The organism is Pseudomonas sp. P42, assembly GCF_017973755.1.
In the GTDB taxonomy this organism is placed as follows: domain Bacteria; phylum Pseudomonadota; class Gammaproteobacteria; order Pseudomonadales; family Pseudomonadaceae; genus Aquipseudomonas; species Aquipseudomonas iridis.
On sequence record NZ_JACOPU010000005.1, the window covers coordinates 573,704 to 629,905 of the forward strand.

The 56,202-nt window shown below is 60.8% G+C and carries 53 protein-coding genes (2 of these 53 only partly in view); 27 read left to right on the forward strand and 26 right to left on the reverse strand.

Going from position 1 to position 56,202, the window contains the following annotated elements:
* The 5 genes from H8B20_RS19225 to H8B20_RS19245 all read left to right on the forward strand — a co-directional run.
* Positions 1-179 carry the 3' portion of a nucleotide pyrophosphohydrolase gene (locus H8B20_RS19225; protein ID WP_210624204.1) on the forward strand. 124 nt of this gene lie to the left of the window's left edge, so 179 of the gene's 303 nt are visible here — the last part of the coding sequence; its start codon lies off the left edge, out of view; it ends in the stop codon at positions 177-179.
* Positions 179-928: a methyltransferase gene (locus tag H8B20_RS19230; protein WP_210624205.1), complete on the forward strand. Its 750-nt coding sequence runs from the start codon at positions 179-181 to the stop codon at positions 926-928. Before H8B20_RS19225 ends, H8B20_RS19230 begins: the two co-directional genes overlap by 1 nt.
* A 12-nt stretch (positions 929-940) precedes the next feature.
* Complete coding sequence (locus tag H8B20_RS19235) at positions 941-1,561, forward strand: DUF4136 domain-containing protein (RefSeq protein WP_200617007.1); 621 nt, start codon at positions 941-943, stop codon at positions 1,559-1,561.
* Positions 1,562-1,588: 27 nt separating this feature from the next.
* Positions 1,589-2,146: a DUF4136 domain-containing protein gene (locus H8B20_RS19240; protein WP_042557488.1), complete on the forward strand. Its 558-nt coding sequence runs from the start codon at positions 1,589-1,591 to the stop codon at positions 2,144-2,146.
* 150 nt (positions 2,147-2,296) lie between these two features.
* Positions 2,297-4,294, forward strand: coding sequence for a pilus assembly protein TadG-related protein (locus H8B20_RS19245; RefSeq protein WP_210624206.1), 1,998 nt, complete (start codon positions 2,297-2,299; stop codon positions 4,292-4,294).
* Here the strand turns inward: H8B20_RS19245 and H8B20_RS19250 are convergent.
* Both H8B20_RS19250 and H8B20_RS19255 read right to left on the reverse strand, forming a co-directional pair.
* Positions 4,279-7,026 carry a PAS domain-containing sensor histidine kinase gene (locus H8B20_RS19250; RefSeq protein ID WP_210624207.1) on the reverse strand — a complete coding sequence of 916 codons (2,748 nt, stop codon included), beginning with the start codon at positions 7,024-7,026 and terminating at the stop codon, positions 4,279-4,281. The genes H8B20_RS19245 and H8B20_RS19250 overlap by 16 nt on opposite strands.
* On the reverse strand, positions 7,023-7,463 hold the full coding sequence (locus H8B20_RS19255) for a TadE/TadG family type IV pilus assembly protein (protein WP_210624208.1): 441 nt from the start codon (positions 7,461-7,463) through the stop codon (positions 7,023-7,025). Before H8B20_RS19255 ends, H8B20_RS19250 begins: the two co-directional genes overlap by 4 nt.
* 75 nt (positions 7,464-7,538) lie before the next feature.
* Between H8B20_RS19255 and H8B20_RS19260 the strand changes: the two genes are divergently transcribed.
* Positions 7,539-8,009 carry a prepilin peptidase gene (locus tag H8B20_RS19260; protein WP_210624209.1) on the forward strand — a complete coding sequence of 157 codons (471 nt, stop codon included), beginning with the start codon at positions 7,539-7,541 and terminating at the stop codon, positions 8,007-8,009.
* Between the two features lie 124 nt (positions 8,010-8,133).
* Positions 8,134-8,907: a response regulator transcription factor gene (locus H8B20_RS19265; RefSeq protein WP_342345713.1), complete on the forward strand. Its 774-nt coding sequence runs from the start codon at positions 8,134-8,136 to the stop codon at positions 8,905-8,907.
* Between the two features lie 51 nt (positions 8,908-8,958).
* On the opposite strand, the gene H8B20_RS19270 is transcribed toward H8B20_RS19265, so the two are convergent.
* Together H8B20_RS19270 and H8B20_RS19275 are read right to left on the reverse strand one after the other, a co-directional pair.
* Positions 8,959-9,366 (reverse strand): response regulator, encoded by a 408-nt coding sequence (locus H8B20_RS19270; protein ID WP_210624211.1) that lies wholly within the window; start codon positions 9,364-9,366, stop codon positions 8,959-8,961.
* Positions 9,367-9,437: 71 nt separating this feature from the next.
* On the reverse strand, positions 9,438-9,647 hold the full coding sequence (locus H8B20_RS19275) for a Flp family type IVb pilin (protein WP_210624212.1): 210 nt from the start codon (positions 9,645-9,647) through the stop codon (positions 9,438-9,440).
* A gap of 336 nt (positions 9,648-9,983) precedes the next feature.
* On the opposite strand from H8B20_RS19275, the gene cpaB reads away from it, so the two are divergent.
* The 9 genes from cpaB (at position 9,984) to H8B20_RS19320 (ending at position 18,259) form a co-directional block, all read left to right on the forward strand.
* Positions 9,984-10,934, forward strand: a complete 951-nt coding sequence (gene cpaB, locus H8B20_RS19280) for a Flp pilus assembly protein CpaB (protein ID WP_210624213.1) — start codon at positions 9,984-9,986, stop codon at positions 10,932-10,934.
* A gap of 21 nt (positions 10,935-10,955) precedes the next feature.
* Positions 10,956-12,206: a type II and III secretion system protein family protein gene (locus H8B20_RS19285; protein WP_210624214.1), complete on the forward strand. Its 1,251-nt coding sequence runs from the start codon at positions 10,956-10,958 to the stop codon at positions 12,204-12,206.
* Positions 12,203-13,393: a CpaE/TadZ family protein gene (locus H8B20_RS19290; RefSeq protein WP_210624215.1), complete on the forward strand. Its 1,191-nt coding sequence runs from the start codon at positions 12,203-12,205 to the stop codon at positions 13,391-13,393. Before H8B20_RS19285 ends, H8B20_RS19290 begins: the two co-directional genes overlap by 4 nt.
* The gene (locus tag H8B20_RS19295; RefSeq protein WP_042557498.1) at positions 13,390-14,661 is read left to right on the forward strand and encodes a TadA family conjugal transfer-associated ATPase; all 1,272 of its coding nucleotides are present in this window, start codon (positions 13,390-13,392) and stop codon (positions 14,659-14,661) included. The genes H8B20_RS19290 and H8B20_RS19295 overlap by 4 nt, the downstream gene beginning before the upstream one ends.
* A gap of 11 nt (positions 14,662-14,672) precedes the next feature.
* Positions 14,673-15,557, forward strand: a complete 885-nt coding sequence (locus tag H8B20_RS19300) for a type II secretion system F family protein (protein WP_210624216.1) — start codon at positions 14,673-14,675, stop codon at positions 15,555-15,557.
* Positions 15,554-16,444 (forward strand): type II secretion system F family protein, encoded by an 891-nt coding sequence (locus H8B20_RS19305; RefSeq protein ID WP_210624217.1) that lies wholly within the window; start codon positions 15,554-15,556, stop codon positions 16,442-16,444. The genes H8B20_RS19300 and H8B20_RS19305 overlap by 4 nt, the downstream gene beginning before the upstream one ends.
* A 10-nt stretch (positions 16,445-16,454) precedes the next feature.
* Positions 16,455-17,144 (forward strand): tetratricopeptide repeat protein, encoded by a 690-nt coding sequence (locus tag H8B20_RS19310; RefSeq protein ID WP_042557501.1) that lies wholly within the window; start codon positions 16,455-16,457, stop codon positions 17,142-17,144.
* A 10-nt stretch (positions 17,145-17,154) separates the two neighbouring features.
* Positions 17,155-17,427, forward strand: coding sequence for a DUF3613 domain-containing protein (locus tag H8B20_RS19315; protein WP_042557502.1), 273 nt, complete (start codon positions 17,155-17,157; stop codon positions 17,425-17,427).
* A 469-nt stretch (positions 17,428-17,896) separates the two neighbouring features.
* Entirely contained in the window at positions 17,897-18,259 is a 363-nt protein-coding gene (locus H8B20_RS19320) for a DUF6124 family protein (RefSeq protein ID WP_210624218.1), read from the forward strand.
* A 142-nt stretch (positions 18,260-18,401) separates the two neighbouring features.
* Here H8B20_RS19320 and H8B20_RS19325 read toward each other — a convergent pair whose 3' ends face one another.
* The 4 genes from H8B20_RS19325 to H8B20_RS19340 all read right to left on the reverse strand — a co-directional run bounded on the left by H8B20_RS19325 (position 18,402) and on the right by H8B20_RS19340 (position 24,859).
* The gene (locus H8B20_RS19325; RefSeq protein WP_210624219.1) at positions 18,402-20,069 is read right to left on the reverse strand and encodes a ShlB/FhaC/HecB family hemolysin secretion/activation protein; all 1,668 of its coding nucleotides are present in this window, start codon (positions 20,067-20,069) and stop codon (positions 18,402-18,404) included.
* A gap of 133 nt (positions 20,070-20,202) precedes the next feature.
* Positions 20,203-22,335 (reverse strand): collagen-like triple helix repeat-containing protein, encoded by a 2,133-nt coding sequence (locus H8B20_RS19330; protein ID WP_210624220.1) that lies wholly within the window; start codon positions 22,333-22,335, stop codon positions 20,203-20,205.
* Between the two features lie 314 nt (positions 22,336-22,649).
* The gene (locus tag H8B20_RS19335) at positions 22,650-23,504 is read right to left on the reverse strand and encodes a MaoC family dehydratase (protein WP_210624221.1); all 855 of its coding nucleotides are present in this window, start codon (positions 23,502-23,504) and stop codon (positions 22,650-22,652) included.
* Between the two features lie 2 nt (positions 23,505-23,506).
* Positions 23,507-24,859: a 3-oxoacyl-ACP reductase gene (locus tag H8B20_RS19340; RefSeq protein WP_210624222.1), complete on the reverse strand. Its 1,353-nt coding sequence runs from the start codon at positions 24,857-24,859 to the stop codon at positions 23,507-23,509.
* 177 nt (positions 24,860-25,036) lie between these two features.
* Between H8B20_RS19340 and H8B20_RS19345 the strand changes: the two genes are divergently transcribed.
* The 3 genes from H8B20_RS19345 (at position 25,037) to H8B20_RS19355 (ending at position 28,939) form a co-directional block, all read left to right on the forward strand.
* The gene (locus tag H8B20_RS19345) at positions 25,037-26,314 is read left to right on the forward strand and encodes an acetyl-CoA C-acetyltransferase (protein ID WP_047299623.1); all 1,278 of its coding nucleotides are present in this window, start codon (positions 25,037-25,039) and stop codon (positions 26,312-26,314) included.
* Between the two features lie 256 nt (positions 26,315-26,570).
* Positions 26,571-27,467, forward strand: coding sequence for a PA4780 family RIO1-like protein kinase (locus tag H8B20_RS19350; protein WP_042557508.1), 897 nt, complete (start codon positions 26,571-26,573; stop codon positions 27,465-27,467).
* A 263-nt stretch (positions 27,468-27,730) separates the two neighbouring features.
* On the forward strand, positions 27,731-28,939 hold the full coding sequence (locus H8B20_RS19355) for an MFS transporter (protein WP_210624223.1): 1,209 nt from the start codon (positions 27,731-27,733) through the stop codon (positions 28,937-28,939).
* Here the strand turns inward: H8B20_RS19355 and cueR are convergent.
* The 3 genes from cueR to H8B20_RS19370 form a co-directional block, all read right to left on the reverse strand.
* Positions 28,893-29,306, reverse strand: coding sequence for a Cu(I)-responsive transcriptional regulator (gene cueR / locus H8B20_RS19360; RefSeq protein ID WP_042557510.1), 414 nt, complete (start codon positions 29,304-29,306; stop codon positions 28,893-28,895). The genes H8B20_RS19355 and cueR overlap by 47 nt on opposite strands.
* Positions 29,303-31,696 carry a heavy metal translocating P-type ATPase gene (locus H8B20_RS19365; protein ID WP_210624224.1) on the reverse strand — a complete coding sequence of 798 codons (2,394 nt, stop codon included), beginning with the start codon at positions 31,694-31,696 and terminating at the stop codon, positions 29,303-29,305. Before H8B20_RS19365 ends, cueR begins: the two co-directional genes overlap by 4 nt.
* Before the next feature lie 190 nt (positions 31,697-31,886).
* Entirely contained in the window at positions 31,887-32,270 is a 384-nt protein-coding gene (locus H8B20_RS19370; protein WP_042557512.1) for a hypothetical protein, read from the reverse strand.
* A gap of 147 nt (positions 32,271-32,417) precedes the next feature.
* Here H8B20_RS19370 and H8B20_RS19375 point away from each other — a divergent pair, with 147 nt between their 5' ends.
* Positions 32,418-32,615: a cation transporter gene (locus tag H8B20_RS19375; RefSeq protein ID WP_042557513.1), complete on the forward strand. Its 198-nt coding sequence runs from the start codon at positions 32,418-32,420 to the stop codon at positions 32,613-32,615.
* A 205-nt stretch (positions 32,616-32,820) separates the two neighbouring features.
* The gene (locus H8B20_RS19380; protein ID WP_210624225.1) at positions 32,821-34,023 is read left to right on the forward strand and encodes a multidrug effflux MFS transporter; all 1,203 of its coding nucleotides are present in this window, start codon (positions 32,821-32,823) and stop codon (positions 34,021-34,023) included.
* A gap of 3 nt (positions 34,024-34,026) precedes the next feature.
* On the opposite strand, the gene H8B20_RS19385 is transcribed toward H8B20_RS19380, so the two are convergent.
* On the reverse strand, positions 34,027-34,200 hold the full coding sequence (locus tag H8B20_RS19385) for a hypothetical protein (RefSeq protein WP_164488104.1): 174 nt from the start codon (positions 34,198-34,200) through the stop codon (positions 34,027-34,029).
* A gap of 153 nt (positions 34,201-34,353) precedes the next feature.
* Entirely contained in the window at positions 34,354-35,367 is a 1,014-nt protein-coding gene (locus tag H8B20_RS19390; RefSeq protein WP_210624226.1) for a zinc-binding alcohol dehydrogenase family protein, read from the reverse strand.
* A 115-nt stretch (positions 35,368-35,482) separates the two neighbouring features.
* Here H8B20_RS19390 and H8B20_RS19395 point away from each other — a divergent pair, with 115 nt between their 5' ends.
* Together H8B20_RS19395 and H8B20_RS19400 are read left to right on the forward strand one after the other, a co-directional pair.
* Positions 35,483-36,412, forward strand: coding sequence for a LysR family transcriptional regulator (locus tag H8B20_RS19395; protein ID WP_210624227.1), 930 nt, complete (start codon positions 35,483-35,485; stop codon positions 36,410-36,412).
* Between the two features lie 316 nt (positions 36,413-36,728).
* Positions 36,729-37,460, forward strand: a complete 732-nt coding sequence (locus tag H8B20_RS19400) for an ArsR/SmtB family transcription factor (RefSeq protein ID WP_047299637.1) — start codon at positions 36,729-36,731, stop codon at positions 37,458-37,460.
* Between the two features lie 158 nt (positions 37,461-37,618).
* Here the strand turns inward: H8B20_RS19400 and H8B20_RS19405 are convergent, their stop codons facing one another.
* From H8B20_RS19405 to H8B20_RS19415, 3 genes are all read right to left on the reverse strand, one after another.
* A complete protein-coding gene (locus tag H8B20_RS19405; protein WP_042557518.1) occupies positions 37,619-38,572 on the reverse strand; it encodes an adenosine deaminase in 954 nt (317 codons plus the stop codon).
* An 80-nt stretch (positions 38,573-38,652) separates the two neighbouring features.
* Entirely contained in the window at positions 38,653-39,618 is a 966-nt protein-coding gene (locus tag H8B20_RS19410) for a 2-oxoglutarate and iron-dependent oxygenase domain-containing protein (protein WP_210624228.1), read from the reverse strand.
* Between the two features lie 159 nt (positions 39,619-39,777).
* Positions 39,778-40,851 carry a BMP family ABC transporter substrate-binding protein gene (locus tag H8B20_RS19415; protein ID WP_210624229.1) on the reverse strand — a complete coding sequence of 358 codons (1,074 nt, stop codon included), beginning with the start codon at positions 40,849-40,851 and terminating at the stop codon, positions 39,778-39,780.
* Between the two features lie 287 nt (positions 40,852-41,138).
* Between H8B20_RS19415 and H8B20_RS19420 the strand changes: the two genes are divergently transcribed.
* On the forward strand, positions 41,139-42,230 hold the full coding sequence (locus H8B20_RS19420; protein WP_042557521.1) for a calcium:cation antiporter: 1,092 nt from the start codon (positions 41,139-41,141) through the stop codon (positions 42,228-42,230).
* A gap of 115 nt (positions 42,231-42,345) precedes the next feature.
* On the opposite strand, the gene H8B20_RS19425 is transcribed toward H8B20_RS19420, so the two are convergent.
* From H8B20_RS19425 to H8B20_RS19435, 3 genes are all read right to left on the reverse strand, one after another.
* Entirely contained in the window at positions 42,346-43,704 is a 1,359-nt protein-coding gene (locus H8B20_RS19425; RefSeq protein WP_115145867.1) for an 8-oxoguanine deaminase, read from the reverse strand.
* Between the two features lie 253 nt (positions 43,705-43,957).
* Complete coding sequence (locus H8B20_RS19430) at positions 43,958-44,644, reverse strand: SDR family oxidoreductase (RefSeq protein ID WP_210624230.1); 687 nt, start codon at positions 44,642-44,644, stop codon at positions 43,958-43,960.
* A gap of 17 nt (positions 44,645-44,661) precedes the next feature.
* A complete protein-coding gene (locus H8B20_RS19435) occupies positions 44,662-45,018 on the reverse strand; it encodes a MerR family transcriptional regulator (RefSeq protein ID WP_200616988.1) in 357 nt (118 codons plus the stop codon).
* Between the two features lie 84 nt (positions 45,019-45,102).
* On the opposite strand from H8B20_RS19435, the gene H8B20_RS19440 reads away from it, so the two are divergent.
* Positions 45,103-45,537, forward strand: a complete 435-nt coding sequence (locus H8B20_RS19440) for a hypothetical protein (RefSeq protein WP_210624239.1) — start codon at positions 45,103-45,105, stop codon at positions 45,535-45,537.
* A 73-nt stretch (positions 45,538-45,610) separates the two neighbouring features.
* On the opposite strand, the gene H8B20_RS19445 is transcribed toward H8B20_RS19440, so the two are convergent.
* The 7 genes from H8B20_RS19445 to H8B20_RS19475 form a co-directional block, all read right to left on the reverse strand.
* Positions 45,611-46,537 carry an ABC transporter permease gene (locus H8B20_RS19445; protein ID WP_210624231.1) on the reverse strand — a complete coding sequence of 309 codons (927 nt, stop codon included), beginning with the start codon at positions 46,535-46,537 and terminating at the stop codon, positions 45,611-45,613.
* Entirely contained in the window at positions 46,537-47,643 is a 1,107-nt protein-coding gene (locus H8B20_RS19450; RefSeq protein ID WP_047299646.1) for an ABC transporter permease, read from the reverse strand. Before H8B20_RS19450 ends, H8B20_RS19445 begins: the two co-directional genes overlap by 1 nt.
* A gap of 13 nt (positions 47,644-47,656) precedes the next feature.
* Positions 47,657-49,204, reverse strand: a complete 1,548-nt coding sequence (locus tag H8B20_RS19455; protein ID WP_210624232.1) for an ABC transporter ATP-binding protein — start codon at positions 49,202-49,204, stop codon at positions 47,657-47,659.
* A 559-nt stretch (positions 49,205-49,763) separates the two neighbouring features.
* The gene (locus H8B20_RS19460) at positions 49,764-50,345 is read right to left on the reverse strand and encodes an IMPACT family protein (protein WP_210624233.1); all 582 of its coding nucleotides are present in this window, start codon (positions 50,343-50,345) and stop codon (positions 49,764-49,766) included.
* A 7-nt stretch (positions 50,346-50,352) separates the two neighbouring features.
* Positions 50,353-51,003 carry a TetR/AcrR family transcriptional regulator gene (locus H8B20_RS19465; protein WP_150687495.1) on the reverse strand — a complete coding sequence of 217 codons (651 nt, stop codon included), beginning with the start codon at positions 51,001-51,003 and terminating at the stop codon, positions 50,353-50,355.
* A gap of 88 nt (positions 51,004-51,091) precedes the next feature.
* Complete coding sequence (locus H8B20_RS19470) at positions 51,092-52,480, reverse strand: uracil-xanthine permease family protein (RefSeq protein ID WP_210624234.1); 1,389 nt, start codon at positions 52,478-52,480, stop codon at positions 51,092-51,094.
* Between the two features lie 121 nt (positions 52,481-52,601).
* Complete coding sequence (locus H8B20_RS19475; RefSeq protein ID WP_047299651.1) at positions 52,602-53,522, reverse strand: LysR family transcriptional regulator; 921 nt, start codon at positions 53,520-53,522, stop codon at positions 52,602-52,604.
* 138 nt (positions 53,523-53,660) lie between these two features.
* Here H8B20_RS19475 and aptA point away from each other — a divergent pair, with 138 nt between their 5' ends.
* Both aptA and H8B20_RS19485 read left to right on the forward strand, forming a co-directional pair.
* Complete coding sequence (gene aptA, locus H8B20_RS19480) at positions 53,661-55,010, forward strand: omega-aminotransferase AptA (protein WP_115145861.1); 1,350 nt, start codon at positions 53,661-53,663, stop codon at positions 55,008-55,010.
* A gap of 76 nt (positions 55,011-55,086) precedes the next feature.
* Positions 55,087-56,202: the 5' portion of a CoA-acylating methylmalonate-semialdehyde dehydrogenase gene (locus H8B20_RS19485; protein ID WP_115145860.1), read on the forward strand. Its footprint extends 378 nt past the window's final position; the window shows 1,116 of its 1,494 coding nt (coding positions 1-1,116); the start codon lies at positions 55,087-55,089; its stop codon lies off the right edge, out of view.

The following is a 56,202-nucleotide window of genomic DNA, read 5'->3' on the forward strand; positions in this document are numbered from 1 at the left end:
TCTTCCAGTGGCTGACGGAAGACCAGTCGCGCCAGTTGTCGGCGGACAAACTCGCCCACGCCGGGCAGGAAGTGGGTGACATCGTCTTGTATCTGTTACTGCTGTGCAGCGAGTTGGGGGTGGACATGAATGAAGTGGTGCGCAGCAAACTCGCCGACAGCGAACGGCGGTTCAGCTGATGAGCGACCGGCATTTCGATCAGTTGGCGACGCGTTTCGCCGAAAAAATCTATGGCGGCGCCAAAGGTGCCATTCGCCTCGCGGTGTTGCAGGCTGACCTTGCCGAAGCGCTGCCGGATCGCCCGTTGCGGGTGCTCGATATCGGTGGTGGTCTGGGGCACATGTCGCTATGGCTGGCAGAGCGTGGGCACGATGTGACCTTTACCGAGCCGGCCGAGCCGATGCTGGAAGGCGCCCGCCAGCGCTTTGCCGAAGCGGGGCAAGCGGCGACATTCATTCAGGCGCCGTGGCAGGAACTGTCCGGCCAGCTCACTGAACCCTATGACCTGGTGATCTGCCACGCCGTGCTTGAATGGCTGGCCGAACCCCACGCGATTTTGCCGGTGCTGCATCAGTTGACCAAGCCCGGTGGCTGGTTGTCGCTGGCGTTCTACAACCGCGATGCGCTGATTTATCGCAATCTGCTCAAGGGCCATTTCAAGAAGATGCGCAAGAACGTCATGGCTGGCGAAAAGCAGAGCCTGACCCCGCAGCAGCCCCTTGACCCGCGAGAACTTGCAACGCAACTCGAAGGCTTGTGGCAGGTCGAAAGCCAGAGCGGAGTGCGGGTTTTCCACGATTTCATGCCGGTGGAATTCCAGGCCCGCGTCGAACTCGCGGATTTACTCGAGATGGAGCTCGCCCACCGTCGTCACCCAAGCTTCGCCGGGCTTGGGCGTTACTTGCACTGGATCTGCCGGCCGATCTGATCGGAGCGCGACATGAAAGCTCAATCCGGGTTATTGCTGATCTGTCTGGGGTTGGCTGCCTGCCAGGGCAGCAATCCGTATGTGGCGCAGTCGCGGCCCTTGCCACCGGCGCCGCCGCAAGCTGCCAACACGTTTGACCGCAGTGCCTATCCGGCGCCACCGCGTGATTATGGACGCTACCGCAGTTGGGCCTGGCTCAACGGGCAATTGCCGCCGGGCACTGCGTGGGCGGATTCGGCGCAAGTGGCCGAAGCGGTGAGCAATGCGCTGGATCAGCGTGGTTTACGGCCGTTGCACGACAATCGCCCGGCGGACCTTTTCGTAACCGCCGACCTGCGCCTGGAAACCCGCTTGCGTCAGGAACGGGACGATTACGGCTACTACGGTGGATACGGCGGGTACGGCAGCCATGATCGTTACGGACGCGGTTACGGCATGTACAACACTGTGCCGATCGTCCGTACCTATCAGGAACAGGTCGTGGTGGTGCGGGTCGATCTGTTCGATGCCGGGACCGGTCAACCGGTGTGGAGCGCCAGCGCCGAAACCGCCAACAAGGGCAGCCAGATCGACCGCACTGATGCGATTCGCGAGGCTGTGGAAAAGGCCATGTCGGCGTATCCTCCGAGTTAGCTTCCTGCCTACGAGTGGAGAAAACCCATGTTCCGCCGTCTCGCTTTACTGGCCATGGCCGCGCTGCTCAGCGCCTGCGCCTCGAACCAGGTCAACCATGACTTTGATGCCAGCCGCGACTTCGCTGCCTATCGCAGCTGGAGCTGGAAAGATCCGGCCCTGCAATATCGCCCGGATGATCCACGGATCAAGAGCGACCTGACCGAACAAAGGATTCGTCAGGCGGTGACCGATCAGCTCGATCAACGTGGTTTGCGTCCCGCTGCGGCAGGCGTGAAGGGTGACCTGAACGTGCAGACTTACTTGATTGTCGAGGATCGCCAGCAGCAAGTGACGACCAACTACGGCGGCGGTTGGGGTGGCCCATGGAATGGTTATTGGGGCGCGCCGATGTACAACGAAACCCGCAACATCACCTACAAGGTCGCGACCATCCAGGTCGACCTGCTCGATGGCAAGGACGGCAAACTGGTGTGGCGTGGCAGCGATGAGCAGATGCTCGCCAGCAGGCCGAATCCAGAGGACCGCAGCAGCGCCATACGCGAGACAGTCGCGCGCATCCTCGCGAACTATCCCCCGCGCTAAAACCTGCCAAGTATGGGGGCCACTGAGCTCCCATTTTTTTGCGGTGCCGTTAGTTTATGGCGCGATGCCAGCAGTCTGGTCCAGCCCCGTCTACACTCAAATCCACCTATGGAGGTTGCGCTCGGCGGTGCGCCGGCAAAGGAGTGCGCGATGTTACCTCGTTCACAATTCAACAGCCCGGCCCCACAGCGCGGGGCGATTGGTTTGACGGCGGCAATGACCCTCGGCGTTGCGGTGTTGATGATGTTGCTGGTGGTCGATACCGGCCGCTTGTACATGGAGCAGCGCAAACTGCAGCGCGTGGTGGATAACGCCGCCCTGGAGGCGGTCAGTCGCGGTGGCAATTGCCTGCCTGGCCTGACGGCAGCCACTTATGCCGGGCAAAGCGCCGTGCGCAATGGATACATCGTCGATACCGCCAATACCCTGTCGACCAGTTGTGGCACTTTGCTGACCGACGCCAACGGGATGCGCACATTCACCGCTGATGCGGCTCAGACGGCCGCGGTCCGGGTCGCGGCCAGTCGCACGGTGACCACCAGTTTCGCCCGTGGCATACGCGCGTTGTTCTCGGGGGCATCGGTCAGCCAGAACACCACCTTGAATGCTTCCGCCGTCGCCGCAAAACCGCAGCCGACCGTCGCCCAACTGAACATCCGCAGTAATCTGGCGAGCATCGATACCGCTCAGTCGAATATTCTCAACCCGCTGTTTTCGGGACTGCTCGGTGGCAACGTCAACCTCACCGCGCTGGGCTGGGATGGACTGTTGAAAACTGATATCAACCTGCTCAAATACCTTGATCAACTGGCGATCAATCTCAATGTCGCGGCCGGCAACTACACCCAATTGCTCAACACTCAAGCCTCGGTCACGCAACTGATTCAAGCCGCTGCGACCGTGGTGCAACTCAACGGGGCGACCGCCGAAGTGATCACCGCGCTCGGCGCGCTGCAAGTGGCCGCGATCAATGCGGCGCCGGTCAAGCTCGGCGAGATTCTGCAATTGCAGACCGGTACCACGTCGGCCGGGCTGGATGCCAATCTGCAACTGCTGCAACTGATACAGGGCGTGGTGCAACTGGCCAACAGCAAAAGCGCGGTAGCGGCGACGTTGCCGATCAATCTGCCGGGGTTGGCGAACGTTACGGTGCGGGTGAAAGTGATCGAACCACCGCAGTTTTCGGCGATTGGCGACCCGGCCCGAGCCAAGGCCAACCCGCTGGGGCCGGACCGGATTTTTGTGCGCACGGCGCAGATTCGTACGATGTTGTCAGTCAATCTGCCGGTTCTTACGGGGGTAACCGGGTTGGCCAACGCGGTGCTGGGATTAGTGGGCACATTGACCCCGACGTTGAATGCACTGTTGAGCCTGAATCTGGTGGATACGCTCAACTCCGTGTTCTGTTTGCTGGGCGCTGGTTGCGAACAGCTTGATCCGAAATTGCTGCCATCCCCGCGAATCGATATTGCCCTCGATGCCGGCGGCGCGAAGAGTTATGTCACTGATTACAGTTGCCCGACCGGCAGCACGGGCACGAAAAGCCTGACCGCCCACACCATTACCTCTATCGCCGATCTCAAGGTCGGCCAGATCGACCCGGCCAACGCTTTCTCGTCGCTCGCCGAGCCGACGGTCATGCCGCTGCCGCTGATCGATCTTGGCACTGTCACGTGCCACAAGATTCTGGGTATTGGCTCGTGCAATCCGGCCACCCATGTGCCATACCGCGCGGGTGGAATCGGGATCAAACTCGACACCAGCGTTGCGCAAAATTCGCAAGACTTGCTGTTTTCCAGCGCCACGCCGTTCGCCACCCCGGCCAACCTCAAACTGCCGCCAAGTATTCAGCCGGTGGTACCGACTAACGATATCGTTGCAAGCCTGGCCAATAGCCTGGCGGGCATCAACCTGATCGTCTACAGGCCGGTGGGCAGCAACCCGCTGGGCGCTATCGTGACGGGCGTGGCGTCCTTGATCAGCGATGTCACCAACCGTCTGCTGCCAGTGGTGACCGGGCTGATCTCGCCGCTGCTCGATCCTCTGCTCAACAACCTGCTAAAAAGTCTGGGCATCAACCTGATGGACGTCGACGTGGGCGCCAACATGACTTGCGGGCAGACTGGCAGAGCCTATCTGGTGATCTGATCGTCGGGTCCAATTGGTAGCTCGATACAGAACCGCGCACCCTCATCGCCATTGCGCACGCTCAGGCGGCCGCCCATATTTTCGATGATGCCGTAACTCACCGACAAGCCCAGGCCGGTGCCGACGCCGACGGGTTTGGTGGTAAAAAACGGCTCGAAGATTCGCTCCAGCAGACGCGGATCAATGCCGCCGCCGTTGTCCTCGACCCACAGCCGTACCACGTGTTCGTCGCACTCGGCGTGCACGGCGATCCATGGCTGAAAGTCGCGATGGGTCTCACGCTTGCCGAGCAGGGCGTCGCGGGCGTTGACCATCAGGTTGATCAGCACTTGCTCAAGCTGATCGACGTAACCGCGCACCTGAACCTCAAAGCCAGCCTCTTTGATTCGCAACTCGACGCCTTTGCCGCGCAGGCCTTCGGACAATAGCGCCAGCGTGCCTTCGATGGCATCGAGGGGGTTGAAGGGGTGTTGTTCGATTTCCGAGCGGCGACCGAACACACGCATGTGATCGACAACTCGCGCCGCCCGTTGCACCTGGGCGTCAATGCGATTGAGCTTGTCGGTCAGATAGTCGATCTGCACATCGCCGTTGCTCAAACGCTTGAGCACATTGACGATGGCCATGCGCATCACGTTCAGCGGCTGATTGATCTCGTGCGCCAGGCCGGTGGCCATTTCGCCGAGGGTGGCCATTTTTGCGCTCTGCGTCAGTTGCTGCTGCGAGCGGCGCACTTCGGTATTGTCGCGGCCCACTGCTTGCACTTCGAGCAAGCGCCCGAGCTCATCGAACACGCCACGATCCGACCAGACCCACCACGCATGCTCGCGACCGGGCAGGCGCAGATTGATTTCGGCGGTACTCACGGGCAGTTCCGGGGTCAGTTGCGCCAGGCGCTGAACAAAGGCTTCGCGTTGTTCGTCAGACATCCAGTTGCCCAGATTCACCCCGGGCAACTGCTCCGGGGCGCACTCCAGATAAGTCGCCAACGGCCGGTTGCCGAAGGTCAGTGTCAGGTCCGGGCGGTAGCGGCATATCATCGCCGGCGAATCTTCGACCAGAATCCGGTAGCGCTCCTCGCTGGCCTTGACCTGCTCGGCGGCGAGGGTCGCTTCGGTGACGTCCAGCCACAGGCCCACCGCTTCGACGGGCAGGCCGAGATCGTCGCGCAGCAGTTTGGCTTCATCGAGCAACCAGTGCGCCTGACCCTGACGGTCGAGCACCCGATATCGAGCGCTTACCGAGCCTTCACGCAGCAACTGGCGAGTGCGTTCGAAATAGCGCGGACGGTCTTCGGGGTGGACGTGCTCCACCAGTCGACCATCGGCACAATCGGCGAGATTCCACCCGAGCAAGGGTTGCAGGCTGGCGCTGAAAAATGTCGGTTGCAGCGCGCCTTCGACGTAGCGCTGCACGTAAATCACCGCGGGTGCGCTGGCGATCAGATTGTCCAGCCGCGCATGGGCGGCGGCGGCTTGCTGCTGTTGATTCTTGATGTCGCTGATGTCGAGCATGAACCCTACCAGTCGGCGCTCGGCACCGATGCCCAGCGACCGGCCTTGCAGGCGATACCACAGCGGCAACGATTGATCACTCGTTTGCAGGCGTACGCACAATTCCAGCGGGGTGCCGTCATCCTGCAGGGCTTGCAGATGACTGCGCAGTTCATCGCGGTCGGCGGGATGCACGTGGCTGAACCAGTTCTCGATCGGGATGCGCTCGGCCTGCAAGCCGAGGTGCTCAGCCAGTGTCGGCGCCAGTTGCACTTCGGCGCTGGCGCTGCTGACTTCCCACCAACCGGTGCCGAGCAATGCCTGGAGGATTTCCAGTCGTTCCAGCTGTTGATGATGACGATGCTCGCGCAGCCGCTCCAGCAACGGCGCGGCCACGGCGGCGGCCAACAACAGCCAGTCGTGATCGTTCAGGTCGGGCGCCTGTTGCGCCGCGTTATAGCCCGCGCACAGCAACCATGCCGCCACGCCTTGAGCGTCGCGGTAGGGCACGGCAAAACCTTCGTTCGGGCCGAGCAGCGCACTCAGTCGCGGCTGCTCGCTCGCCAGCAAACGTTGCGGCAGGGCGCCGTTCAGGCTGTCGAGACCAGTGCCCAGGCGCTGCTGATCACGCCACACCTGCGGTGCATTCGGCGCCGCGTAGTACTGATGAATCTGCCAGCCCTGACCCTGCTCATCGAGCAGGGCCACCGCCAGGCTGGGAATGTGCAAGTGCTGACCCAGGCGTTGCAGCTGTTCGCTCAGCTCATGCGGAAGGCGGGCGAGGCTGCCCAGGCGCAGTTGATCGCGAACCTGTGTGGCCAGCCACTGACATTGCTCACGACTGCGCGCCTGCCGCCGTTCGCCGAGCAGATCACCGATGTCCAGCAATTGCAGAAGCCAGCCGTCACCTTGCGCCTGCACCCAGCCGCGCAAATGCAATGGCGGGCCAGCGAGGCTGAAAAAATCCAGGTCGAGCAGTTGGCCTTGCCAGTCGGCCGGTCGACCTTCCAGCGCGAGGCTGCTGTGCGGCAATAAATATTCGAGCAGCGGCGCGGTATGGCTGCCGGGTCTTTGTTGCACCAGCAAATGGCGCAGTGGTCCGCTCAAATGCTCGACGTGGCCGTCGTCATCCAGATACAGCTGCAAGCCAACGCCTGGCACCACAGGACTGTTCAGAGGCTGAGACGGACCGGGTTGTCGATTGAGCAGGCGGGCGAACAGCTTGTCACCCGTATTCAAAATTGCAGGCTCGACGAGGCGCTCAATGTCGCTGGCAGGCGCGGCACTGCACCGACCCCCGGCAGCACCAGAAACGGCAGCGCCTGATTCAATTTGCTGGTGGGATAGTGGATGGTTACGGTCAGTACGCCACCGGCATAAGTGATGGTGCTGTCCGATGTGGCGTTGAAGTTCAAGGCGCCGGGTAGCCAGGCCAGTTGCCGGGCCAGTTCGGTTCTGGCGGTGGTGGTGACGACGGTGGGGTAATTGTCGGTGGCCGGATCAAGCGCCACGCTGCGCCGCACAGCCTCGGCCGTCGATTCGTTGAACGACTGCATCAGCAACAGCGGCAAGCTGTAGCTGACCAGGCCATAAAACACAGCAAAAAAGATAATGAAGACCAAGGCGAACTCGATGGCGACTGCGCCTTTTTGCTTGCGGGGGAGGCCGGATTTCATGACTGCGTCTACCCTGACATTCACTACGTAATATCAGCATAGAATCATTCGGCCAAAACGGACGTTTTTTACCGCATGCACAGCTTTGTCCTACTGATCTGGCTGTCGCTATGCGCGGCGCAGGATGCCCGGCAACGGCACATTGGCAACGCCCTCACGCTAGGTGTCGGCAGCCTCGCTGCGGCGTACTTGCTGTTGACTGGCCACACCTGGATCGGTGCCGAAGCGGTGCAAGGTGGCTGGGCGGTATTGCTGGCGCTGGCACTTACTATTCCCGGTTATATTTTGAAACGTTTGGGCGCGGGCGATGTGAAATTAATGACAGCCTTGGCGCTTGCGACGGATGGTGCGCACTTGCTCGGCGCATTTATCGGTGCAGCGCTGACCAGCGCCCTGTGGATACTGCTGGTGCCAAAACTCTGGCTGCATATGAGTCAAGGACTTAGAGAACATCTTCGATATATGGCTCCGAAGATGTCAAAAAAGCTGCCATTTGCTCCGTTCGTGCTGTCTGGAACAATCCTCACTCTGCTCTGGTTCCACTAGTCACCCCTTGCCACTACTGCTATGTACATAGTCAGAAAGTGCGTCTACTTTCAAAGTAACGCTGTACAGCATTGCGCTGTAAGTACAGGAACGGTCAGCCTTTGGCCTGGGCATGGAGTGGCAAGTGAACAAGCTTAAGTCTGCAATAAAGGTTCTGGTAGTCGACGATCAGCCGCTGATTGTCGAAGAACTCTGCGAATTCCTCGAGAGCAGCGGCTATCGTTGCGTGCCTTGCGAATCGAGCAAGCAGGCGATCGAGCAATTCATCGAAGACCCTGCTATCGGCCTGGTGTTGTGTGACCTGCACATGCCGGACATGGACGGCATTGAACTGGTGCAGGAACTGCAACGGTTGTCGGGCAAGCACCGTGCTTTCGAAGCCATCATGCTCACGGGGCGCGCCGACAAGCAGGACGTGATCAAGGCGTTGCGCGCCGGGATTGCCGACTACTACCAGAAACCGATTGATCTGGACGAGTTGCTCGAAGGTCTGCAACGCCAGGAAGTGGCACTGCAAGAGCGGCAGAAAACCCTTCAATTGGGCCACTTGAATCAGAAGCTGCAATACCTGTCCGAGTCGATTGACGACCTTTACCAGGACCTCGACAAAGTCCGCCGCGGTCCTGCCACGGTGAGTGACGAAGGATCGGCTGATGTCGAAGGGCTGGAGATTCCGGCGATTTTCAATCAGCTGTCGCCACGTCAGCTCGATGTCGCACGGTTGGTAGGCAAGGGCAAGACCAACTACCAGATCGCGTGTGAGTTGGGGATTACCGAGAACACGGTAAAACTCTATGTCTCGCAGGTGCTGCGCCTGACGCATATGCACAACCGCACCCAATTGGCTTTGGCGTTGTCACCGAGCAACTCGGGGCGTCAACGCGTGACCGCGCACTGACCATTGTCGACCCCGCCCTTGCGCGGGGTCACTTATCTCAATCGCCGTGATTCAACCGATAAAGGCCTTCGACTTGGGGAACAGGTTGTCGAGGGTTTCCAGCAGGCGCACGTGATAAATCGGTTTGCGGAACAGATCCAGCACCTGCAGACGCAGCATGTCGCTGACATCCTCCATGTCCGCATGCCCGGACGTGACGATCACCGGCAAATGCTGGCGCGAGGTGTGTTCACGCAGGCGCTTGATCAGCGACATGCCGCTTTCTTCCGGCATGCGCAGATCAGTGATCACCAGGGCGATATCGGGATGGCGGGTGAGATGGTGCAGGGCGAGTTTCACCGAGGTTGCGGTGTGACAGGTGAAGCCTTCGCCCTCCAGCAACTCCGCAAGCTCCAGCAGTGCGTCCTCTTCATCGTCGACGAGGAGCAACTGCTGGCGTGGAGTGTGTGGAGAGTTCATAGGCAACACCTGCAATGGACTGAGTGCTGACGTTAGAACCCAATGGCTGCATTGACAAGTTATCGGTTCGATCAAGGGGTTGGGGTCAATGCAGTCTGGATGGCGGTAAGGATCGCGGTTACCTGAGTGCCGATGCCGTTACCGAACGCAGCAATCACCAGCGCCACCAAGCCGACCACCAACGCATATTCGATGGCCGAAGCACCCTCGGTGTCTTTGGCCAGGCCTTTGAAGAACGCGAACTCGGATTTGATTTTTGCAACAACGCGCGAATACGACATAAGGATTCTCCTTGAGCGCACCAGGTGTTGCGCGTTCGCAACATGATTTCCCTGTGCCAGCATCAGCATTGTCGGCATTTCCTGCTCCAACAACTGTAAGAACGGATTAACGCTTTAGTAGTGGTGCGCCGTTTAACGGCACAAAACGACGTTTGGCCCGTGAGCCCTCTGATTTTCGCGGATATTTGAGTGGGTTTAATGGCGTTTTGTTCGCGCTGCGCTACCGTCAAATAGCGAAATAGTTACTTGTTCATAGCTGCCTGATTGCGAATTTGTCTCGATGGAAGTCACGGGTCATTGCAAAAGACACAACGCAGCAGGAAAGGGAGAGCCGTCATGAACAGTCGCGTCACTTTGGGTCTGGCCGGATTACTTCTGGTAGGTGCCATCATCGCCGGATACTGGGGGCTGACTTTAAGCCGTCAACCGGTCGTCGAACCGGCCGCAGCGCCCGCTGCTGTCGCTGTCGTGTCACCGAACGCGGCGCCTGCGATACCGGTTGAAGACCCGACCCGCCAACCCGTTGTTGTCCTGCTGCGCGATATCGCACCGTTCGTGAAAATCACCGCGGCCGATGTCGCGGTGGAAAAACTGCGCACCGCTCCCGCCGGCAGCCTTGGCGCTGTCGACCAGGTGATCGGCCGCACGCCTTGGCGCCCGTTGAGCGCCGGTAGTTGGTTGAGTGAAGAAAGCTTCGAAGCGGGCAGCCAACTGGCACGCATGATTCGCCCAGGTGAGCGCGCATTGGCCGTGGCGGTGGATGAAGTGATTAACGCCGGTGGGCAATTGGCGCCCGGCGATTACGTCGACGTGCTGCTGTTTCTGCGCAAGGACGAAAGCAACTCGCAGGCCTCGGCGCAACTGGTGGTGCCAGCGGTGCGCGTGCTGGTCGTCGGCAGTCAGATGGGCCTGACCAACGAGGGTCAACCCGCCAGCCCCGCGCGCACCGAGGAAGAGCGCCTGAGACAGGAACAACAACGCATGGCGGCGCGCAGCGTGGTGCTTGCGGTGCCGGAACCGTTGCTCAGCCGTTTGATGCTGGCGTCGGGCGCCGGTGTGCTGCGCCTGGCGGTGCGCAGTGCCGATGAGCAGCAACTGGCGAAATACTGGGCCGGCGAAAACGATGTGGCGACGCGGCTCGATACACCGCGCCGGGATTTGCTCGAGTTCAGCCAATTGTCCCTGACACCCCCGCCCAGGCCCGTCGCTGTGGCCGGCCAACCGGTTGCGCGCAAACCCGCCGTGGAAGTCATCCGCGGTGCCGAAGCCGCTCAACCCACTCCCTGACCCGAGCAAGGACGCCTTTACATGCGCAAACGCTTTACGCCCCTGTTCAATGGCTTGTTTCAAGCTTCGTTGTTAAGCGTCGCCTCGATCGCAAGTGCAGTCGCCGCCGCCAGCAACTGCGCCGCGCTGGGTCCGTTGCCGGCGACACTGGAAGTCGGCGAAGGCCTGCAACAGGCGCTGCAATCACCCGTGCCCATCACTCGGGTGGCGGTGGGTGACCCGAAAATCGCCGATGTGCGCGTGACCGGTGATCAAGGCGTGTTGCTCACCGGCGTTGCGCCCGGCGCCACCACGTTGATGATCTGGAGTGCCTGCGCCAGCGCGCCGCTCCAGAGCATGGTGTTTGTGCAGGGCAAGGCCAGTGCGGCGATGACCGCTGTTGCGTTACCGGCAAGCGCCGACTTGAACCTGCCGTCGCAAGTACAGACCGACATCCGCTTTGTTGAAGTCAGTCGCACCAAACTGAAAGAAGCCGGCACCTCGATCTACGGCAAGGGCTCCAATAACTTCCTGTTCGGCGGCCCGGGCACGGTGCCAGGCACCGTAGTCAGGCCGGGTACGGTGCCGGTCATTGCACCGAGCATTCCGTTGGTCAACGACGCGTTCAACATTGTATGGGGCGGCGGCAGCAGCAAATTTCTCGGCGTCGTCAATGCGCTGGAGGGCAGCGGTTTTGCCTACACCCTGGCGCGGCCAAGCCTGGTAGCGCTGAGCGGACAGAGTGCGAGCTTCCTTGCTGGCGGTGAGATTCCGATCCCGGTGCCGAGCGCCAACAGCAACAGTTACTCCATCGAATACAAGGAGTTCGGCATCCGTTTAACGCTGACCCCAACCGTGGTCAGCAACAACCGCATCGCGCTCAAAGTCGCCCCTGAAGTCAGCGAGCTGGACTACAACAATGGCGTGACCATCGGCGGCACCAAAGTGCCGGCGTTCACCATCCGCCGCACCGACACCAGCATCTCTCTGGCCGACGGTGAAAGCTTTGTGATCAGCGGGTTGATCAGTACGCGCAACGCTTCTGAAGTGAACAAGTTTCCCGGCCTTGGCGACATCCCGGTCCTGGGCGCATTTTTCCGCAACTCGTCGATCAATCGCGAAGAGCGCGAGTTGCTGATGATCGTCACCCCGCACCTGGTGCAGCCACTGGCTGCCAATGCGCCGCTGCCTTCGCTGCCGGGGGAGAAACTGCGCAACTACGACCCGAACTGGTATCGCCTGTACTTCCTCGAAAACGGCAACTTCGATAAACGCAGCGGATTATCGCAATGAGCCAGAACCTGAGTCAGACCTTCCTCGCCATCACCCGCAACGACACCGACCTTGAATGGCTGCAAGGTGCGCTGGCGCCACTTGGTCAGGTGGTCAGCGCCGGTGGCGGCAGCCTTGACGAGTTGCTGGCGCTGGTCGATGTGACCTTCGCCAGCCTGGTGTTCGTGGGGCTTGATCGTGATCATCTGGTGGCGCAAAGCGCCCTGATCGAAGGGGTGCTGGAAGCCAAGCCGATGCTCGCCATCGTCGCCCTCGGTGACGGCATGGACAATCAGTTGGTGCTCAACGCAATGCGCGCCGGCGCGCGGGATTTTGTCGCCTATGGTTCACGCTCCAGCGAAGTTGCCGGGCTGGTACGACGCCTGAGCAAACGTCTGCCGGCGGTGACGCCGAGCACTCAGCTCGGTGGTTTGACGGTGCTCTACGGCGTACAAAGCAACGCCGACGGCGCACTGCTCGCCAACCACATGGCGCTGGTGGTGCAGAAGAGCGGCCAGCAAACCCTGCTGCTCGATCTGGGCCTGCCGCGCGGCGACAGTCTGGCCTTGCTCGGGCTCGAGAGTTCGTTCCATTTCGGCGATGCGCTGCGTCACTTGCGGCGGCTCGATACGACCCTGATCGACAGCGCCTTCACCAGCGCCGAAGCGGGCCTGCGCATTCTTGCCTACGCCAACGGCGACGAGCCGCTGGAGCGCACCAGCGCCGCCGAGTTGTACATGTTGCTCAGCGCCTTGCGCCAGCACTTCCAGCACATCGTGGTCAACCTCACCGGCCAGCCCGACAGCGAAGCGCTGCGCACCTTCGTCAGCCATTGCGACAAGCTGATCTGGTACACCGACCAGAACGTTCTCGACTGTCGGCGCAACCTCGCGGTGCTCAATCTGTGGCGCGAAAAAGGCATGAAACTCGACCATGGCCGGCTGCTGGTGGATCGCTACCTGCGCAACGTCGCGCCGGATTCCGACACCCTCGGCAAGACCTTCGGCCTGGAGGTGATCGCGGTGCTCGCCTACAGCCCGGAGATTCGTCTAAACGCAAAAAACCAGGGCGTCAGCCTGTTCGAACTCGCCCCGCGTGAGGCCATCAGCCAGAGCCTGCGTACCCTCGGCGAACGCCTGGCGAAACGCTCCGAAGGCCTGGCCAAACCCAAAGCCAGCTGGTTCGACCGCTTGCGAGGCACCTCATGAACGGCGAGCAATTGTTCGGCGGGTCGCAGCGCCCCGCGTCCGGCAACACCGATCACGATGGCCTGAAACTGGTGCTGCACCGTTACATCATCGATGCCATCGAAGAGTCAGGGAAAAACCTGCTGGAAGGCTCGCGGCAGGTGCTTTCGCAATTCGTCATCGACAAGGTCGCCGAATACATCGCGCGTCTGCACTTGGCGATTTCCCGTTATGAGATGGAGCGCCTGGCCGAAGAAATCGTCGATGAGCTGACCGGTTTCGGCCCGCTGGAAGTGCTGCTGCGCGACAGCGCGGTGACCGAGATTCTGGTCAACGGCCCGCACCGGGTGTTCATCGAACGCGACGGCGTGCTGCACCTGAGCGACCTGCGCTTTATTGATGCGCACCACGTTGAACGAGTGATGCAGCGCATTCTCGGGCCACTGGGTCGGCGTCTCGATGAGTCGTCGCCGATGGTCGATGCACGCCTGCCCGATGGCAGTCGGGTCAACGCCATCATCCCGCCGATTGCTCTCGACGGCCCGTGCCTGTCGATCCGCAAATTTCGCAAGGACATGCTCAAGAGCACTGACTTGATGGCAATGCAAACCATCGATCAGGCGATCTTCGACTTCATCCAGGAGGCGGTGGGCAAGCGCTGCAACATCCTCATCAGCGGCGGCACCGGCACCGGCAAAACCACCTTGCTGAACATCCTCAGCCAGTTGATCAATCCTAATGAACGTCTGGTGACCATCGAAGACGTTGCCGAACTGCAGCTTGGTCATCCTCACGTTGTGCGCCTCGAAACCCGGCCGCCAAACGCCGAAGGCCATGGCGAGGTGAAAGCCAGCGACCTGATCCGCAACGCCCTGCGCATGCGTCCCGACCGGATCATCCTTGGCGAGATTCGCGGCGTTGAAGTGGTCGATGTGCTGACGGCGATGAACACCGGTCACGACGGCTCGATGAGCACCGTGCACGCCAACAATGCCCAGGACGCCTTGCTGCGTCTGGAGACCCTGGTCGGCCTGACCGGGCGCACCATCGCCGAACGCACCCTGCGCCAGATGATTTGCGCCGCGCTGGATGTGGTGATTCAACTGACGCGCATGCCGGACGGCCGTCGCTGCGTCAGCGAGGTGGTGGAAGTGGTTGGCGTGCGCGAAGACGTCTACGTCACCAATACCCTGTTCCGTCTCGACCGCCGCACAGGCTTCGGCTTCATGCGCGAGGCGGTCAACCCGGCAGGCGACAAGTTGCGCCGCGAACCGATGCTCGCGCACTGAGGGCCCACAGCATGCTCAAACCGCTGTTGCTGATCGTGATTTGCCTGACCTTGCTGGGGTTGTCGTTGCGGCTGTTCTACAGCGGCTGGCGTCAGGGCGGGACCGAGCGGGTGCTCGATCGGTTGAATCAGGGGCAACCGCAAATAACGGTGCAAGCGCCGCGTTGGGCGGGGTTGGAGCGCGCATTTTTACGCGCAGGTCTGGGTCGTCCGACCGAGCGTATCGGCCTCTGGTTGCTGCTGTGGGCCTTCGCGATGCTCATCGGCTTCGCCGTGGCGGGACTGATTGGCTTGCTGGTGTTGTTCGTATTGCCGCCGCTTACCCTGCGCGGGTATGTCAGTTGGCGGTATCAACGTCGGCTGCGGCGAATGATCGAACAATTGCCGCAACTGCTCGACCACACCGTACGCAGCCTGAAGTCCGGACGTACCCTCGCCGATGCGGTGCTCGGTGCCATCGAGGCCAGTGAAGATCCGCTCAAGGATGCCATGGGCCGTGTACAGCGCAGCGTGCAGTTGGGCGTGAGCCTGCCGGACGCCGTGTCGGATCTGGCCGAACTCTATGAGCGCGACGAGTTTCGCCTGTTCGCCCTCGGCCTCAAGGTCAATCATCGTTACGGCGGCAACGCCAGCGAGCTGCTGGAAAACCTGATCAAGATGATCCGCGAGCGCGATCAGGCCGCGCGTCAGTTGCGCGCGATGACCGGCGAAACCCGCCTCACCGCGTGGGTGCTGGGCCTGCTGCCGATCACCATGGCCGGGTATTTCTTGATGGCCAATCCGATTTACCTGGTCGCCATGTGGCACGACCCTTCCGGACAGCGGATGCTGGCCACGGCGTTCGGCATGCAGGTGATCGGCAGTCTGTTGCTCTGGCGGATGTTGCGCAGCCTATGACGACGCCACTGATGATCAGCGCCCTGCTCCTGCTTGGCGCCGCGCTGTTGCTGCTTTTCAGCCTGCTGGACCAGCGCCGCCGCAGCCAGCAGATCAGCCGGCGACTGGAGGGCGACCTGCTGCGGCAGAATCGCTTCGGCAACCTGCTGCAAGTGCTTGGCGAGAGCAAAGTCGGCCAGCACAGCGTCAAGCTCGACAACGAAACCCAGACCCTGCTCAACCGTCTCGGCTGGCGCAGCGCCCGTCAGCGCTCGCTGTTCGCCGCCTGCCAGATAGGCTCGCCGCTGTTGTTGCTGGCGCTGGCAGTGCTGCTGCAATCGGTATTTTTCCCCACCGTGGAAAAACAGTGGATTGCGCCGCTGTTCGCCCTCGGCGTCGGCTACCTGTTGCCCAAACGGCTGTTGGTGATCGCGGTCGCTCGCCGGCAAAAACAACTGGCCAGCGAGATCAGTACGTTCATCCCGCTGTTGCGCATCCTCTTCGAATCCGGCATGGCCGTGGAGCAGGCACTGCGTGTATTGAGCCACGAAAGTCAGGCGTTGCTGCCGGTGCTGACCCAGGAATTACGTCTGGTGCTGGCGCGGGTCGACTCTGGTCTTGAACTGGGCGAGGAACTGAATAAAGCCACGCAGTTGCTGGCGGTCGACGAGTTCACCGACACCTGCGTGATCCTCCAGCAGTTGCTGTATCAGGGCGGCGGGGCGATGAAATCGCTGCTGTCGCTCAAGCAACTGCTTGATGACCGGCGCCTGACGCGCCTGCAGGAATACATCTCGAAAATGTCCGCGAAAATGTCCGTCGTGATGATGCTGTTTCTCTTCCCGGCGTTATTGATCGTCTTGGCCGGCCCGGGCTTCACTGCCCTGGCGAAGGCGTTGGGTGCTTGAAGGAGTGGTGATGAAAGCAATGATTGCAGGTGTCTGTTTGCTGATGCTCGGTGGCTGTGCCAACACCGGGCAAAACCCGTGGCAAGCGCTGACCAGTAACGCCAGTTGCGCCAAGTTGAGTTCCGATCAACAGCTATCGCTGAACCTTGCCGATGACATGGCCAACGATGGCAAGTTGCACGCCAGCCTCGCCAACCTGCAAAGCCTGCCGGACAACATCGCGGATGTGCGTCTGCGCAAGGCCAAGGCGTATCGCTTGCTCGGTCGCAGCGAGGCCGAGCCTTTGTATCGCAGCCTGCTCGGTTCATGTCTGGCCGCCGAAGCCGAACATGGCTTGGGCCAATTGGCAGCGGCCAGGTCCGACTACGGCCAGGCGCAGGCGCACTTGCAACGCGCTGCACGCCTGGCGCCGACTGACGAAAAAATCCGTAACGATCTGGGGGTGGTTTACCTCAACCAGTTGCGCATTGAAGACGCACGCTTCGAATTCCTCACCGCCATGGAGCTCAAGCAGAGCGATCAGTTGGCGGCGCTGAACCTGGTGACGCTGTTGCTGTATCAGGACGACTGGAACCGCGCCGCCGAACTGGTCAGCCGTCTCGGTCTGAGCCCTGCGCAGTTCAGCGAAGCCCAGGGCCGCGCGGAAAAACTCAAAGTGCCGAGTCCGGCCACCGCCGCCGTCACGGCGATGCTCAAGTAAGGAGACCGCGATGAAAGCTGCCATTTTGTTTGTTGGCCTGCTGGCACTGCCGCTGACCAGCCACGCCATCGATGCCGGTCCGGCCTCGGCCCAGCAACAGGAAACCGAAGGCTGGCTACTGCTGCAAAGCCGCAACAAGGTTGCCTCGCCGACGGTGCAAACCCAGACGCCGACCGAGCGTGAACTGGCCATGCAGCGCTGGCTGAAAAGCTACCTGCATGAGATTCCGCAGTATTTCGATCAGGACGAGGGCGGGGAGGTCGACAGCGGATCGGGGGGCTGATCGGGTCGGCAGGTTCACCGCGTTATCGTTCATCGCTGGCAAGCCAGCTCCCACAGGTTCTGCATCTGTCTTGAAATGGCATATGACCCTGTGGGAGCGGGCTTGCCCGCGATGAGGCCAGTTCAGCCAACTCGTCATTGTCAGTTGTTTAAACATGTGTGGGATTTTCGGAACCCTCCCACAAGGTTTTCAGGTTGTCCGTCGGACGTGCGCTCACTAGTCTTGGGGTGTCGCTGACGTCTCAGCGATCGGGTGTGAGAACCCGGCAACTTATGGTCATTCAGTATCTGTGCACGCATAATCGCCGCCAGCTTATCCGCTGTCTGTATGCGTCATGGCGGCTGTGTGCGGGCAGACTTCGGTCTGGCCGGGTGTCCATAACCGGTATTCTCACCCCGCACATAGCTGCCACCTTCTTGCCCCGTGAGAATGGCAAAGGGTGGCACTGAGACAGTGGAGAATTGTTTTAATGGACAAGCTGATTCCCGATCCCCCCCTCGAAACCCCCACCCCACTTGCCGACGCCATTCGCGTCGATGAGCAGACGAAAAACCGCGAAGCCATAAAGCGTGCGCTGGATTTCAACCTCTGCCCCGATCCCGTCAAACCGCGCCAGCCGAGCACGATGCTCCTCGTCAACCCGAGCGTCGATACCGAAAGCCTGCTCGCCCACGCCTGCGAATCGCTGGCCAGTGCCAGCGCGGCGGCCAGCAACTTCGCCAATGAACTGAGCGGCTTGCAGCGCAGCACGGTGCTGGGCATCCAGCAGATCATCATGCTCGCCGAACTGGCGGTGAACCGGGCGCTGGATCGGGTCGATCCGCAAACCTGATCTCGAGCGAAAACCGCGTCATCGTTCATCGCTGGCAGGCCAACTCCAGCAGGATCGGCGCTGATATGAGACTGGCGCATGACCTGTGGGAGCTGGCTTGCCAGCGATGGCGGTCTGTCAGCCCCGCAAATGGGGCTGCCCCCTACAACTGATAACTGAAGCTGATGCTGTACCGCGGTTTGCGATTGAAGGTGTCCAGTGCCTCATCGGACATCGCCTTCGCCGCCTCCAACGCGATGTTGTAGTACTTGGCGTCACCAAACCTTAACCCGATCGCTGCCGATGACAGGTTGTTGGCCTGCACCGGCAGGTCATTGAACCAACTGCGTGAGCGATCGAGTACTACGTACGGTTGCAGGATGCGCACCCAGTTGCCTTCACGGTTGAAGCTGTAGTTGACCTCGTAAGCGACCCCCCAACCCTTGTCGCCGGACGCCTGGTCATCGGGATAACCGCGACCGAAATTCTGTCCGCCGAACACCGCGCGCTCGCTGTCGGGCAGGGTGTCGTCGCTCCAGTACAACGCCGCCGATAGCACGCCTTGCCAGTTGTCGAAGAACTTGTCGCTCTGCACGCCGGAGAGTCGCGCGCGGAAGAAGTCCAGGTCGATGTCGTCGAAGTTGGTATGCGCGCCCAGGCTGTCGAAACCCTGATAGACGCCAGCGCTGAGGATGCGCAATTGGCGGGCATCGGCCTTGCGCCAGTCGCCTTCGAAGGCGAGGGCGCGGATGTCGGTGCGAAACTCCGTGCTGAACGGAAAGTTGATGCCGTCGTAGCGGGTCTTGTCGTCGACCGCGTACAGGCGCGAGCCGGCAGTCAGCAGTTCGTTGGCGGAGGCAATCAACGGCACGCTGAAGCCGATCGAGTAACGGTCGTTTTCGCGGTGGGTATCGAGGCGGCCGCCATTGTTGACCAGCACCTCGGTGCCGGGGTCAGCGCGATAACGCGAGGCCGACAGATTCAGTTGTGTGCCTTCAGCATCGAGGAACTGGCTGTAGTCGAGGCGATAGTAACGTTCGTGGTCATCCCCCGGCGGGAACAGGCCGCTGAGGGTCAGTTGCTCGCCCATGGACGTCTGCGAATTGCTGCTGACACCGAGCAACGCTTGCGTGCCGTTACGGTTGTTTTCGGTGGCGCTCAGCGTACTGGTGAACGGTTTGCGGCTGGCCTCGGCGATCAGCGTCGTAGCGCCGTCAGTGGTGCCGGGCGGCGGCACCTGGGCCTGAATCGTCACGCCGGGGATGCGCGTCATCAGCGTGGTGTAGCGCTCGAAGGTCTTGCGGGTCAGCGGCCGTTCGGCCTGGATTTTCGCCGCCAGTTTGTCGAGCAGGCCTTTGACCCGACCGACATCGCCCTGCATCTGCACATCGCGAACGTAGCCTTCGACCAGCACCACTCGCGCCACGCCGTCGTCGAAATTCTGTTGCGGCAGGAAGGCGTAGGACAACAGATAGCCGTCCTGTTGATAGCGTCGGGTGATGTTGCGCGTGGCTTCGATCAGGTCGGCCAGGCGGGTCTGGCGGCCGATCAACGGCTTGTAGACTTCGGCCAGTTCGTTGAGCGGATAAATCGTCCCGCCTTCGATCTGCACGGTCCTCAGATTGATCCTGGTCTCCATTTGCAACGGTTGCGCGGCAGCGCCGGGGTCAGGCACTTCCAGCGGCTTGGCGCTCGGGCGATAAGCGTCGGCCGGCAGGTTGGGCACGGGCAGGTTGCGGATGGTTTCGTTGCTATTGAGAAAGCTGGGCAGGGTGTCGGCGAGGGCGGCGGAACTGAGACTGAGGCACAGCAGGGATGCCATAACGCGCATAGGACACTCCATGGTCAGAACACAGCAAGGGGCTGGTTTTTCCTAAGAAAAAAGCGGAAGACTCGTGGGAATCTTCCGCCCTCAACCAAGCGTAGGCGCTGTAGGTAAGGCCGTCGAATCGGCCAGGTGCAATTTAGCGTTTATTGCCTCCCAAAGTGCCGGTCAGACCACCGAGCACACCGCCCAGCCCACCACTTGTGGTGCCGCCGCCGGTGGTGCCTGCACCGGCACCGCCACTGACCAGCCCACCGACGGCGCCGACGGTAGCCCCCACGTTGTTGACCAGACCTCCGACGGCTGTAGTGACCGGGTTGTTGGTGGCAGCGATCGTGTTGCCGATGTTGCTGACTGCGCCGCCGACCTGGGTGGTGAGACCGGCCACAGGTGCGGAGATACCGGTGGTGGCGCCGACATTTTGGGTCAGGCTGGTGACAGCGCTGGTAACCGGGTTCAGACCAGCACCCACGGTGGCGCCGACGGTAGCCAGTGCTGAAGTCGGAGCGGTGATCGGTGTGCCCGATCCGCCAAGTGCAGTGTTGAGCGAAGCGATGGTATTACCCAAACCACCCGCCGCGACACCACCTGCACTGACCACGCCGTTGGTGCTGCCGGCATTCAAGCCTGCGCCGACGTTGGCCACTGCGCCGCCGACGGTTTGCAGCAGGCCAGTGCCGGCCAGAGCGCCGCCGACCCCACCGACACCACCGCCACCGACACTGCCGCCACTGATAGCGCCACCGACAGCCACGACCGCGCCGCCGACACCACTGACAGCGCCGCCTACGGCACTGCCGGCACCGCCTATGCCACTGACAGCCCCACCGATACCCGCGACAGCGCCGCCTACGGCACTGCCGGCACCGCCTATGCCACTGACAGCCCCACCGATACCCGAGACAGCGCCGCCTACGGCACTGCCGGCACCACCTATGCCACCGACAGCCCCACCGATACCCGCGACAGCGCCGCCGACACCACTGACCGCCCCACCCACAGCACCGCCGATACCCCCGACACCGCCGATACCACCGGTACCCGAGCCGGTGCCGTTGGACACCAGGCCACCGGCCTTGCCCACGGCTGTGCCGGTATTGCTCAGCGCACCGCCGAGGGTGTTGGTCAAGGCATTGCCATGACCGGCGTCGGTGACTTTGCCGCCCAAGCCATTCACCGCGCCGCCGACTTGCGAGATCACACCTTTGAGCGGAGTGCCAAGGCCGGTGGCGCTTCCGATTTTGTCCGTAGTACTTTCAACCATGGCGATCACCGGCACCAGTTTGCCGCCGACGGAGTTGGTCAGTTGGCTGGTTGGGCCGGTACTGAGTGTTGTGTTCAATGTGTCGCCGAGCATCGTGACTTTCTCGCCGACGCCATCGAGCAACGGAGCCACTTTGGTGACCACGCCGCCGACCACCGGGACACGATTGGTTGCGGTCGCCAGTTTGCCGCTCAGATCGGAGACGCCGTCACCGACATCCTGCACAACGCCGCCGACTGAAGAGACGGTGGTGGTCAGGCCTTTTGGATCAGTCGCCAGTTTACCGATGCCATTGGTTACGCCATCACCCAGTGTGGTGACGACGTTGCCAGCGGTGTTGGCCGCGCTCTGCACTACGCCGCCGACGACTGGCACGCCGCTCAGAGAGTCGCCAATCTGGCCGACACCATCGCCGACGCCGCTGACTGTTTTACCGACATCCTGCACGAGGGTGGTGGTCACCAGCGCTGGTGGGGGATTAGTCGGGTTGGTTGGATCTGTCGGGTTCGTTGGATTGGTTGGATCTGTCGGGTTTGTCGGATTTGTCGGATTGGTAGGATTAGTGCCGCCGGTGCCACCCGTGCCCCCGGTCCCACCCGTGCCGGCGGTATCACCGGGTCCGCCAGTGCCACCTGTGCCTCCGGTATTGCCAGTGCCGCCAGTGCCGCCTGTGCCTCCGGTATTGCCAGTGCCTCCTGTGCCGCCTGTGCCGCCTGTGCCTCCGGTATTGCCAGTGCCGCCTGTGCCGGCTGTGCCTCCGGTATTGCCAGTGCCGCCAGTGCCGCCTGTGCCTCCGGTATCGCCAGTGCCGCCAGTGCCACCCGTTCCGGCGGTGTCACCTGTTCCACCCGTTCCACCAGTCCCATCGGTGCCAGCGGTGCTGCCCGACGAAGAGCTGCCGGGAGTGCTCTTGTGACCGCCACCGCCGCTGCTGCAACCGGTGAGGCCGAGGGAAAGCATCAATGCCAGAGCGATTGCCGATTTGCACCACACGTTTTGAGTTTTCATGATCGTATTCCTTGCACCAGTCACAACGTTCGTTGTCTTCGATGGCTCGCCGATCTGCTGTCGGTGATGCCTCGTCCGTTGTGTCAATCTCAGTCCGGGGGCAGGGTTCGCACCATTCTCAAGTTGGTATTAACGCCTTTATATATAAGGTGCTGTTCAGCGCCTAAGGACTAATACCCACGATATAAACGCACAAAAAAAAGCCTTGAAAATCAAGGCTGGGTGTTTGTCGGAGTGGGGGGCAGAGCGCGGAAAAACTTAAGTGATATATACACAATTTACAGGCTTGCCCCCCGACGCGATCGCAATGGCATTCAGGCAATCGGCTGCCAACTACCCACCATGTGCTCAAGGTCCCCCGCGCCCACCAGTCGCAATTGGCCGCTGGACCCTGCCTCGCTCGCGAGCAATGTCACCTCACTCGGCAACCGCACCGGTTTGCGAAAGTGCACGGTGACTTCCAAATTGGCCTTGGGCAAATGATCCGCCAATGCCGCGAGTGTGCGTGCCTTGTTCCACAAACCATGGGCAATGGCCGTGGGGAAACCGAACAGCTTGGCGCTGGCCGCACTCAAGTGAATCGGGTTGTAGTCACCGGACACCTTGGCGTATTGCCGGCCGATGTCTGCCGGTGCCTTCCAGTGCGTCACTTCAGTCAGCGCTTGCGACGGTTCCCAGTGCTGCTCGACGGCCTCACCGTCGAGTTTCACACCGCGACAGAGCATCTGGCTTTCGGCTTCCCACAGCGGTCCGAGCTGATCGTCCAGGGTGGTCAACAGATCGAACGTCGCCCCTTTGGGATGCGGTTGCAGGTTGTGCACGCGCACGCTGACTTGCGCCCGACTGATCCCGCCCATTGGCCGCAGCACGCGAATGCGGTTGCTCAAATGAATCAACCCCAGCAGGGGAAACGGAAAGTCCTTGGCCGTCAGCAATTGCATCTGCAAGGCAAACGCGAGGATGTGTGGATAAGTCGGCGGCAGCAGACCATCGTCGTTAAAACCGCAGACCTTGCGATAGTCCGCCAGCCGTTTGCCGTCGACATCGACCCAGCAGCGCAAACCACTGTCGGGCAGTTGCGTGCCGGTGATTTTGCGTCGTGTCGCGGCCCGCGCGTACAGCCCGGGGAGACTCGGTTCGCGGTCCAGCGTGTGCCATTCGATGCTCATGCCTATGCCCCCAGAACACTTTGCCCACAGACGCGCAGCGCCTGCCCGGTGAACGCGCCGGTGCCCGGTTGCGCCAGCCACGCCACGGCTTCGGCGACGTCCTGCGGCAAGCCGCCCTGGCCCAGCGAACTCATGCGTCGGCCGGCTTCACGCAGGCCAAACGGGATGTGTGCGGTCATCTGGGTTTCGATAAAACCCGGGGCCACGGCGTTGATGCTGATGCCGCGCTCCTGCAACGTCGGAGCCCAGGCCTGCGCGAGGCCGATCAAACCGGCCTTGCTCGCGGCATAGTTGGTTTGCCCGCGATTGCCGGCGATGCCGCTGATCGAGGCCAGCAGGACCACCCGCGCATCGTCATGCAGGGTGCCGCTGTCGAGCAGGGCCTTGGTCAGTACTTGCGGGGCGTTGAGGTTGACCGCCAGCACCGCGTCCCAGAATTCCGGGGTCATGTTGGCCAGGGTCTTGTCGCGGGTGATCCCGGCGTTGTGCACCAGAATGTCGAGGCCGTCCGGCAACTGTTCGATCAACTGCGCGGCGGCGTCTTCGGCGCAGATATCGAGGGTGATGCTGCGAGCACCCAGGCGTGCGGCGAGGGCTTCCAGATCGGACTTGGCCGGTGGCACGTCGAGCAGGATGACGTCAGCGCCATCGCGCGCGAGGGTCTCGGCAATCGATGCGCCAATCCCGCGCGCCGCACCGGTGACCAACGCCTTGCGTCCGGCGAGTGGCCGCGTCCAGTCGGTCACCTGTTTTTCGCACGCGGTCAGGCGAATCACTTGTCCGGAGACAAAGGCGCTTTTGGGCGAAAGAAAAAACCGCAGCGGCCCTTCCAGTTGATCCTCGGCGCCTTCGCCGACATAGATCAGTTGCAGCGTGCCGCCGCTGCGCAATTCCTTGGCCAGCGAACGGGAGAAACCTTCCAGTGCACGTTGGGCGCTGGCCACGAACGGATCGCGCAAGCCTTCCGGCGCCCGGCCAAGAATGACCAGATGGGCGCTGTGCTCGAGGTTTTTCATCAGGGGCTGAAAGAACTCGCGCAGCTGTTTGAGCTGGTCGGTGTGCTGCAAGTCACTGGCGTCGAACACCACGGCTTTGAGTTTTGGGCCAAGGCCCGGAATCCACTCAGTGGCCTTCGCCGGTTGCTCGCCGTAGCGGTAAATCCCCTCGGTCAGACGGTTGGCGAAAGCACTGATGCGTTCCGTCAGCGGGCCACCCCCGATCAGCAGCGCACCGTCCACCGGCCGCAGGCGCCCGGCCTGCCAGCGTTCCAGTCGCACCGGCGACGGCAGGCCCAAAGCCCCGACCAGGCGATGGCCGATGGACGAGTTGGCGAAGTCGATATACCGGTCAGACATGGAACGCTCTCCAGAAGTTGGGGTTCAAAGTGTGGACTGCCCAAGGCAATCAATCGTTCGATCCACGCAATAAGGCCTACGCTAGAACAGCAGAGTAGACCAACGCCTCTGTAGAAGCTGGCATGCCAGCTCCTACAGAAAGCTATGTGAATCTGGAAATCCAGACAGGAGCTTTTCATGAGTCAGCTGCGCCGCGTCGCGATCATCGGCGGTAACCGTATTCCCTTCGCCCGTTCCAATGGCCCTTACGCCGCGGCCAGTAATCAGGCGATGCTCACCGCAGCCCTTGAAGGCCTGATCGAACGCTACAACCTGCATGGCCAGCGCATTGGCGAAGTGGTGGCGGGCGCGGTGCTTAAATTGTCACGGGATATGAATCTGACCCGCGAATGCGTGCTCGGCTCACGCTTGTCACCAGCCACCCCGGCCTATGACATCCAGCAAGCCTGCGGCACGGGGCTCGAAGCGGCGTTGCTGGTGGCCAATAAAATCGCCATCGGCCAGATCGATTGCGGCATTGCCGGCGGTGTCGACACCACTTCCGACGCGCCGATCAGCGTCAGCGAAGGCCTGCGCAAAATCCTCCTGCAAGCCAACCGCGCGAAGACCACCGGCGAAAAACTGAAAACGTTTCTGCAACTGCGCCCGCAACACCTGATCCCGGAGTTTCCGCGCAACGGCGAAGCGCGCACGGGCCTGTCGATGGGCCAACACTGCGAGTTGATGGCGCAGACCTGGAATATTGCTCGCGAAGATCAAGATCAATTGGCCCTCGAAAGTCATCACAAACTGGCCGCGTCTTATGGCGAAGGCTGGCACAACGATCTGATGACGCCGTTCCTCGGCCTGACCCGTGACAACAACCTTCGCCCGGATTTGACCCTGGAAAAACTCGCCGCGCTGAAACCGGCGTTCGAAAAAAGCGCCAAAGGCACGCTGACGGCGGGTAATTCCACACCCCTCACGGACGGTGCGTCGGTGGTGCTGCTTGGCAGTGAGGAATGGGCGAAGGAGCGTGGCTTGCCGATCCTGGCCTACCTGCGCGATGGCGAAGCGGCGGCGGTGGACTTCGTCAACGGCGCCGAAGGCCTGCTGATGGCGCCGGTGTACGCGGTACCCCGGTTGCTGGCGCGCAACGGCCTGAGCTTGCAGGATTTCGACTATTACGAAATTCATGAGGCGTTCGCCGCGCAGGTTTTGTGTACGCTCAAGGCCTGGGAAGATCCCGAGTACTGCAAAACCCGTCTGGGGCTCGATGCGCCGCTGGGTTCTATCGACCGCAGTCGCCTCAACGTCAAAGGCAGCTCACTGGCGGCGGGGCATCCGTTTGCCGCAACCGGCGGGCGGATTGTCGCGAATCTGGCGAAGTTGCTGGATGCGGCGGGGCAGGGAAGAGGATTGATTTCGATCTGCGCGGCGGGGGGGCAAGGTGTTACTGCGATTATCGAGCGCTAGAAGAGCCCCTCACCCAAGCCCTCTTCCTCCGGGAGAGGGCTTGAACACGCGATGTCAGATTCTGTCGCAAATGCCCTCAACACCGTTTACGAACATTTACCACCGGCTCAGCTATGATTCGCTGCGGTCGATTTTTCGGCACAGTGTGTGCATTCATGAGGTTCACAGGTCGGCAACCCCTCCCCGAAGCGCGAGGATTGCCGTATAACGAGTGACATTCGCGTGTTTGGTAATAAAGGACCCACAATAAAAGCTGATGAAGACTCCAAAACGCATTGAACCCCTGATCGAAGACGGTCTGGTCGACGAAGTGCTGCGCCCACTGATGAGTGGTAAAGAAGCAGCTGTTTATGTGGTGCGCTGCGGCAATCAGTTACGTTGCGCAAAGGTCTACAAGGAGGCGAACAAACGCAGTTTCCGCCAGGCGTCCGAGTATCAGGAAGGTCGCAAGGTTCGCAACAGCCGACAGGCTCGAGCGATGGCCAAAGGCTCGAAGTTCGGCAAGAAAGAAACCGAAGACGCCTGGCAGAACGCTGAGGTCGCCGCGCTGTTCCGGCTGGCCGGCGCTGGCGTTCGGGTGCCGCAACCGTACGACTTCCTTGAAGGCGTGCTGTTGATGGAGCTGGTGGCCGACGAGTACGGCGATGCCGCGCCGCGTCTGAACGACGTGGTGCTGGAGCCGGATCAGGCGCGCGAGTATCACGCGTTCCTGATTTCGCAGATCGTGCTGATGTTGTGTACCGGTCTGGTGCACGGTGACCTCTCGGAGTTCAACGTGCTGCTGACGCCAACCGGCCCGGTGATCATCGATCTGCCGCAGGCAGTGGACGCGGCGGGCAACAACCACGCGTTCAGCATGCTCGAGCGTGACGTTGGCAACATGGCTTCTTACTTCGGTCGCTTTGCCCCGGAGTTGAAGAAGACCAAATACGCCAAGGAAATGTGGGCATTGTACGAAGCCGGCACCTTGCACCCGGCCAGCGTGCTGACCGGTGAGTTCGACGATCCGGAAGAGCAGGCGGATGTTGGCGGCATTCTGCGCGAGATCGAAGCGGCGCGACTCGATGAGGAGCGCAAGCAAGCGATTCGTGCGGCGGATGACGAGCCGAAGGGCAAGTCGGACGAGCCACCGCCTCCCCCGTGGATGCAGTGATTGCTTGAACAGAAACCCGGCTTCGGCCGGGTTTTTTGTGGGTGTGAATCGCCCTCACCCCAGCCCTCTCCCGGAGGGAGAGGGAGCCGATCTCTACAGTTTTCAAAACCTGAGTTCAACTCGATATCCCACGTCGGCGTATCCTGCCAAACAACTCGGTCAGTCCCCTCTCCCTCCGGGAGAGGGTTAGGGTGAGGGGCTTCTAGATCCTGACAAATTCGCGTCTACTGTCCACCGCTCCAACCCACACTCAAGGACTGAATGTGACCACCACCCGCAACGCCCATCTGATCATCACGGCCCGGCTGATCTCCGATTTCGGCGCCTTCCTCAACATGGTTGCGCTGGCTACCTACGTCTATCTGCTCAGCAACAGCGCCATGAGCGTGGGGATTTTCCTTGCGAGCCGCGTGGGGGGCGGGATTTTTGCCAGTCTGATCGGCACGCGTTTTTATAGACGCTGGAGCGGCCGTCTGCCGCTGATCGCGTTTGATCTGTTGCGCGCCGGCGTGCTCGGATTGTTGCTGATCGTGCCGGTCAGTCAGCAAGCATTGCTGTTGCCGGTGATTGCCTTCGCTCTGGGCTTGGGCAATTCGATGTTTGCCATCGGTCTCAACAGTCAGTTACCACGGCTGATCGAGCCGTCGCAGTTATTGAGGACCAACGCCTGGATCACCTCGGCTTCTTCCGCAGCCATGGTAGGTGGCAGCCTGGTCTCAGGGTTGCTGGTGGCGGGGTTTGGTTTCGAAACGGTATTTGCCCTGAACGCACTGACCTATTTGCTGGCGGCGTTGATGATAGTGCCGCTGCGTTTCGCACCTGCGACTGTCAATCCAGCGCCCGAGCGCGGCGAGTGGTCGGCACTCAAGCAAGGTTTGCGCAGTGCTCCGGTGATTGCGGCGATGCTCGCAGTGACGATGGCCGACACCTTGGGCAGCGCCGCGCATAACGTCGGATTCCCGATCATTTCCAAACTGCTGTCACCGGATTCAGCGAGCACAACACTGGGCCTGATGCTGGCGGTGTGGGCCAGTGGCAAACTGCTCGGCGCGCGGATCGCCAGCCGTTTGAAAGACTCGGACAACATTCATCTGGAGCGTCGGTTTTTCTTCGGGGTGGCGTTGATGTCCTGCGGTTTTATCCTGATGTTCCAGCAGCACAGCCTGTATGGACTGCTGTTGTTTTCGTTGCCGGCGGGGCTGGGTGACGGCTTCTCCGAGGTCGGTCTGATGTCGCGCCTGCAACGCGAGCCCGAGCATTTGCGCCTGCCGATTTTCAGCTTTTTGACGTTACTGCAGATGACCGGGTTCGGCGTCGGCATGCTGATCGCCGCACCGTTTTACGCATGGTGGACGCCGGGTGCCGTGGTCATGTTGTTCCACGGCATTCCACTCGGCACGTTGCTGACGGTGAAGGGTCTGGCGCTCAGGCGCGGGCGGATTGCGCGCAGCAGCCCGACGCCAGTTCCTTGAGGATCGGGCAGTCGGGGCGATGATCGCCCTGACAGTGCTCGACCAGGTCCTGCAACGTGTCGCGCAACTGGCCGAGCTCGCGGATCTTCTGGTTCAGCTCGTCGATGTGCTGACGCGCCAGCGCCTTCACATCGGCGCTGGCTCGTTGACGATCCTGCCAGAGCGTCAGTAGCTTGCCGACTTCTTCCAGTGAAAAACCGAGGTCTCGCGAACGCTTGATGAAGGCCAGTGTGTGCAAGTCATCAGCGCCGTAGACCCGGTAGCCGCTGTCGGTGCGATGGGCTGCTTTGAGCAGGCCGGTCGACTCGTAATAGCGAATCATTTTCGCGCTCAGGCCACTTTGCCTGGCCGCTTGGCCGATGTTCATCGATGCTCCTCCAGATCCTTGGGTTTCCAGGTTTTCAACAGTAGCGCATTGCTCACTACGCTGACGCTCGACAGTGCCATCGCCGCGCCGGCCAGCACCGGGTTAAGAAAGCCGAACGCCGCCAGCGGAATGCCGATCAGGTTGTAGACGAAGGCCCAGAACAGGTTCTGGCGAATCTTCGCGTAAGTCTTGCGGCTGATTTCCAGTGCCGCCGGCACCAGCCGTGGATCACCGCGCATCAGCGTAATGCCCGCGGCGTGCATGGCGACGTCGGTGCCGCCGCCCATGGCAATGCCGATGTCGGCCGCCGCGAGTGCCGGGGCGTCGTTGATACCATCGCCGACCATCGCCACGACGCCGGTTTTTTTCAGTTCGGTGACGGTGGCGGCTTTGTCGGCAGGCAGAACTTCGGCGTGGACGTTGTCGATGCCCAAAGCCTCAGCCACCACGCGCGCGCTGCCTCGGTTATCGCCGGTCAGCAAATGGCTGTGGATATTCCGTGCGGCCAGTTGTTGCACCGCCTCCAGCGCACCGGGCTTCAAGGTGTCACCGAACGCGAACAAGCCAAGCACACCGGGCTCGGGGCTTTGTTCGATCAGCCACGAAAGCGTACGGCCCTCGGCTTCCCAGGTCTTCGCTGACTCAGCCAGGTCACCTGCGCTCAGGCCACTTTCTTCGAGCATTCGCCGATTGCCCAATGCCAGACGCCGACCGTCGAGATTGCCGGCGATGCCACGACCGGTCAGCGACTGGCTATCGCTGACGTCCGGCACGCTCAAGTTGCGTTCAGCGGCGGCGTCGAGCACCGCTGTGGCCAACGGGTGTTCACTGCCGCGTTGCAGGGCGCCGGCCAGTTGCAGCAGATTATCTTCATGACCGTCGACGGCACTGAAGTGCGCGATGCGCGGCGTGCCGGAGGTCAGCGTGCCGGTTTTGTCGAACACCACGCTACTGACTTCATGGGCGCGTTCCAGGGCTTCGGCGTCCTTGATCAGAATGCCGTGGCGCGCGGCCACGCCGGTACCGGCCATGATCGCGGTGGGTGTGGCGAGGCCGAGGGCGCAGGGGCAGGCGATCACCAATACCGCGACGGCGTTGATCAGCGCTGTCTCCAGCGGCGCGCCGTACAGCCACCAGCCGACCAGTGTCGCCAAGGCCAATACCAGCACGGTCGGGACGAATACCTGGCTGACTTTATCCACCAGTTTCTGGATCGGTGCTTTCGCCGCTTGGGCGTCTTCTACCAGGCGAATGATGCGCGCCAGCACGCTTTCCGCGCCGAGGGCGGTGGTGCGCACCAGCAGCCGGCCTTCACCGTTGATGGCGCCGCCGGTAACGTTGTCGCCGGGCTGTTTCGGCACCGGCAGGCTCTCGCCGCTGATCAAGGCTTCGTCAGCGTGGCTTTGGCCTTCCAGCACTTCGCCGTCGACCGGGAAGCGCTCGCCGGGTTTGACCAACACCCGATCGTCGAGGCGCAGCGCGCTAATGGCGACATCCTGTTCGCGGCCGTCAATCACTTGGATCGCCCGCTCCGGACGCAAGGCTTCGAGGGCGCGGATGGCGCTGGCGGTCTGGCGTTTGGCGCGGCTTTCCAGATATTTGCCGAGCAGGACCAGTGCGATGACCACCGCCGACGCTTCGAAATACAGGTGCGGCATGCGCCCGGCGGCGGTGGCCCATTCGTAGAGACTCAAACCGTAACCGGCGCTGGTGCCGAGGGCGACCAGCAAGTCCATGTTGCCGGCCCCGGCGCGCAAGGCTTTCCACGCCGCCACGTAAAACCGCGCGCCGAAGATGAATTGCACGGGCGTGGCGAGGGCAAACTGCGCCCAGGCCGGGAGCATCCAATGGATGCCGAACGGTTGCAGCAACATCGGCAACACCAGCGGCAAGGCCAGGGCGATGGCGCAGATCAGTGCCCAGCGCTCACGTTGCAGACGCTGTTGCTGGTTATCGCTTTGAGGGTGTTCGGCTTGCCAGACGCTGGCGTCGTAACCGGCCTTGCTCACCGCGTCGAGCAGGACCTGCGGATCGATTTGACCGAGCAATTGGAGGTGAGCGCGTTCGTTGGCCAGATTGACGCTGACGCTTTTCACCCCGGGGACTTTGTTCAGGGCGCGCTCGACACGACCGACGCAGGACGCGCAGGTCATGCCGTCGATGTTCAATTCGAGGGTCTGTTGCGGCACGCTGTAACCGGCACGTTCAATGGCGTCCATCAACGCCGGCAGACTGTCCCCAGGCGCCTTCACGCGGGCCTGTTCGGTGGCGAGGTTGACGCTGACGGCACTGGCGCCGCTGACTTTACTCAAGGCACGTTCGACACGCCCGGCGCAACTGGCGCAGGTCATGCCGGCAATCGGCAGATCGAAAGTGATGGATTCGGACATCGTTCACGCTCCCTGTAGAAGTTGCCTACAGGATCAACCTTGCCATGCGGGCAAGGTCAAGCGCCAATCTTGATGTGGTCGCAAAACCAAAATGTGGGAGCGAGCCTGCTCGCGAAGGCGTCATGTCAGTCAATATCGTGCTGCATGACACACCGCTTTCGCGAGCAGGCTCGCTCCCACATGAGTTTGCTTAGTAACCGAGGTCGGCGCGCTTGAGGTACATACCTTCCTGCGTCATCGCGATTCGGTACTTCTGGATTTCACCGGACTGCAATTTGATTTCCTGCGAGCCCGGCGCCAGCAATCCCGGACTGCAACCGACGACTTGCCCCGGCAGCAATTTCAGGCGCAACGACACGGTGCCTGGCGGCAGGTTGAACGAGGCACTTTGTTCCTGGAACAGCCGCGCCGACAGTTGATCCTGGATGTACACGCCGATTTCGCAGGAGGTCGCTACTTCAAGACGCTCGCGGGAAATGATCAGCACGCCATAGTCTTCACCTGCGGCGTGCACCGAAGGGATGGCGGCAAAGAGGCCGAGAAAGCCCAACAGGCTGAAAGCTGACCAGCGCATGGCTGAATCTCCTGAATTCATAACATTGATGTATGCAGCTTGGCCGAGCGCGACGCCGATTGCCAGCCCGGCAGTTTATTCAAGAACTTGACCTTGCCATCGTGGCAAGCTCGAAACTGCCGGCAATCTCACTGAAGGAGTCATCCCATGCAAGTGTTCAATGTTCAAGGCATGTCCTGCGGTCACTGCGTCAAAGCCGTCACTCAAGCCGTCCAGGCAAAGGATCCGGCGGCCAGTGTGCGCGTTGACCTGGCCGCAAAAGAGGTCGGCGTCGAAAGTACATTGAGTGCCGAGCAGGTCATCGAGATCATCAGCGAAGAAGGTTACGCGGTAAAACTCGCCTGATTGTTCTTAACTGAAAAAAGCCAAAGATCGCAGCCTTCGGCAACGCCTACAAGAGCAAAGCAAATCCCCTGTAGAAGCTGCCGAAGGCTGCGATCTCTTGATTTTCTGATCCTCGGTTTTGAATTGTTAGCCAGCTATCGGAATGTTCAAGGCGTCCATGCCCGGCTAGACTGTCGGGCTGCCGACCTGCCAACGTGGATGCCTGATGAACTTTCGTACCATTCTGATTCTCGGAGCCCTGACCGCTTTCGGTCCGTTGGCGATCGACTTCTATTTACCTGCATTTCCGTCGATGGCGCTCGCGTTCGGCACCGACGATAAACATGTGCAGATGACGTTGGCAGCGTATTTTCTCGGTCTGTCCATCGGCCAGCTGGCTTACGGCCCGGTGGCCGATCGCTTCGGTCGACGGGTTCCGTTGCTCATTGGTCTGGCGCTGTTCACGCTGGCATCACTGGCTTGCGCTTATGCACCGAACCTGGAATGGCTGATCGGCGCACGTTTCGTGCAGGCGTTGGGCGGTTGTGCGGGGATGGTGATCGCCCGGGCGGTGGTCAGCGATAAATGCGACGCCGTGGGTTCGGCGAAAGTCTTCTCGCAGTTGATGCTGGTGATGGGCCTGGCGCCGATATTGGCGCCGATGCTCGGCGGGCTGTTGGTCAACACCACGGGTTGGCAGTCGATCTTTTTGGTGCTGACCGGGTTCAGCGCGTTGGCAGGTCTGGCCGTGGCGCTCGGTCTGCCGGAAAGTATGCCCGCGGACATGCCGCGCCAGCCGCTGTCCGGTGCACTGCGCCAGTATGGACGGCTGCTGAAGGATCGGGTTTACCTCGGCCATGCCTTGACCGGCGGCATCGCCATCGCCGGAATGTTCGCTTACATTGCCGGCTCACCGTTCATCTTCATCAAACTGTATGGCGTCCCGGCCGAGCATTTCGGCTGGCTGTTCGGTACGAACGCGGCGGGGTTCATTCTGGTGGCGCAGGTCAATGCGCGGTTGTTGGCCAAGCGTGGCCCGGCGTTTCTGCTGTCGCGTGCGGTCTGGGTTTACCTGGCTGCCGGGCTGACATTGCTGGCCGTCAGCACCTTGCACACCAATGCGCTTTGGCCGTTGCTGATTCCATTGTTCATCTGCGTGTCCAGCCTCGGCTGCATCAGTCCCAACGCGGCCGCCTGCGCGATGAACGGACAGGGCGCGCGCGCCGGCAGCGCGTCGGCGTTGCTCGGTTGCATGCAATTCAGTGTCGCGGCCGGCGCTTCGGCACTGGTGGGGATATTGCACGATGGCACAGCCGTGCCGATGGCCATCGTCATCAGCATGTGCGGTTTTCTGGTGGTGAGCGTCGCGATGCTCACCCGACGTCTGCAAAATGCCCGAGCCCTGGCTCAGGCCCAAGCCGAGGCTTGAACCTCAGCCGGCCGCGCGTTGCTGGCCTTGATCGGGAATCTTGTGGGGCGCGCAGAGTCGCGCTTCGAGGGTGCGAGTGAAGGCCAGCGCTTCGGCCTCACTGCGGAATGTCACGGCGTGCTGGTCGAGTCGAACCTGCCATTGAGACTTTGCCACTTCTTTTATCAGGATCTTCATTGCTGACCTCCCTTGCGTAAAAGATGTATCGCAGAGGCTTCGATTGTAGACCTGAATACGATCGCAATTGTGACAACGGTCAAGCATCTGACTGACGGCAAAAGAAGATCGCAGGCCTTGCAGGAGCTACCTCAGGCTGCGATCTTCCGATCCTTAGAAACCTTCTAAAACAATTTTCCCCTTGGCCTTGCCGCTCTCCAGCAACTCATGCGCGCGACGCAAGTTCGCCGCATTGATCGCGCCGAAGTGCTCGCCGACGGTCGTCTTCAATGTGCCTGCATCAATCAACTCGGCCACGCGGTTGAGCAGTTTGTGCTGTTCGATCATGTCGGCTGTCTCGAACAGCGAGCGGGTGTACATGAACTCCCAGTGCAGCGAGAGGCTCTTGCGCTTGAGTTTGGTCACGTCCAGCGACTTCGGGTCGTCGATCAGCGCCAGTTTGCCTTGCGGCGCCAGGGCTTCGACCAGTTGATCCAGATGCTGATCGGTCTGGGTCAGGCTGGCGACGTGGGTGACGTGGTTGATGCCGGCGCGCTTGAGTTCTTCACTCAGCGGTTGGCTGTGGTCGATGACCAGATCCGCCCCCAGTTCGCTGACCCAGTCGCGAGTCTGTGCACGGGAGGCGGTGCCGATCACTTTGAGACCGGTCAGTTGCTTGGCCAATTGGGTGAGGATCGAACCGACGCCACCCGCCGCACCGACGATCAGCAGGCTCTGGCCATTATCGACTTGCCCTTCGCTGACTTGCAGGCGTTCGAAGAGCAGCTCCCATGCGGTAATCGCGGTCAGCGGCAGGGCCGCGGCTTCGGCGAAACCGAGGGACTTGGGCATATGGCCGACGATCCGCTCATCGACCACGTGCAGTTCGCTGTTGCCGCCCGCGCGGGCGATGGAGCCGGCGTAGAAAACCTTATCGCCAGCCTTGAACAGCGTTACCTCGCTGCCAACCGCCTTCACCACGCCGGCCACGTCCCAGCCCAGCACTTTCGCGGCCCCGCCCTCAGGCGCCGCATTCTGCCGCACCTTGGTGTCGACCGGATTGACCGAAATGGCTTTGACCTCCACCAGCAAATCACGCGGGCCGGCTACTGGCTCAGGCAGATCGATGTCTTGCAGGGATTTGGCGTCGCTGATGGGCAGTGAGGCGTAATAGGCAATGGCTTTCATTGAAGGCTCCGCACAGGTAGTAGAAGATGGTGCTGATGATTAGCTATTTCTCTGCGAGATAAAACCGGCTAAAACAGCAGTCTCTTTCAATGTTTTTTTGATAATCGAGGCTGACATGCTGCGTTTCGATGACTTGCAATTGTTCGTCCGGGCAGCGGATCTGGGCAGTTTGTCGGCGGCGGCGCGGGTGATGGACATGTCTGCGGCAGTGGCCAGCGCGGCGCTGAAACGGATCGAACAGCAACTCGGTGCGCGTCTGCTCGCCCGGTCTACGCGCAGCTTGCGCCTGACGGCCGAGGGCGAGGGCTTCCTCGAATACGCTCGGGCGGCGTTGAGCAATCTCGATGAGGGGCGACGTTTGCTGGCCAGCGGGCAGGATCAGGTCAGCGGGGTCTTGCAGCTGTCGGCGCCTTCGGACTTTGGCCGCAACCTGTTGTTGCCGTGGCTCGACGAGTTCCAGCGCGAGCACCCGAAACTGACCGTACGCTTGCTGCTCGGCGACCGCATTGCCGACCTGTTTCGCCAACCGGTGGACATTGCCCTGCGGTATGGCGAACCGGAAGATTCCAGCCTGATTGCCTTGCCGATCGCGCCGCACAACCGCCGCGTGTTGTGCGCGTCACCGGCATATCTGGCGCGGCACGGCGAACCGCGGCAACTCGAACAACTGGCCCAGCACAATTGCCTGTTATTCATGCTCGGCAGTCGGGTTCATGACCACTGGAGCTTCACTGACGGCAAGCGCGAAGTCAGCCTTACTGTCACGGGCGACCGCTTCAGTGACGACGCCGACGTGGTGCGTCTGTGGGCCGTGGCAGGTGCCGGGATTGCCTATAAATCCTGGCTGGACGTGGGCGCCGATGTTCTCGCCGGGCGCCTCAAAGTGTTGTTGCCGGAGCTGCTGTGTGAACGCGCTCCGCTGAATTTGTTGTGCGCCCATCGCGCACAATTGAGTAAGCCTGTGAACCTTTTAAAGGAGATGCTCGCCAGCCGATGCGCTGATCTCAGTAGTCAATTTCCCGCTTTCTCGAAAGTTGATCATTAGTCGCAGGTAAATAGAGAAATTTCTGTCAGGAACAATCACCACCCGTGCAGTCCGCAGCGCGGGACGGCGCGTGCATCCCGCTTATACTAGCGCCCGCCTCACGCCAGTACCGAAACCCGGCCCGAACGCCATCAATGCTGAGCTGCCCTGTTTAACTTCGGGTACTGCTGCGGTTGCGGGTTCGGTGCCGGAACATGTTGTGCCAATGGCCTGCCTTGCCCCGGCTCAGGGCGTTTTTCGCGTCTTGGCCGCTGGCTCATTACTGGTCAAGATGTCTCCGAGCAGTAGACGATACGATTCCACAGGGAGTGAATACATGGAACATGCACCTTGCATCAGCCAGATCGCCACGTTGCTGGCCGACCCCAAGCGCAGCGCGATGATGTGGGCGTTGATGGATGGCTCGGCCCGGCAGACCGAGGAGCTTGCGCTACTGGCAGGGCTGTCGCCGTCGTCGGCCAGTGCGCATCTGGCACGGTTGTCCACTGGCGGTCTGTTGAAGGTCGAAGTCCGGGGGCGTAAACGGTTTTTCCGCCTCTCGGCGCCGGAGGTGGGCGCTGCGATCGAAGCGTTGGCCAGCGCCACCATCGCCAGTGCCCCGCGAGAAGTCGCCGAGGTGTTCAAACGCAATACGCCGATGGCCAAGGTAGCGGCGGCGCCGTCTTCACTGCTGCGCGCTCGTTTCTGTGATGACCATTTGGGCGGCACGCTGGCGGCTGATCTGTATCAACGCCTGCTCGACGCCGGCTGGATCGAACAGCTTGAGCAACGCGTGGTGGTGACCCATAAAGGCGCGAGCAAGTTGGCCGGCCGTGGCGTGTTCATCCAGGCGCTGGCCCATCGCAACGTGCAGGTGGCCTGTGCCTGCCCGGACTGGAGCGAGCGTCGTCCGCACATGGGCGGTTCACTCGGCGCGGCGTTGCTGCAGTTGTTCATGCAGTCCGGTTGGCTGACCTTGCCCCATGACTCCAGAGCGTTGCAACTGACCGCCCTTGGCCAGCGGGAGCTGCATCGATTCGCCAAGGAAACAGAGCTGGAACTGGCGTAGCAGAGCCTGTGAAATTGCTGCCTGAGCCGCAATCCATCAGCTAACACTGTACCTGTGGGAGCGGGCTTGCATGCGATAGCGGTCTGTCAGTCAACAATGATGTTGGAATTGATAACCTCATCGCGGGCAAGCCCGCTCCCACAGTTTTTGTATTGCTCTTAAGGTTTTACGAGCCGTGCATCCAGGCTGTTCTGCGCCAGGCGTTTGGCCTGATCCTGGGTCATGCCCAAGTGTTCGTACAGCGCATGGAAGTTCTCGGTCACGTAACCACCGAAGTACGCAGGGTCATCGGAGTTGACCGTCACCTTAACGCCACGCTCAAGCATGTCGAGGATGTTGTGCTGCGACATGTGATCGAACACGCAGAGTTTGGTGTTCGACAGCGGGCACACGGTCAGCGGGATCTGCTCGTCGATGATCCGCTGCATCAGGCGCTCGTCTTCGATGGCTCGTACGCCGTGGTCGATGCGTTGGATTTTCAGCAGGTCGATGGCTTCCCAGATGTATTCCGGCGGGCCTTCTTCACCGGCGTGGGCGACGGTCAGGAAGCCTTCGTGACGGGCACGGTCGAACACGCGCTGGAACTTGCTTGGCGGATGGCCCATCTCGGAGCTGTCCAGACCTACGGCGACAAACGCGTCACGGAACGGCAGCGCCTGATCGAGGGTTTTCTCGGCTTCTTCTTCGCTCAAGTGGCGCAGGAAGCTGAGGATCAAACCGCTGGTGATGCCCAGTTGCTGCTCGCCATCCTTCAACGCGGCGGCGATGCCGTTGAGCACCACTTCGAACGGGATGCCACGGTCGGTGTGGGTCTGCGGGTCGAAGAACGGTTCGGTGTGAATCACGTTTTGCGCCTTGCAGCGCAGTAGGTAGGCCCAGGTCAGGTCGTAGAAATCCTGCGAGGTGCGCAGCACATCGGCGCCTTGGTAATACAGGTCGAGGAATTCCTGCAGATTGTTGAAGGCGTAAGCCTTGCGCAGTGTTTCGACGTCGTTCCACGGCAGGGCGATCTTGTTGCGTTCGGCCAAAGCGAACAGCAACTCAGGCTCCAGCGAGCCTTCCAGATGCAGGTGCAGTTCGGCCTTGGGCAGGGCGTTGAGCCAGTCGTACATATTCTTTTCTCATCAGGTGCAATGACGGCATTCTACAGATGCTTGCTGAAATAATTGGCAAAACCTGACCAAGCGATCCGTCACACCGCTTCCTGTTCCCGTCGATAAGCGTAGGTATCGGCGAAGCGCGACAGCAGGAATTCAGCACAAGTGGTCGTCGGATATTTCGCCGGGTGTTCTGCGCTCTGGCAACCGGGCAGGCACTCGATACGGGTGTCCGGGTGAGGCTCGGCAAAGAACGGCATCGAGTAGCGATCCACTCCGAGCGGGCTGATCACCCGGTGCGGTGTCGAGCGATATCGGTCATTGCTCCAGCGCGCCATCATGTCGCCGAGGTTGACCACAAACGTCCCGTTAATCGGTGGAGCGTCGATCCATTCGCCTTTGACGTTCTTCACTTGCAAGCCACCGGCGCTGTCCTGATAGAGCAGGGTGATGCAGCCGTAATCGGTGTGCGCCCCGGCGCCTTGCTGCTCGGCGGAACTGGCGGTGTGACGCGGCGGGTAATGGATCATGCGCAGCACACTCACGGGTTCAAGAAAGCGCTTGTCGAAAAAGTCGCGTTCGATGTCCAGGGCAAGGGTCATGGCGCGCAGCAGCGTTTGCGCGAGGGCCTGCATGTCGAGGTAGTGCTGTTCCATCAGCGCCTCCCAACCGGCAATTGCCGGATGGCGGTTGGGCCCGCGCAAGGGTTTTTCCGCCAGCACTTCGGGATGGTTCGCCGACAGGTGCAGACCCATGTCGAAGGTTTCTTTGAGGTCGCTGGGTTTGTTCGGGTCGAGCTGTTCGGTGGCGATGGCGCCGTAGCCGCGATGGTGGCGGGTCTGGGTGATGTCGATCTTGAGCTTCTCTGCCGCCGGCAGATCGAAAAAACGCTGCGCGTGATCGAGCAGGGCGTCGATGCGCTGGGCGGAAATCGGATGTCCCTTGATGTAGAAGAAACCCCACTCGCGGCACGCCTGGTCGATTTGCTCGGCGACGGCGGGCCAGGCGTTTTGGTTGTCGGTGTAGAGCGGGCTGATGTCGATGATGGGAAGGCTGTTCATACGTTTGTCCTGAAGAAACTCAGACTGAAAAGCAACGGAGATCTCTGTGGGAGCTGGCTTGCCAGCGATAGCAATCTCCCAGGCAACAATGATGTTGAAGGTGATGGCCTCATCGCTGGCAAGCCAGCTCCCACAGGTTCGGTGGTGTTTCTGGGAGGATTACTTCGGCATCTCGGCCTTCATGCCTTCCACGTAATAGTTCATCGACGCCAGTTCCGCCGTGGTCGCACTCACGCCAGCGGGGATTTTCTCGACCCCGGCCTGATCCTTGATCGGCCCGGTAAACGGCTGCAACGCACCGCTCTTGATATCGGCAATGATCTGCTCGGCTTCGGCTTTGACCGGTGCTGGCACCAGGTCGCTGATCGGCAGTTCAACCGTGCCTTGCTTCAGCCCGCCCCAGTAATCCTGAGATTTCCAGCTGTGATCGATCACGCTTTGAGTCGCCTGAATGTAATGCGGCGCCCAGTCGTTGACGATCGAGGTCAGCACCGCTTTCGGCCCGAAGTGGGCCATGTCGGAGGCGTAACCCACCGCGTAGACACCGCGGCGTTCGGCAGCCTGAATCGGTGCCGGGCTGTCGGTGTGCTGGAACACCACGTCGACACCCTGATCGATCAGCGCGTTGGCGGCATCGGCTTCCTTGCCTGGATCGAACCACGAGTTGACCCACACCACTTTGATCTCGGTGCCGGGGTTGTACTTGTTCAGGGCCAGTTGAATGGCGTTGATGTCGCGGATCACTTCCGGGATCGGGAAGGAGGCGACGTAGCCGATCTTTTTGGTCTTGGTCATCTTCGCCGCGAGGAAGCCACCGACGTAACGGCCCTCGTAGGTGCGCGCCAGATAGGTGCCGAGGTTCTTGTCCTGCTTGTAGCCGGTGGCGTGCTCGAAGGTCACCTTGGGAAATTGTTTGGCGACTTTAAGCGTCGGGTTCATGTAGCCGAAGGACGTGGTGAAGATCAGGTCGTACTTGTCCTTCGCCATGTTGCGGATCACCCGCTCGGCGTCGGCACCTTCGGCGACGTTTTCCACATAGTTTGTGGTGATCTGCGCGCCGAATTTCTCCGCCAGCGCCTTGCGCCCCTGCTCATGCTGATACGTCCAGCCGTGGTCACCGATGGGGCCGATGTAGACGAAACCAACCTTCAGCGGATCGGCAGCGCTGGCGCTCAGGCTTATCCCCAGACCAATGGCGGCGCACAGCAGTTTGTGCAGCGGACGTATTTGCATGAATTAGAGCTCCATTTTGTTGTGTGTGGTCAGGGGCAATGCAAATTGCTGACCAACAAGACAACAAACTGGTTTGAAACCGTGTGAAAGCCTTCGCGAGCAGGCTCGCTCCCACAGGGGATTGCATTCCAAGGTGGGAGCGGGCCTGCTCGCGAAGGGGCCGGTCAGGCCAATAAAAGTGCATCAGGCAAAGTCCCGCCATTGCTTGGTGCGCTAATGTGTAACGAAACGTTAGCGCCGCGCCGCAGTCAGTAGCTCATTCGAATCTTTGGCAAAAAAGGCCCGCCATGCTCTCAATCCTCAAGCAAGAAAGCTTTCTGCTGCTGGCCCTGCTCGCCGCAGTCGTCGCTTATCCGTTGGAACACTGGATGCTGCACAGCGGCCAGATCGTCGCGCTGACTGCCGGTCTGCTGCTGATCGCGTTCATCGTCGCCGCTTCGATGCGCGTCGCCCATCACGCCGAATTGCTCGCCGAAAAGGTCGGCGACCCTTACGGCACGATGATCCTCACGCTGGCCGCCGTGCTGGTGGAAGTGGTGATTCTGGCGATCATGATGAGCAACGAAGCGTCGCCCACACTGGTGCGCGACACGATTTATTCGGCAGTGATGCTCGACATCAACGGCATCCTCGGCCTCGCTGCGTTGATGGGCGGGATCAAGCATGGCGAGCAGTCCTACAACGACGATTCCGCGCGCAGCTACAGCGTGATGATTCTCACCGCGATGGGCGTGTCGATGGTGGTGCCGGAGTTCATTCCCGAGGCCAACTGGAAGATTTATTCGGCGTTCACTATCGGTGCAATGGTGGTGCTTTACGCGCTGTTCCTGCGCATGCAGGTCGGCCCGCACAGTTACTTTTTCAGCTACAGCTACCCGGACAAACGTCGCAAGAAAGAGCCGCAGGACGCGCAGGCGAAAGCACCGAGCATCGGCCTGTCGATCGGCATTCTGGTGTTTGGCATTGTGGTGATCGGCGCATTGGCCGAGGTGATGTCCAAGACCCTCGATCTGGGCCTGGAAGGTACGGGCGCACCGCCGGTGATCACGGCGATTCTGGTGGCGGCGATTTCAGCGGCGCCGGAGATTTTGACCGCGTTGCGTGCGGCGTTGGCCAACCGCATGCAGTCAGTGGTCAATATTGCGATGGGCGCGTCATTGTCGACAGTGATCCTCACCGTGCCGGTGATGGAGGCGATGGCGCTGTACACCGGTCAGCCATTTCAGATGGCAATGACCCCGGTGCAGACGGTGATGATCTTTCTCACATTGATCGTCAGCGCGATCAATCTCAATGACGGCGAGACCAATGCCATTGAAGGCATGACGCACTTTGTGTTGTTTGCGACGTTCATCATGCTGTCCCTGCTAGGCCTCTAAAAGGCCAAAAAATCCCCCTGTAGGAGCTGCCGAAGGCTGCGATCTTTTGATCTTGTTTTTCAAAACAGAATCAAAAGATCGCAGCCTTCGGCAGCTCCTACAGGGTTGTGTTGGATCAGGTACCGGCGATCAGTTGGCGAGCAGCCTGGCTGTGATCGGCGATCAGGCCTTTCAGATCCAGTCCTTCGACCTGGCCATCAACCACGCGCCACTTGCCGCCAATCATCACCCGATCCGCTCGATCTGCGCCGCACAGCAGCAGCGCCGAAATCGGATCGTGGCTGCCAGAGAAGCGCAGTTCATCGAGCTTGAACAATGCCAGATCAGCCTGTTTGCCCACCGCCAGTTCACCAATGTCGGTACGGCCCAACAGGCTCGCCGACCCCTTGGTCGCCCAGCCCAGCACGCGCTCAGGGGTGATTTTCTCGGCGCCGTATCGCAGACGCTGGATGTACAGCGCCTGACGCGCTTCAAGGATCATGTTCGACGCATCGTTGGACGCCGAGCCATCCACGCCCAGACCGAACAGCGCACCGGCGTCAGTCAAATCGATGCTTGGGCAAATGCCCGAGGCCAGACGCATGTTCGAGCTTGGGCAATGACAGATGCCGGTGCCGGCCTGGCCGAGGCGGGCGATTTCGTCCGGGTTGAAGTGGATGCCGTGGGCCAGCCAGGTGCGCGGGCCGAGCCACCCGACGCTGTCCAGATAGTCGACGGTGCGCAGGCCGAAACGCTGCAGGCAGAAATCCTCTTCGTCAAGGGTTTCGGCCAGGTGCGTGTGCAGGCGCACGTCGAGCTTATTCGCCAGTTCGGCGCTGGCCGACATGATTTCCGGGGTCACTGAAAACGGCGAGCACGGTGCCAGAGCGATCTGGATTTGCGCACCGTCGCCTCGCTCGTGATACTCGTGGATCAGGCGCTGACTGTCGTCGAGAATCACCTGGCCTTCTTGCACGGTCTGCTGCGGCGGCAGGCCGCCGTCCTTCTCGCCGAGGCTCATCGAACCACGGGTGAGCATGGCGCGCATGCCCAGTTCACGCACGGTTTCGACTTGCACATCGATGGCGTTTTCCAGGCCGTCCGGGAACAGATAATGATGGTCGGCAGCGGTGGTGCAACCCGACAGCAGCAACTCGGCCAAAGCGACTTTGGTGGCGAGGGCGAGTTTTTCCGGCGTCAGACGTGCCCACACCGGGTACAGGGTTTTCAGCCACGGGAACAACGGCTGATTGACCACCGGCGCCCAGGCGCGAGTGAGGGTTTGATAGAAGTGATGGTGGGTGTTGATCAGGCCCGGCAGGATCACATGCTCGCGGGCATCGAACACTTCATTGCACGGCGCTGACGGCTGTTGACCGGCGGCGAGCACTTCGACGATCACGCCGTCTTGCAGCACCAGACCGCCACGGGCATCAAGCTCGTTGGAGGTGAAAATGGCGAGGGGGTTTTTTAACCAGGTACGGGTCGCAGGCATTGTCGCCGGCTCCTCTGAAAGTGGGTTCAGGGTTGCCAGCTCAGTGTTGCCCTGTCTGCTGATCCAGGTTCGCCGCGATGGACGAGGTGCGCAGTTTCAAACAAATCACTGCGCCGGGCAAGCCCCTCCCGACAGGACGCCGTTCATCCCTGTGGGAGCTGTCTTGCCAGCGAATGCGTCGGATCAGCCACCTTATATGGCGACTGGCACTCCGTCATCGCGGGCAAGCCCGGCTCCCACAGGATTTGTGCGTTTACCAGGGAATGGTTTCGCCTTTGTAGTTGATGAAGTGATGCCCGCCCTTGCCGGTAAACGCATTCACCTGATCAATCAGACCGCGTGTGCTGGTGTCCACATCAAGGTCAGCCCCTTCACCGCCCATGTCGGTCTTCACCCAACCCGGATGCAGCGACAGCACGGTCAGTTTCTGTTCGCCCAGTTGCGTGACAAAACTGTTGGTCATCGAGTTCAGCGCAGCCTTGCTCGCCTTGTAAAGCGCCAGTTCCGGCGCATCCGGCACCGTCACGCTGCCGAGCCCGGAGCTCATGAACGCCAGCACACCGCTGCCATCGCGGATCTGTCCGGCAAAGCGTTGCGCCAGATTGATCGGCGCCACCGCGTTGGTGAAAAACAGCTGACCGACTTCCGCCAGGGTCGCGCCGCCCGGGGTCTGTACTGCCGGGCCTTTGACCCCGGCATTGACGAACAGCAGGTCGAAAGTTTCACCCTTCAACTGTTGGCTCAAGGCGATCACCGCTTGCTGGTCATCCATGTCGAGCTTCTCGATCCGCACGTCGCCCAGCGCTTGCAGCGCCTCGACGTTCGAGGGATTACGCACGGTGGCAGTCACTTGCCAGCCGTCGCCCAGCAGGGTCTTCACCAAGCCGAGGCCCAAGCCACGGGAGGCGCCGATAATCAGTGCATTTTTTGCCTGGGACATGATGGGTTCCTTGAAAATTATCGTTCAGGGTTCAATGGACAGGCCTGGCCGAGCCGTAGTTGCAGCTCATGCCTTAGCGCGTCGAGTTCGCTCATGCGGGTTTCAATCAGTTGTAGCTTGTCGCGCAGCAATTGCGCCACAGCGTTTTCCGGATCGGGCGTGTTCCACAGTGCGGCAACGCTGTCGCCGATCTCGCCGAGGGTAAAACCCAAACGCTGCGCCGTCCTGATGTAGAGCACCAGTTGCAGCATTTCCGGCGGGTAGTCGCGATAACCATTGGCACTGCGTTGCGCCGCGATCAACCCGCGTTGCTCATAGAAACGCAGCGTGTCGCGACTGACTGCGCTGGCCTGTGCCAATTCACCGATGCGCATTTGTGATGCTCTGAAGAGGGCTTGACCCTGGAGCATACTCCAGGCTTTACCGTGGTTGCTCCTCAAATTTCTGGAGCATGGACGATGTGGACTTCAACACAATATCGAAACGTGGTGCGCGGCAGCGCCTGGTACGACCTGACCGTCACGGCTGCATTTGTGACGCCGTGGAGTTTTGCCGCGTTGCATGGGGTTTTGACCGCGCTCGGTCAGGCACTGGATTTGCCCGGTGAGTTGCCGGCTTTCGCGCCGATGCACATGTTGATGGCGAACCTTTTGGGCTCGGTGGTTAGTGTGTGGGCGGTGCTGCGGATTCGTGATCCGCAGGCGCTTTATGGACGTTATGACGCGGTGGCGCGGTTTCTGTTTGCGGCTTGGCAGGGGTATGCCCTGGTCCATGGCGCCAGTTCGGTTTTGATAGTTTTTCTGGTCTTCGAACTGGCGTGGGGCGTTGCTCAGGTGTTGCCTGTTCGGGCCCCATCGCTGGCAAGCCAGCTCCCACAGGTTCCTGTTGTGTGACATGGACCTCGTTCACACCCGAGATCCTTGTGGGAGCTGGCTTGCCAGCGATGAGGCCCGTGAAATCACCGCATTAATGCCCCGACTGCCACGGCTCCCCCAACGACACCGGCGCATACAACCGTGTCCGCAGTGCATCGCGCGACAACAACACCAGCACCACAATCGTCGCCACGTACGGCAGCATCGCCAGCAGGCTCGACGGAATCGCCAGCCCCAACCCCTGCGCCACCAGGTGCAGGATGCTGGCGAGGCCGAACAGATAGGCGCCCAGCAACAACCGCCACACCCGCCAACTGGCAAATACCACCAGCGCCAAGGCAATCCAGCCACGCCCGGCCGTCATGTTTTCCGCCCACATCGGCGTGTACGCCAGCGACAGATACGCCCCGGCCAGCCCGGCCATCGCACCGCCGAAAAGCACCGCCAAGGTACGCACGGTCAACACCGGCAAGCCCATCGCACTGGCCGCATCCGGGTTCTCGCCGACCGCTTGAATGATCAGCCCGACACGGCTTTTGATGATCACCCACGCCACCAGCGCAAACAGCCCGAACGACAGATACACCAGCAGATCCTGCGCGAACAGCATCCGCCCGATCAGCGGGATTTCACTCAGATACGGAATCGCCAACGGCTCGAATCCAGCCAATGGTTTACCGACCCAGGCCGCCCCCACGAAAGTCGACAACCCCACGCCAAAAATCGTCAGGGCCAACCCGGTCGCTACCTGATTGGCGTTGAACACCAGCGCCACCAAAGCAAACAGCGACGACAGCAGCATTCCGGCGAGCATCGCCAGCAATACGCCGAGCCACAGGTTGCCGCTGTTGAGCGCGACGATAAAACCGATCACCGCACCAAACAGCATCATCCCTTCCTGCCCGAGGTTGAGCACGCCGCTCTTCTCGCAGATCAGTTCACCCAGCGCCACCAACAGCAGCGGTGTGCCGCAACGCACCATCGCGAAGAAAATATTGCTCAGCAGATCGATATCCATCACAGCGCTCCGGCGGTTACGGTGGGGGTCTGTGTGCGCCGTGCCCAGCGCAGATTCAGGCGTGGCCGATAGAGAATCAGCACATCACTGGCGAGCAGGAAAAACAGCATCATTCCCTGAAACAGTTGCGTGATCGCTTGCGGCAGATTGAGCGTCATCTGCGCGTTCTCGCCCCCGATGTACAGCAGCGCCATCAGCAGACTGGAGAACAGAATCCCGATGGGGTTGAGCCGCCCAAGAAACGCCACGGTGATCGCCGCATAGCCATAACCCGGTGACACTTGCGGCACCAATTGACCGATTGGGCCGGTGACTTCGCAGACACCTGCAAGCCCCGCGAGCCCGCCGCTGATCAGTAGGGCAAGCCAGATCAAACGCTTTTCGCGAAAGCCGACGAACCCTGCCGCACGCTTGTCCAGCCCGAGCACTTTGATCTGGAAACCGATAAAACTTTTCTGCAACAACACCCACACCGCGACCAGCGCGAGCAGGGCGAAATACACCCCGGCATGCACGCGGCCATCCTCCAGCAACAGCGGCAAACGGCTGGCGTCGCCGAACATTGCCGACTCGGGAAAATTGAAACCGGCGGGGTCCTTCAGCGGCCCATGTACGCAGAACAGCAGCAAGTTCAGCGCGATGTAATTGAGCATGATGCTGGTGAGGATTTCGTTGGCGTTGAAGCGTGTGCGCAGCCATGCGGTGAGCCCCGCCCATGCGGCGCCGGCGAGGGTACCGGTCAGCAGAATCAGCACCAGCGCCCAACGGCTTTGCATGTCGATGATATTCACCGCCAAGGCACTGCCGGCGAGCGCGCCAAGCAGCAATTGACCTTCGGCGCCGATGTTCCAGATTCGCGCTTGGTAGGCCACCGCCAGACCCAGTGCGCAGAGCAGAATCGGCAAGGCTTTGACCAGTAATTCCGAAACACCGTACAAGTCGCTGACCGGCGCGATCAGCAGCGTATGCAAGGTTTGCAGCGGATCATGACCGAGGGCGATGAACAGCAGCGAACCGCAGCCAAGCGTCAGTGCCGCCGCCAACAGCGGCGAGCACCAAAGCATCAGGCGCGATTGCTGGCCACGGGGTTCGAGGGAAAGCAGCATGTTTGAAACTCCGTTAAACCGTGGCGTGTTGTTGAGGGGCATCGAACTGACCGGCCATCCAGCCGCCGACGTCACTCAGTTGCGTGTCCGTGGTGTTTTGCAGCGCCGACAGCTTGCCGCCGCACAAGGCGCCGAGGCGGTCGCTGATCTGGAACAGTTCATCGAGGTCTTCGGAAATCACCAGAATCGCCGCGCCGGCATCGCGCAAGGCGATCAACGCGCGGTGGATGGTCGCGGCGGCGCCGACATCCACGCCCCAGGTCGGGTGCGCGGCGATCAGCAGTTTAGGTTGCTGGAGGATTTCCCGGCCGAGGATGAATTTCTGTAGATTGCCGCCGGACAGGCTGCGGGCGGCGGTTTGCGTATTCGGCGTTTTTACCCCGAAGCGTTGAATGATTTGCTGGGCGAGGGCATCGACTTTGCCGCGGTCGATCAAACCGTTGCTCACCAGCCCTTGTTGAAAGGCTGTCAGCAGCGCGTTGTCGGCCAGACTCAGCTCTGGCACCGCACCATGGCCGAGGCGTTCGGCCGGGACGAAAGCCAGACCGAGTCTGCGTCTCGCATCGGGGCGTAAATCAGCAACGGCCTGATGACCGAAACGAATCGTTTCGGCCTCGACCCGTGACAGCGTTTGCTCCCCACTGAGCAGGGCAAGCAATTCGTCCTGACCATTCCCCGCGACCCCGGCGATGCCAACGATTTCACCGCTGCGCACCTGCAAGTCGACGCCTGCCAGTGAGCAGCCAAACGGGTCCGGGTTATGCCAGCTCAAACCGCGGACCTGCAAAAATACCGCGCCGCCGCTGACCTTCGGATAGTCGCCAATCAACGCCGCCGCTTCGCCCACCATCATCTGCGCCAACTGTTGATCCGAGCATTCGGCCGGTACGCAATGCCCGGCCACTCGCCCGCCGCGCAACACCGTTGCGCTGTGGCACAAGGCGCGAACTTCTCCGAGCTTGTGGCTGATAAACAAAATGCTGCAACCCTCCGCGGCGAGACGGCGCAGGGTGATGAACAAATCGTCGGCCTCCTGCGGCGTCAGCACCGAAGTCGGTTCATCGAGAATCAGCAGACGGATGTCTTGCATCAGGCAGCGAATGATTTCCACCCGTTGCCGCTCGCCAATCGACAGGCTGTGGACAAGTCGCTCAGGCTCCAGCGCCATGCCGTAGCGCCGCGAGACTTCGCGAATCTTCGGTTCAAGCTGTTTCGGCGTACCCGCTGCCGCACCCATCGCCAGCGCAATGTTCTGCGCCACGCTGAGGGTTTCGAACAGCGAGAAATTTTGAAAGACCATGCCGATCCCCAACTGTCGCGCCTGGGCCGGGTTGCGCATGTTCACGCGCTGACCTTGCCAGAGCATCTCGCCCGCGTCGGCCTGAGTGACGCCGTAGATGATCTTCATCAGCGTGCTTTTGCCTGCGCCGTTTTCACCGAGCAAGGCATGGATTTCTCCGGGCGCAATGCTCAGATCAATAGCGTCATTGGCCAGACATCCGGGGTAGCGTTTGCTGATATGGCGCAGTTGCAGGCGCGGAGTAGGAGGGGCGATGGGCATGACAGGCTCGACTTGCTTGGAGTTGTGCCTGTGGATAAAGCAATTTCCTGGCCATTGAGTCAGGAACACCTGAAGACACCGATACCCCGCGCCTGTCGCAGAGCACTTGCAGTAAATTCGGAATAACAACGAGCACCACTTGGGGGCGAAGCCGTTGATCAAGCTCCACTTTTGCCCGCAGGCAATTGATCAAAAAACGAGCAACTGCGTCGGAGCTATGTGCAATCTGCAACTGCGCCAGTCATGAACGGCTTATCCACAGGTTGTTCCACAGTATTTGTGCGCAACATGGAATCAAGGGCATAAGCACCGTGGTGCTTTCTTCCAATAGTGCTAAACCTGGTTAACTTATTGTTTTTACGAAAAAAATACATGTCCGCAGAGTGATTGAGCGAAAAGTGAACAAATCGCGCAAAGCCGCATGACAGAAGGGTTACAGCGGGATGTGCTCAGGTTATCCACAGCCGGGTGCACAGCAGATGTGGGCAACTGCGTGGAATAAGGAAAACGGGGGATGCCCTAAAAGATCGCAGCCTTCTGACGATCTTTTGATCTTGCTTTAACGCTGCAGCAGAATCCTTCCGCGACTCAAATCTGCCAATTGGCTCTGCAACAATTCAATCTGCGCTTCACCCACCGCCAACCCCAACTCAACACCATTGGCGGTGAACTGCTCCTCAACTACCAACCCGCCCAGATCCGCCACCCGCAGCTTCACTAACGCCAACTCGGCAAAGCCACAGGCACAACGCAAGGGCGCGCGGCTGATCAACTCGACTTTCGCCGCCGTTTGCAGGCACTTGTTCGCACCACCGCCATAGGCTCGTGCCAAACCGCCGGTACCCAGTTGAATGCCGCCGTACCAGCGGATCACCAGCACCGCGACCTGATCGCAATCCTGCGCTTCAATCGCTGCCAGAATCGGTCGCCCGGCCGTGCCGCCCGGTTCGCCGTCGTCATTGCTGCGATATTGATCGCCGAGTTTCCACGCCCAGCAATTGTGCGAGGCGTTCAAGTCGCTGTGCTGTTCGAAGAACGCCTGCGCGTCAGCGGGACTGCTGATGGGGGCAGCGAAAGTGATAAAGCGGCTTTTGCGAATCTCTTCGCGGTACTCGCAAAAACCGCTGAGGGTGAAAGGCATAAACGTCTTATAGAGAAGGAGTGAGGCCGCAGCCTTTGAGAATGATGCGGATCAGGTTGTTGCCAGCGTCTTCCATGTCCTGCTTGGTCAACTTGCTGCGCCCGCTGACGCGGCAGATCTGCGTGGCGAAGTCGGCGTAATGCTGGGTGCTGCCCCACAACAGGAAGATCAGGTGCACCGGGTCGACCGGGTCCATTTTGCCGGCATCGATCCACGCCTGAAACACCGCCGCGCGGCCCTGGAACCAGGCGCGGTAATCCTGGTTGAAATACTCGCTCAGGCATTCGCCGCCGCTGATCACTTCCATCGCAAAGATTCGCGAGGCTTGTGGCTGGCGACGGGAGTATTCCATTTTGGCGCGGATGTAGCGGGTCAGCGCTTCGGCCGGATCGTCTTCGGCGGTGAGGGTGTTGAAGGTGCTGTCCCACAACTCGATGATGTTGCTCAGCACCGCCACGTACAGCCCCAACTTGTTGGTGAAGTAGTAATGCAGGTTAGCCTTGGGCAACCCGGCATTCTGGGCGATGGTGTTCATGCTGGTGCCTTTGTACCCGTGGCGGGCGAACTCGTCTTCGGCGGCTTTGAGAATGGTCTCTTCGTTCTTCTGACGAATGCGGCTGGCGGGCTTGCCGCCGTGAGCGGGGACTTCAAAGGTCATAGGCACTTCCGGGTTTGTCTGTGGGTGCAACCAATTGCGTTGATAGCGCACCCACAAGCATCCGACAAGTCCTCAGGCGATAAAACCGTTACGCCTGTTCGATCTTGTTCAGCGGCACTTGCACTTCAGCGGGTGCTGTTTTGGCTTCCGGCAGCAGCAGGCAAAGGATGATTGCCGTTAGCCCGCCGCTGGTAATCGCCGAGTCGAACAGGTTTTGCACCAGTTTGGGTAGCAGGTGCAGCAGGTTCGGTTGTGCGGCGATGCCCAGGCCGACGCCAAACGAAGTGGCGATGATCAGCATGCTGCGCCGATCCAGCGGCGACTGCGCGAGGATGCGCACACCGGCAGCGGCGACGGCACCGAACATAACCAGAGTGGCGCCGCCGAGTACTGGTTTCGGTATCTGTTGCAGCACCGCGCCAATCATTGGAAACAGGCCGAGACAAAACAGGATCGCGCCGATGTAAAGGCCAACGTAGCAGCTGGCAACGCCGGTCAGCTGAATCACGCCGTTGTTCTGCGCAAACGTGGTGTTGGGGAAGGCGCTGAACGTTGCGGCGATCATGCAGCTCACGCCATCACCCAGTACACCACCGCGCAAGCGGCTTATATAAGAAGGGCCGCTGATGGGTTGGCGGGCGAGCATGCAATTGGCGGTGAGGTCGCCGACGGTTTCGATGGTGCTGATCAGATAGATCAGCGCGACCGGCAGGAAAGCGGTCCAGTCAAAACTGAATCCGAACTTGAACGGTGTAGGAAAACTCACCAGCGGCAAGTCAGGCAACGGCTGCGGGACCAGTTTCCCACTGAACCACGCCGCGAGGCTCCCGAGCAGCAGACCAATGACGATTGCCGACAGCCGCACCCACGGCTTGTTCGAGCGGTTGAGCAAAATGATCGTCAGCAACACGAATACGCCCAGCGCCAGATTGCCCGGCGCGCCGAAGTCCGGGGCATTGAAGCCTCCGCCGAGATCGGTGATGCCGACCTTGATCAGGCTGATGCCGATCAGTGTGATGACAATCCCGGTCACCAGCGGCGTGACCACCCTGCGCAGTTGACCAATGAAACGGCTGAGCACGATCTGCACAATCGCGCCGAAAAAGCACACGCCAAAGATCATCGCCAGAATGTCTTCCGGGCTACCGCCGCGCTGCTTGACCAGAAACCCGGCCGACAGCACCGCGCCGAGAAAGGCGAAACTGGTGCCTTGCAAGCAGATCATCCCCGCACCGATACCGAACGGCCGGCGAGCCTGAATAAACGTGCCGACCCCGGACACCATCAGCGCCATGCTGATCAGGTAAGGCAAATGCGCGTTCAGCCCAAGCGCCGAGCCGATCACCAGCGGTGGGGTGATGATGCCGACGAAACTGGCAAGCACGTGTTGCAGGGCGGCGAGGGTTGCGGCCAGCGGTTTCGGGCGGTCGTTGAGGCCGTAGATCAAGTCGCTGGACGGTTCGGAATCTGGCTGCATGGCGTTGGGCTTCTTGTTAAAGGATCGGGGTTGATCCTGCTTTGCAAAAAGCTGTCCACTTGCTCAGGTTATTGCTTGGTTTTGTCTCTAAGCCCTAACGTGGCTGGGCGGCGGGCAATGTTTAACGCGTCGCCGCCAGACTCTCCAGAAAGCTTTCCAGCACCAAATGAGGGCGCCGGCCTTTGCGCGTGACCGATGCCAGACTCAAATCATAAAAACGTGTGTCGGCCTTGAGTGCGCGTAAACGCCCTTGCTGTACCCAAAGGCTGGCGTAATGATCCGGCAGATAACCAATGTAGCGCCCGGTCAGAATCAGAAACGCCATGCCCTCACGGTCGGAGGCACTGGCAGTGCAGTTGAGCGCCTGATAATGCGCCTGGATTTCCCCCGGCAAGCGAAACGTCGGGGCGATGGCGTCCTGACTATCAAGGCGTTTGTCATCGAGTTGTTTGTCATCGACATAAAACAGTGGATGACCGACCGCGCAATAAAGCAGTGAGCGCTCGCTGTACAACGGTTGATATTCCAACCCGGAAAGCGCACTGGCCTGCGGCACCACGCCGACATGCAGGCGACCGTCCAGCACGCCTTGTTCGACTTCATTCGGCGCAATCATGCGGATCTGGATTTGCACATCCGGCCCGCGCTCCTTCAATTGGGCGAGGGCGTGGGTGATGCGCATGTGGGGCAGGGTGACCAGGTTATCGGTCAGGCCGATGATCAACTCGCCACGCAAGTGTTGGTGCAGGCCGTTGACTTCGGTGCGAAAACTTTCCAGCGCACTCAATAACTGCAGGGCTGATTGATAGACCTCGCGACCTTCTTCGGTCAGGGAGAATCCAGCGCGGCCACGCTGACACAAACGCAATCCGAGGCGTTGCTCCAGATCGCTCATCTGCTGGCTGATCGCCGAGCGCCCGATGCCGAGCACGGTTTCCGCCGCCGAGAAGCCGCCGGATTCCACCACGCTGCGAAAGATCCGCAGCAGGCGAATATCAAAGTCACTGACTTGGGCCAGCGGATCGGGGCGTCGGCTGCTCATGTTTAATTGCTCAAAGTTTAGTGATGGTCTAACTGAAGGTTAGAAGAGTTGGATTTCACCGACTTTATCCGCGTGGCAATTTAGCTGCAACAACGACTTTTATCTCCCTGAAGCTTAAGCCCTGCGAGGTTTTGCCCGATGAACATGCCCGAAAACGCTCCGTCGCCACTGGCCAGCCAACTGAAGCTGGACGCGCACTGGATGCCGTACACCGCCAACCGTAACTTTCAGCGCGATCCGCGCCTGATTGTTGGTGCAGAAGGCAGTTGGCTCATCGATGACAAAGGCCGCAAGGTGTACGACTCGCTGTCGGGTCTGTGGACCTGCGGCGCCGGACACACCCGCAAGGAAATTCAGGAAGCGGTCTCCAAACAATTGGGCACCCTCGATTACTCGCCAGGCTTCCAGTACGGCCACCCTTTGTCCTTTCAACTGGCCGAAAAAATCACTGACCTGACCCCAGGCAACCTGAACCACGTGTTCTTCACCGACTCCGGCTCCGAGTGCGCCGACACGGCGGTGAAAATGGTCCGTGCCTACTGGCGCCTGAAAGGTCAGGCGACCAAGACCAAAATGATCGGTCGTGCCCGGGGGTATCACGGCGTGAACATCGCCGGCACCAGCCTCGGCGGTGTGAACGGCAACCGCAAGCTGTTCGGCCAGTCGATGATGGATGTCGATCACCTGCCGCACACGTTGCTGGCGAGCAATGCGTTCTCCCGCGGCATGCCGGAGCAGGGCGGTATCGCTCTGGCCGACGAGTTACTGAAGCTGATCGAACTGCACGACGCATCGAACATCGCCGCGGTGTTCGTTGAGCCGATGGCCGGTTCCGCCGGTGTATTGGTGCCGCCGCAGGGTTACCTGAAACGTCTGCGTGAAATCTGTGATCAGCACAACATCCTGCTGGTCTTCGACGAAGTGATCACCGGTTTCGGCCGCACCGGCTCGATGTTCGGTTCCGACAGCTTTGGCGTCACCCCGGACCTGATGTGCATCGCCAAACAAATCACCAACGGCGCGATCCCGATGGGCGCGGTGATTGCCAGCTCCGAGATCTACCAGACCTTCATGAACCAGGCGACCCCGGAATACGCCGTGGAATTCCCGCACGGCTACACCTACTCGGCGCACCCGGTGGCCTGCGCCGCTGGCCTGGCAGCACTGGATCTGCTGCAAAAGGAAAACCTGGTGCAGAGCGTCGCCGAAGTCGCTCCGCATTTCGAGAACGCGCTGCACGGGCTGAAAGGCTCGAAGAACGTCATCGACATCCGCAACTACGGTCTGGCCGGTGCGATTCAGATTGCCGGTCGTGATGGCGATGCCATCGTGCGTCCGTTCGAAGCGGGCATGGCGTTATGGAAAGCCGGGTTCTACGTGCGCTTCGGCGGCGACACCCTGCAGTTCGGCCCAACCTTCAACAGCAAGCCGCAAGACCTGGATCGTCTGTTCGACGCGGTCGGCGAAGTGCTGAACAAGCTCGACTGATTTTTCCTTCTATATATACCTACAAAACACAGGCACCCCGCTCGGGTGTCTGTGGACAAAAATTCAGGAGTTTTCGATGAGCGTTATCCCGCATTTGATCAATGGTGAACTGGTGACCGAGAACGGTCGCGCGGTTGATGTATTCAACCCGTCTACCGGCCAGGCGATCCACAAGCTGCCACTGGCCACCCGCGAAACCATCCAGAAAGCCATCGATGCCGCCAAGGCTGCGTTCCCGGCCTGGCGCAACACGCCGCCGGCCAAACGTGCCCAGGTGATGTTCCGCTTCAAGCAACTGCTGGAGCAGAACGAGGCGCGCATCTCGCAATTGATCAGCGAAGAACACGGCAAGACCCTGGAAGACGCTGCCGGCGAGCTGAAGCGCGGTATCGAGAACGTCGAGTTCGCCTGCGCCGCCCCGGAAATCCTCAAGGGCGAGTACAGCCGCAACGTCGGCCCGAACATCGACGCCTGGTCGGACTTCCAGCCACTGGGCATTGTTGCCGGTATCACGCCGTTCAACTTCCCGGCCATGGTGCCGTTGTGGATGTATCCACTGGCGATCGTCTGCGGCAACTGCTTCATCCTCAAACCGTCCGAGCGTGATCCAAGCTCCACGCTGCTGATCGCTCAGCTGCTGCTGGAAGCGGGTCTGCCAAAAGGCGTAATGAGCGTGGTACACGGTGACAAAACTGCGGTAGACGCGTTGATCGAAGCGCCGGAAGTCAAAGCGCTGAGCTTCGTCGGTTCGACGCCGATTGCGGAATACATCTACGCCGAAGGCACCAAGCGCGGCAAACGCGTTCAGGCACTGGGCGGCGCGAAGAATCATGCGGTCCTGATGCCGGATGCAGATCTGGACAACGCGGTCAGCGCACTGATGGGCGCGGCTTACGGTTCCTGCGGTGAGCGCTGCATGGCGATTTCGGTAGCCGTTTGTGTGGGCGACCAGGTTGCGGATGCGCTGGTGGCCAAGCTGGTTCCACAGATCAAGGCGCTGAAAATCGGTGCAGGGACTTCATGTGGTCTGGACATGGGGCCGCTCGTTACCGGTCAGGCTCGCGACAAGGTCAGTGGCTATGTGGATGACGGCGTGGCGGCGGGCGCGACTCTGGTGGTCGACGGTCGTGGTCTGAGCGTGGCAGGGCATGAGGAAGGCTTCTTCCTGGGTGGCTGCCTGTTCGACAACGTC

Coding starts and splice junctions, on each gene's coding strand:
- H8B20_RS19270 (WP_210624211.1), bottom strand. CDS start 9,366: ATGAACTCTCCACACACTCCACGCCAGCAGTTGCTCCTCGTCGACGAT.
- H8B20_RS19230 (WP_210624205.1), top strand. CDS start 179: ATGAGCGACCGGCATTTCGATCAGTTGGCGACGCGTTTCGCCGAAAAA.
- H8B20_RS19390 (WP_210624226.1), bottom strand. CDS start 35,367: ATGAAAGCCATTGCCTATTACGCCTCACTGCCCATCAGCGACGCCAAA.
- H8B20_RS19420 (WP_042557521.1), top strand. CDS start 41,139: ATGCTCTCAATCCTCAAGCAAGAAAGCTTTCTGCTGCTGGCCCTGCTC.
- H8B20_RS19370 (WP_042557512.1), bottom strand. CDS start 32,270: ATGCGCTGGTCAGCTTTCAGCCTGTTGGGCTTTCTCGGCCTCTTTGCC.
- H8B20_RS19445 (WP_210624231.1), bottom strand. CDS start 46,537: ATGGATATCGATCTGCTGAGCAATATTTTCTTCGCGATGGTGCGTTGC.
- H8B20_RS19275 (WP_210624212.1), bottom strand. CDS start 9,647: ATGTCGTATTCGCGCGTTGTTGCAAAAATCAAATCCGAGTTCGCGTTC.
- H8B20_RS19430 (WP_210624230.1), bottom strand. CDS start 44,644: ATGTCCCAGGCAAAAAATGCACTGATTATCGGCGCCTCCCGTGGCTTG.
- H8B20_RS19450 (WP_047299646.1), bottom strand. CDS start 47,643: ATGCTGCTTTCCCTCGAACCCCGTGGCCAGCAATCGCGCCTGATGCTT.
- H8B20_RS19290 (WP_210624215.1), top strand. CDS start 12,203: ATGAGCCAGAACCTGAGTCAGACCTTCCTCGCCATCACCCGCAACGAC.
- H8B20_RS19330 (WP_210624220.1), bottom strand. CDS start 22,335: ATGAAAACTCAAAACGTGTGGTGCAAATCGGCAATCGCTCTGGCATTG.
- H8B20_RS19455 (WP_210624232.1), bottom strand. CDS start 49,204: ATGCCCATCGCCCCTCCTACTCCGCGCCTGCAACTGCGCCATATCAGC.
- H8B20_RS19295 (WP_042557498.1), top strand. CDS start 13,390: ATGAACGGCGAGCAATTGTTCGGCGGGTCGCAGCGCCCCGCGTCCGGC.
- H8B20_RS19440 (WP_210624239.1), top strand. CDS start 45,103: ATGTGGACTTCAACACAATATCGAAACGTGGTGCGCGGCAGCGCCTGG.
- H8B20_RS19335 (WP_210624221.1), bottom strand. CDS start 23,504: ATGAGCATCGAATGGCACACGCTGGACCGCGAACCGAGTCTCCCCGGG.
- H8B20_RS19465 (WP_150687495.1), bottom strand. CDS start 51,003: ATGACCTTTGAAGTCCCCGCTCACGGCGGCAAGCCCGCCAGCCGCATT.
- H8B20_RS19410 (WP_210624228.1), bottom strand. CDS start 39,618: ATGAACAGCCTTCCCATCATCGACATCAGCCCGCTCTACACCGACAAC.
- H8B20_RS19405 (WP_042557518.1), bottom strand. CDS start 38,572: ATGTACGACTGGCTCAACGCCCTGCCCAAGGCCGAACTGCACCTGCAT.
- cueR (WP_042557510.1), bottom strand. CDS start 29,306: ATGAACATCGGCCAAGCGGCCAGGCAAAGTGGCCTGAGCGCGAAAATG.
- cpaB (WP_210624213.1), top strand. CDS start 9,984: ATGAACAGTCGCGTCACTTTGGGTCTGGCCGGATTACTTCTGGTAGGT.
- H8B20_RS19380 (WP_210624225.1), top strand. CDS start 32,821: ATGAACTTTCGTACCATTCTGATTCTCGGAGCCCTGACCGCTTTCGGT.
- H8B20_RS19460 (WP_210624233.1), bottom strand. CDS start 50,345: ATGCCTTTCACCCTCAGCGGTTTTTGCGAGTACCGCGAAGAGATTCGC.
- H8B20_RS19260 (WP_210624209.1), top strand. CDS start 7,539: ATGCACAGCTTTGTCCTACTGATCTGGCTGTCGCTATGCGCGGCGCAG.
- H8B20_RS19425 (WP_115145867.1), bottom strand. CDS start 43,704: ATGCCTGCGACCCGTACCTGGTTAAAAAACCCCCTCGCCATTTTCACC.
- H8B20_RS19235 (WP_200617007.1), top strand. CDS start 941: ATGAAAGCTCAATCCGGGTTATTGCTGATCTGTCTGGGGTTGGCTGCC.
- H8B20_RS19375 (WP_042557513.1), top strand. CDS start 32,418: ATGCAAGTGTTCAATGTTCAAGGCATGTCCTGCGGTCACTGCGTCAAA.
- H8B20_RS19350 (WP_042557508.1), top strand. CDS start 26,571: ATGAAGACTCCAAAACGCATTGAACCCCTGATCGAAGACGGTCTGGTC.
- H8B20_RS19435 (WP_200616988.1), bottom strand. CDS start 45,018: ATGCGCATCGGTGAATTGGCACAGGCCAGCGCAGTCAGTCGCGACACG.
- H8B20_RS19305 (WP_210624217.1), top strand. CDS start 15,554: ATGACGACGCCACTGATGATCAGCGCCCTGCTCCTGCTTGGCGCCGCG.
- H8B20_RS19395 (WP_210624227.1), top strand. CDS start 35,483: ATGCTGCGTTTCGATGACTTGCAATTGTTCGTCCGGGCAGCGGATCTG.
- H8B20_RS19340 (WP_210624222.1), bottom strand. CDS start 24,859: ATGTCTGACCGGTATATCGACTTCGCCAACTCGTCCATCGGCCATCGC.
- H8B20_RS19245 (WP_210624206.1), top strand. CDS start 2,297: ATGTTACCTCGTTCACAATTCAACAGCCCGGCCCCACAGCGCGGGGCG.
- aptA (WP_115145861.1), top strand. CDS start 53,661: ATGAACATGCCCGAAAACGCTCCGTCGCCACTGGCCAGCCAACTGAAG.
- H8B20_RS19310 (WP_042557501.1), top strand. CDS start 16,455: ATGAAAGCAATGATTGCAGGTGTCTGTTTGCTGATGCTCGGTGGCTGT.
- H8B20_RS19475 (WP_047299651.1), bottom strand. CDS start 53,522: ATGAGCAGCCGACGCCCCGATCCGCTGGCCCAAGTCAGTGACTTTGAT.
- H8B20_RS19415 (WP_210624229.1), bottom strand. CDS start 40,851: ATGCAAATACGTCCGCTGCACAAACTGCTGTGCGCCGCCATTGGTCTG.
- H8B20_RS19255 (WP_210624208.1), bottom strand. CDS start 7,463: ATGAAATCCGGCCTCCCCCGCAAGCAAAAAGGCGCAGTCGCCATCGAG.
- H8B20_RS19325 (WP_210624219.1), bottom strand. CDS start 20,069: ATGCGCGTTATGGCATCCCTGCTGTGCCTCAGTCTCAGTTCCGCCGCC.
- H8B20_RS19320 (WP_210624218.1), top strand. CDS start 17,897: ATGGACAAGCTGATTCCCGATCCCCCCCTCGAAACCCCCACCCCACTT.
- H8B20_RS19240 (WP_042557488.1), top strand. CDS start 1,589: ATGTTCCGCCGTCTCGCTTTACTGGCCATGGCCGCGCTGCTCAGCGCC.
- H8B20_RS19345 (WP_047299623.1), top strand. CDS start 25,037: ATGAGTCAGCTGCGCCGCGTCGCGATCATCGGCGGTAACCGTATTCCC.
- H8B20_RS19315 (WP_042557502.1), top strand. CDS start 17,155: ATGAAAGCTGCCATTTTGTTTGTTGGCCTGCTGGCACTGCCGCTGACC.
- H8B20_RS19285 (WP_210624214.1), top strand. CDS start 10,956: ATGCGCAAACGCTTTACGCCCCTGTTCAATGGCTTGTTTCAAGCTTCG.
- H8B20_RS19470 (WP_210624234.1), bottom strand. CDS start 52,480: ATGCAGCCAGATTCCGAACCGTCCAGCGACTTGATCTACGGCCTCAAC.
- H8B20_RS19300 (WP_210624216.1), top strand. CDS start 14,673: ATGCTCAAACCGCTGTTGCTGATCGTGATTTGCCTGACCTTGCTGGGG.
- H8B20_RS19385 (WP_164488104.1), bottom strand. CDS start 34,200: ATGAAGATCCTGATAAAAGAAGTGGCAAAGTCTCAATGGCAGGTTCGA.
- H8B20_RS19400 (WP_047299637.1), top strand. CDS start 36,729: ATGGAACATGCACCTTGCATCAGCCAGATCGCCACGTTGCTGGCCGAC.
- H8B20_RS19365 (WP_210624224.1), bottom strand. CDS start 31,696: ATGTCCGAATCCATCACTTTCGATCTGCCGATTGCCGGCATGACCTGC.